Genomic DNA, 55,227 nt, shown 5'->3' on the forward strand with positions numbered 1-55,227 from the left:
CCGTGGCGCGCTTCTTCTCGACCGCCGCTGAGCGGGCTCGTGGATCCGGAAAACCGCTTCGCCGTGGGCTTTCGCCCGACTTGAAACGACAATAAGCCGCTCCAATTCCCCAGCAGGCTCCGCTTGTATATGGAGGCGGCCATGGACGTCTTTTCCCCCAGGACCGGATTGCTTTCTGCTGGAATTCGATTTCTCGTTTTCGCCTCGGTTGCGACGGTCGCCTACGGTTTGGACCGCGACCCGGCGCAGGCTGCTCTGCTTGCCCGGGTTCCAGCCGCGCGCGAAATGGCGGTCTGCGGCGACATGCTGTTCGTCGGCACCAAAGGCTCCTCGGTCTATGCGTTGCCTGTATCCGGTGGGCGCGTCCGACGGGTCGCCTCCGGATTCTCGGCTGCGAACGGTGTCGCATGCTCCGGCGGTCGTCTGTTCGTAGCCTCGAGGAACAGCGTGACCGCCTTCGATATCGGGCCAGGAGGCGCTCTGAGCGGCAGGCGCGACATTCGCCGGGGGTTGGCGAATTCAGGAGTCCATAGTTTTCGTTATATCGGCGTCGGCCCCGACTCGCGGCTCTATGTCTCGCTGGGATCGCCCTGCAACATCTGCTTGCCGCACGGACTGCAAGGCACGATCGTCAGCATGAAGCAGGACGGATCCGATCTTCGGCGCGTCGCCTGGGGCGTGCGCAATTCGGTCGGCTTCGACTGGCACGGCGGCACCCTGTTCTTCACCGATAACGGCGCCGACCGGATGGGCGACAACGTCCCATCTGACGAGTTGAACAAGCTTCTGCCCGGCGGCTTCTACGGCTTTCCCTATTTCGGTGGCCAAAGCCGGCTCAAAGGATTCCAGGACGCGCGACCGCCCGCGCAGCAGATTCCGCCCGTGTTCGACTTCCAGGCGCATGTCGCAACCCTGGGAATCCATTTCTTCCGAAGTCTCGGCGGCGACGCCCTGGTCGCCGAGCACGGAAGTTGGAACAGGTCGGTTCCGGTCGGTCGTCAGGTCGTGCGCGTGCGCTTCCAGGGCGGCCGGCCGGTCTCGGCGACGACTTTCGTCAGAGACGTCGGCCGGCCCGTGGACGTCAAGGAAGCGCCGGACGGTTCCGTCCTCGTATCCGACGACAGCGGAGGCGCGATTTACGTCTTCAAGCAATGACACACGGCATCTTCCCAGGTTCTGACCTGGCACCGGAGGAGCCCCCTGTCACAGGCGAAGTTGCCAGCCAAATGCGTCCGGCTCTATCGCATGCCGGATCGCCTGACGCGATAGGCGCCGGGCGTCTCCGCCATCTCGCGCCGGAACCGGCGGTTGAAGGTCGACAGGTCGTTGAAGCCGGCATCGAAAGCAATCGCCGAGATCGCCTCGTCCGACGCGCGCAGCCGCACCGCGGCCCGGTGCAGCCTGGTCCTCAACAGGAACTGATAGGGCGTCATGCCGGCGACATGCCGGAATGTGCGCAGGAAATGATACGGGCTGGTCGCCGCGCTGTCGGCGATCTCGGCCAGCGACAGCGGCTGTTCGGCGTTGAGCTCGATCAGGCGCACCGCCTCGGCGACGCGTTTCTGGTCGCGGCGGCTGGGTGCCGGTGCGATCCCGGGAGAGCCGGTTGTAGCCGCGACCGCCGCGCTGGCAATGCGTAGTCCGAGCTCCTCGAATGCTGCGCCGTCGCTCGTCTCCCGGGCGGCCTCCGCCTGCGCCAGCAACGACGCCAGCGCCGGCAACGGCGGCAGGCGTGGGCCGGCGAAGCCGAGCCGCTTTGCGCCAGGCACATCGGCGACGATGCGCTCCATATAGGCCGGGTTAAAATGAAAGGAGAGGCAGCGGTCGCCGGCGCCATGCTCATGCCCGCATTCGTAACAGGCGCCCGGATTGCCGAGCAGGACGGCGCCGGGTGCAAGCATCGCCGTGCCTTGGTTCGTCCGATAGCGGAACGTGCCCCTGGTCACGGCGGCGACGCAGAAACCGCGGTGCTCTTCCTCGAACGGCCTGTCGCCGGCAACGGCGGTGCAGATTACGTCGGACGCCTGCCAGCCTCGACCCGACGCCAGGTTTTTCGCAGTCGTTGTCATCGGGTGAAAGATAGCAATTTTTCCCAAGCGCAGAACCCCGCCCTGCGCCTATTGCTCGCCCTCTCCTGACAAACGAGGCAGCAGCCATGACCGATACTTTTGCCGAAGCCCTGCACAGCGATGCGCCCAATCCGGACCTCGCCGAAAAGCTGAACCTCTATGGGCGCTTCATCGGTGCCTGGACATTCGACGCCACGCGCATTCTCGAGGACGGCACCAAGCTGACGGGGCGCGGCGAAGTGCATTTCGGCTGGGTTCTGGAAGGCAAGGCAGTCCAGGACATCTGGATCCTGCCTGCGCGGAATACCGGGGTGCAAGCCTCTCTCGGACCATGGACCTTCTACGGCACGACGCTGCGTGTCTATGATCCCGGCGCGGACGCCTGGCACATCTTCTGGAGCGATCCTCGCAACCAGTACTACAGCCGGCAGCTCGGCCGCGCCGAGGGTGACTCGATCGTCCAGATCGGCACCGACGGCGGCGGCTCGTCGGTGCGTTGGAGCTTTTCGCGCATCACCGAAAACTCGTTCCGCTGGCTGGGCGAGCGCTCGCATGACGGCGGCGCGACCTGGCGCATCGAGGTCGAGTTCCTGGCCCGCCGCGCAACTCCAACCTGACCGATCAACCCATTGTAACCATGGAGAAAACAATGCTAGACCATGTCTCGATCGGCGTCCGCGATACCGACGCCTCGAAACGGTTCTACGACGCCGCGCTGCAACCGCTCGGCTATTCTTGCCTCAGCCAGTCCCCCGGTTCGCTCGGCTATGGCGTCGAAGCGGTTGAGCTCTGGGTCAATGAGGCCGCTCGACCGGTCCCGGCCGACACCAGCTCCGGCCTGCATTTCTGCGTTGCCGCGCCGACACGCGCCAGCGTCGACGCGTTCCATGCGGCTGCGCTGCGCAAAGGTGGCAAGGACAATGGCCAGCCCGGCCTGCGCGCCGCCTACGGCGACAACTACTATGCTGCGTTCGTCATCGATCCCGATGGGTATCGCCTCGAGGCCTATTGCGGCAAAGCCGAATAGCCGGCTGATTTCCCCTCCGCCTGTTTCCAGCGCCCCGGCTTTGCTCTACCAATTACAGGGCTTGGGCGTCGCCCGGCGGGAGGGGACCAGCGATGCCGAGCTTCGACAGCCTGTTCAACGCCTTCGTCACCATCCTGGTGACCATCGACCCGCCCGGGCTGGCGCCGCTCTTCCTTGCCGTGACGCGCGGCATGAACCGCGAGGAGCGTCAGCAGGTCTCGGTGCGCGCTTCGGTGATCGGCTTCTTGGTGATGGCGCTGTTTGCCGTAGCCGGCGCCTCCATCCTGTCGGTGTTCGGCATCACGCTGCCGGCTTTCCGTGTCGCCGGCGGCTTCCTGCTGTTCTTCATCGCCTTCGAAATGGTGTTCGAGCGCCGCCAGGACCGCAAGGAAAAGATCGGCGACGTCGCCATAACCAAGGACATGATCCACAACATCGCGGCCTTCCCGCTGGCGATCCCGCTGATCGCCGGCCCCGGCGCGATTTCGGCGACCGTGCTGCTATCGGGACATTTCGAGGGCTTTGGCGCTCAAACCGCGCTGGTCGGCATCATCGCGATCTGCCTGGTCCTCACCTATCTGGTGTTCGTGCTGGCCGAGCGCATCGATCGCATCCTCGGCCAGACCGGCCGCTCAATTCTGACCAGGCTGCTCGGCGTCATTCTTGCGGCGCTCGCGGTGCAATTCGTGGCCGACGGCATCAAGGCGCTGATGGCGGGATGAGTTCAAACACGGCGATCGATCACGAGGTTGTCGCGTTGGAACTTGCGCTGCTCAGAGCGCCCACGCGCCATGACCCGGATTTCCTGAAAATCGTGCTCGACGATGACATGATCGAGTTCGGGAAATCCGGCTATGTGTATGACAAGGAACGGATACTGGAGGCACTCTCCACGTCGAACGGAGAACCGGCGCCGGACGATCTGTTGGAAATGACAAGCGTCAGAACGGTTCAACTGGCGCCGGAGGTGGTGCTGTTGATCTACAAACTAAGATCCAGGGGAGGACCGGCAGCCCCCTCACTGCGCAGCTCCGTCTGGAGACGCTGACGGACAGTGGCGGTTGGTATTCCATCAGGGGACCATCGCCGCGCCCGACGTAGACGACCGCCTCTGAGCGCTACTTCGCCGCTGTGTCGACCACTTCAAAATCATGCGTGATCGTCGCCGTCTTCGCCATCATAGCGGTCGCCGAGCAGTATTTCTCGATCGACAGGTCGATCGCGCGTTTCACCTTGTCGCGCGACAAGGCCCGGCCCTTGACGATGAAATGCATGTGGATGCGGGTGAAGACGCGCGGCTCGGTCTCGGCCCGATCGGCGTCGAGCTCGACCACGCAATCCTCGATGGCCTCGCGGCCTTTTTCGAGGATATGGACGACGTCATAGGCCGAGCAGCCGCCGGTGCCGATCAGCACCAGCTCCATTGGGCTTGGCCCCGGCGTCCTGCCTTCAGGCCCGTGCGCAGTGCCCAACACGACCTTGTGACCGCTGCCGGACTCGCCGACAAAGGTGCGTTCCTCGACCCATTTGACGCGTGCTTTCACGATGTCTTCCTTACAATACGATTCATTGGCCGAATACGACCGCGTGCATGACACGGCCGGGCAGCAGCGTGAAGATACCGGCGCCGATCGGCGCGAACAGGTAGAGCTTTATCATGGCGCTGCGATGCGCGGCCACCTTGTGCGTGTGCGCGTACCATACCGCCAGCGGCGCGCTGACAACCACCAGGATGGACAGAATATGGATGGGACTGAACGGCCCGATCAGCCGGATCTGCTGGATCCAAAAACTCGAGATGGCGACGACCAGCATCAGTCCCGCCCAGACATAGCCCAACACGCGATGGCGCGGCGTGCCTTTCGGCATCGCCAGCTGCGCCCCGCCTATCGCCAATGCAGCAAAGGCGGCGAACGCATGCCATGGAATGGGAGGCGGCGCAGACAGAAGCGGTCCGAGCGACATCGCGCCTCAATCAAATGACCATCTCGTGAGGCTTAAAACGGGATCTCGTCATCCAGCTCGCGCGACGAACCGCCGCCACCGCCCTTGGAACCGCCACCACCGCCGCGGCTGAAGCCTTCGTTCGGGCCGGACTGGCCGAAATCGGAGCCGCGGCTGTTGCCGCCGCCGGCGTAGTTGCCGACCTGGCCGCCGCCTTCGCCGCGTGCGTCGAGCATCTGCAGTTCGCCGCGGAATTTCTGCAGCACGACCTCGGTCGTATAGCGGTCGTTGCCGGTCTGGTCCTGCCACTTGCGCGTCTGCAACTGGCCCTCGACATAGACCTTCATGCCCTTCTTCAGATACTGCTCGGCCACCTTGGCGATCTGGTCGTTGAAGATGACGACATTGTGCCACTCGGTCTTTTCCTTGCGCTCGCCTGAGTTCTTGTCGCGCCAGCTTTCCGACGTGGCGATGCGGATGTTGACGACCGGATCGCCCGAATTCAGGCGGCGGATTTCAGGGTCCGCCCCGAGATTGCCGACCAGAATGACTTTGTTGACGCTACCCGCCATCGTACTTCTCCGCGCTCATCCGAAACAAATTTTAAGTCGCTCACCTTACAGCCTGCGGGTGGCCCATGCCCGCAAAGGCTGGCTTTTCCCACAAGGTTTTTGTTCTCTTTTCGTTCTAGTCGCAACCGCCGCCTCTGTCAAGGAATGTCAGCAAAGGCACGGCGCGGTCAGCATATCTCGATATGGCGATCAAATAGCGGCTTGCCAAATTGATAAGTATCGACTTATGCTTTGTCATGATCGAAACAGAGATTTTCCGGGCCTTGGCCGATCCGACTCGGCGCATCGTCTATGAGCGGCTGGCAGCCGGCGAGATGACGGTGTCGGAGCTGCGCGCCGGCATGAGTGTGTCGCAGCCCGCAGTCTCGCAGCACCTTGCCGTGCTGCGCGGCGCAGGTCTCGTGGCGGAGCGGCGCGCCGGCCGCAACGCCTATTACCGCGCCGAGCCGCAAGGTCTCGATCCGCTGCTCGGCTGGATCGAGCGCTACCGCGCCTTCTGGCCGGAGCGCATCGAGAAACTGAAGACGGTTCTGAAGGAAATGGACCAATGACGAAATATCCGATGGCGACCGACGCGCGGCTCAGCTTCGAATGCGAGCTTCCCGATCCGCCGGAAAAAGTCTGGCGGGCGCTGACCGAGCCGGAACTGCTCGCCGCCTGGATGATGCCGAACGACATGAAACCGGAAACCGGCAAGCGCTTCGCCTTTGCCGGACCGGATGCGCCGATCGAATGCGAGGTGCTGGACGCCAAGCCGGGCAGGCTGCTGCGCTATTCCTGGCGCGAGCGGCCAAGTACTGGAGATGCCGAGCGGTTGCCGGCATTCGAAAGCGTCGTCACCTTCACGCTCGCGCGCACACCCTCCGGCGGCACGTATCTCAGCATCGTCCATGACGGCTTCGTGCCGGCGGCGCAACCTGTCCTCGCCGTTGCAGGCGCAGGCTGCGGGCTCTCGCTAAATGCACGCAAGAATCCAACCGCCGCCAATGCGCCATGCATGATGCTGCGCGCGGCTTGACCAACGACAATCTGAGGAGACTTGGCCATGAGCGCCTTTGCCAATCTGGTGCCGATGGTGATCGAGCAGTCGAGCCGCGGCGAACGCGCCTTCGACATTTTCTCGCGGCTCCTGCGCGAACGCATCGTCTTCATCAACGGCGAGATCAATGACGGCGTGTCGGCGCTGGTCTGCGCGCAGCTTCTGTCGCTGGAATCTGACCATCCCGACAAGGAGATATCGATCTACATCAACTCGCCGGGCGGCGTGGTGACCAGCGGCTTCGCCATCTACGACACGATGCAATACATCTCCTGCCCGGTATCGACGGTCTGCATGGGTTTTGCGGCCTCGATGGGCTCCTTCCTCTTGATGGCTGGCTCGCCGGGCCGGCGCATCGCGCTGCCTAACACCAGGATCGTGCTGCATCAGCCGCTCGGCGGCTTCCAGGGCCAGGCCTCCGACATCCAGCGCCATGCCGAGGACATCCTGCGCACCAAGCGCCATATGACTGAACTCTATGCCAGGCATTGCGGCCGGAGCTACGAAGAGGTCGAGCGCACGCTCGACCGCGACTATTTCATGACCGCCGAGGAGGCCAAGGCCTGGGGTCTCGTCGACCACGTCTACGACACGCGCAAGAAGGCAGCCTAATGCATGTCGCCCAGAAGTGTTCAGCGGTTCTGGGGCAACGACATGCATGAAAGGTGACCGCGCGGCAATTTAATTGCCGCGCGTCTGGCTTCGCTTCCGGCGCGTCTCTATAGTCCGGCGTATGATCCGTTCCTTCAAGAAACCGGCCATTACCATTGCCGCGCTCGCCGGCACTCTGATGGCTGGCGCAGCCTTCGCGGACGACAGCCCGGCGCAAAAGCTGCCCGGCGTGGGCGGCGACTACCGGATCGCCAAGCCTGCCCCACAGCCTGAGCCGGACGACGCGCAGCCCGCCGGCAGAAATGGTACGATCAAGATCGGCGATACCGATGTCAGGATTTCCGGCAGCATCACCATCGACATGACAACGGGCGGCATCAGGCCGCCCAACCACTGATCGGCAAGCCGGCCACAGGCCCGGGAACCTTGCTTTCTCACAAAAATGTAAGCCCCGCCACTGCTTCCGCAGGTGGACGGGGCTTTCATGGATCTAAAATCCAACTTTAGCCGGGAGTGGACTGCCGGCGTTCTGTTTCGGATGCAACGCGGCGCTCGGCCGACGATCCGACTATGGTCTCTGATTGTACGGAATCGGCAGGTCACGGTTTGTCGGGCTAGCGCTCACGCCTACCCTGGCACTTATGCCCGCCGCGGCTCCATCAACTCGTGGAGCCTCAAGGGACTGTCCGGTGGCGTCATGCTCCGCTCCTTCTGTCCGTTGCGACCATTGTCTTACGAAGCTCTAATCGCAAACGCCTGCGGCGTCTCGCAGGCCACCTTGCGGTGGCGAGGCCATCGACAGACGGCCGGCTTCGCTGACGTCCCGACACTGCTCCCGTGCGCCGGCGGCGTCAACCGTTGAATAGCCGGTTACCGAAAAACGTGATCGCTTGGAGGTTACGTCCAGGTAAGTCCAATACCGTCTGGCGATTGGCGACTTTGCGACCGCTGTTTCCACAGCGCTTCTCGCGATTGTTTCCACAACGCTTTGTCAGGAGCGTGTTCGGTCTTTGTTCTTTCCGCTTGCCCGCCCACGCGAAAGACGGTTAAACGCTTTTGTCGAGAATTGTGGCGTCTCTCGACGCAGCGGCGAAATTACCTACATAAGGGATGGCCGGGACAACCCCGCCCAATCCAGCAAATTCCAGACCTGAGGCGGCGACCGGCGATGGCCGACCAAAAATACCTTTCCATTCGCGGGGCGCGCGAACACAATCTCAAGAACGTCGATCTCGACCTGCCGCGCGACAGCCTGATCGTCATGACTGGCTTGTCGGGCTCCGGCAAGTCTTCGCTCGCCTTCGATACCATCTATGCCGAGGGCCAGCGCCGTTACGTCGAAAGCCTGTCGGCCTATGCCCGCCAGTTCCTGGAGATGATGCAGAAGCCGGACGTCGACCAGATCGACGGCCTGTCGCCCGCCATCTCGATCGAGCAGAAGACCACTTCGCGCAACCCGCGTTCGACGGTCGGCACCGTCACCGAAATCTACGACTACATGCGCCTTCTCTTCGCACGCGTCGGCGTTCCCTATTCGCCGGCCACCGGCCTGCCGATCGAGAGCCAGACGGTCAGCCAGATGGTCGACCGCGTGCTGGCGCTGGACGAAGGCACGCGCCTCTATCTGCTGGCGCCCATCGTGCGCGGCCGCAAGGGCGAGTACCGCAAGGAACTGCTGGAGCTGCAGAAGAAGGGCTTCCAGCGCGTCAAGGTCGACGGCGTCTTCTACGAGATCGCCGACGCGCCGGCGCTGGACAAGAAGTACAAGCACGACATCGACGTCGTCGTCGACCGCATCGTCGTGCGCGGCGATCTGGCGACGCGGCTTGCGGACTCGATGGAAACCGCGCTGAAGCTCGCTGATGGTCTTGCGGTGGCCGAATTCGCCGACAGGCCGCTCGACGCCAGCCAGACCGGCGAGGACTCGGTCAACAAGTCGAAGAACGAGACGCATGAACGCATCATGTTCTCGGAGAAATTCGCCTGCCCGGTGTCCGGCTTCACCATTCCCGAGATCGAGCCCAGGTTGTTCTCCTTCAACAATCCGTTCGGCGCCTGCCCGACCTGCGACGGCCTGGGCAGCCAGCGCGCCATCGATGCCAACCTCGTCGTGCCGGACGAGAACGTCTCGCTGCGCGACGGCGCCATCAGCCCTTGGGCGAAATCGACCTCGCCCTATTACGCGCAGACGCTGGAGGCGCTCGGCAAGGCCTATGGCTTCAAGCTCGGCGACAAGTTCAAGGATCTGAGCGCCGAGGCGCAGCAGGCCGTGCTGCACGGCACGGGCGAGCGCGAGATCACCTTCCAGTATGACGACGGCCTGCGCTCCTATAAGACCACCAAGACTTTCGAGGGCGTCATCCCCAATCTCGACCGGCGCTGGAAGGAAACGGAATCGGCCTGGATGCGCGAGGAGATCGAGCGCTTCATGTCGGCGACCCCCTGCCCGGCCTGCAATGGCTACCGACTGAAACCCGAAGCACTCGCCGTGAAGATAGCCGGCAAGCACATCGGCGAAGTCACCGAACAGTCGATCCGCAAGGCCGACCAGTGGTTCACCGACCTGCCGGCGCAACTCAACGAGAAGCAGAACGAGATCGCCGTCAGAGTGCTCAAGGAAATCCGCGAGCGGCTGCGCTTCCTCAACGATGTCGGCCTCGACTATCTGACGCTGTCGCGCAACTCCGGCACGCTGTCCGGCGGCGAGAGCCAGCGCATCCGGCTCGCCTCGCAGATCGGCTCCGGCCTCACCGGCGTGCTCTATGTTCTGGACGAGCCGTCGATCGGCCTGCACCAGCGCGACAATGCGCGCCTGCTCGACACGCTGAAGCACCTGCGCGACATCGGCAACACGGTGATCGTCGTCGAGCATGACGAGGACGCCATCCTGCATGCCGACTATGTCGTCGACATCGGCCCGGCCGCCGGCATCCATGGCGGAGAGATCATCGCGCAGGGCACGCCGCAGCAGATCATGGCCACACCCGCCTCAATCACCGGCAAATACCTGTCGGGCGAGCTCGAAGTGGCGACGCCGGAGGTACGCCGCGAGGCGAAGAAGAACCGGCGCATCAAGGTCGTCGGCGCGCGCGGCAACAATTTGAAGAACGTGACGGCGGAGATCCCGCTCGGCACCTTCACCTGCGTGACCGGCGTGTCCGGCGGCGGCAAGTCGACCTTCCTGATCGAGACGCTGTTCAAGGCGGCCTCGCGCCGCATCATGGGCTCGCGCGAGCATCCGGCCGAGCACGACCGCATCGAGGGCCTGGAATTCCTCGACAAGGTCATCGACATCGATCAATCGCCGATCGGCCGCACGCCGCGTTCCAACCCGGCCACCTACACCGGCGCCTTCACGCCGATCCGCGACTGGTTCGCGGGCCTCCCTGAGGCCAAGGCGCGCGGCTACCAGCCGGGCCGCTTCTCCTTCAACGTCAAGGGCGGCCGCTGCGAGGCTTGCCAGGGCGACGGCGTCATCAAGATCGAGATGCACTTCCTGCCGGACGTCTATGTCACCTGCGACGTCTGCCACGGCAAGCGCTACAACCGCGAGACGCTGGACGTGCTGTTCAAGGGCAAGTCTATCGCCGACGTGCTCGACATGACGGTCGAGGAAGGTGTCGACTTTTTCTCCGCGGTGCCCGGCGTGCGTGACAAGCTGGAGACGCTGAAGCAGGTCGGCCTCGGCTACATCCATATCGGCCAGCAGGCGACGACGCTGTCGGGCGGCGAGGCGCAGCGCATCAAACTCGCCAAGGAACTGTCGCGCAAGGCGACCGGCAAGACGCTTTACATCCTCGACGAGCCGACCACCGGCCTGCACTTCCACGACGTCGCGAAGCTGCTCGAAGTGCTGCACGAGCTGGTCGACCAGGGCAACACGGTGGTGGTTATCGAGCACAATCTCGAGGTGATCAAGACGGCCGACTGGGTGCTCGATCTCGGCCCCGAAGGCGGCGACGGCGGCGGCGAGCTGGTGGCATCCGGCACGCCGGAAGCGATCGTGCGCGAAAAGCGCAGCTACACCGGCCAGTTCCTGAAGGAGCTTCTGGAGCGCCGCCCCGGAGGCAAGCGCGAAGCGGCGGAGTGATGGCGAAGACCGGCCTCATCTCCGTCGAAAGCCGCTTCGGCGTGGCCGAAACCATCGACAGGCTGGTCGAGACCGTCACCCGTGCCGGATTGCGTGTCTTCGCCAGGATCGACTATGCCGCCGGCGCGCATGAAGTCGGTGCGCCGTTGCGTTCGACCGAATTGCTGATCTTCGGCCATCCCAAAGGCGGCACACCGCTGATGCAGGATGAGCAGCTTGCCGGCATCGATCTGCCGGTGAAGGCGCTAGCCTGCGAGGATGCACAAGGCAAGGTCTGGTTGTCCTACAACGATGCGCATTGGCTGGCCGAGCGGCATGGGCTTGGCGATGCCAGTCGCGATGCCGTTGCGGCCATTTCGGCGGGCATGGAAAAGGTCGTCGCGGCCGCTGCTGGAGTCGATCAATCATGAGACTGGCCCGCTCTGAAGATATTGCCGCCATCGTCGCGCTGACCGCGACCGCCTACGCTCCCTACACCGCCCTCCTCGGCGCGCCGCCGATCCCGGTGACCGAAGACTACGCGCCGCGCATCGATCGCGGCGAAATCTGGCTGCTGGAAGAAGGTACCGAACTCGCAGGGCTGATCGTCCTCGAGCGGCACCCTGACCACGCCATGATCTTCAGCGTCGCCGTCGCACCGGCCTTCCAGGGCAGGAAGCTCGGCATCAGGCTGCTCAACTTCGCCGATGAGAAGACGCGGCAGTGGCACCTGCCGGAGGTTCGGCTCTACAGCAATTCACGGATGGAGCGGAACATCGCGCTCTATTCGACGTATGGCTATCGGGAGACCGGTCGCCGTCCCAATCCGTACCGGCCGGGATGGACCGTGGTCGACATGGCCAAACCCGTCGACAAAGCCGCCTGATTACATTTCAAAACCTGGAGGAAGATCATGACCAGCCAAGGAAAGATCCGCTCCGGCATGGGCGGCTGGACCTTCGAGCCGTGGGACACCTCCTTCTATCCGGACAAACTGTCGAAGGCGAAGCAACTCCACTACGCGAGCCGTCAGGTGTCGAGCATCGAAGTCAACGGCACCTACTATTCCAGCTTCAAGGAGCCGACCTTCGTCAAATGGGCAAGCGAAGCGCCTGACGGTTTCGTCTATTCGCTGAAAGGCAACCGTTTCGTCACCAACCGCCGCGTGCTGGGCGAGGCCGGGGACTCGATGATGCGCTTCCTAGGCTCTGGTGTTGCCGCCCTCGGCGACAAGCTCGGGCCGATCCTTTGGCAGTTCGCGCCGACGAAAAAATTCGACGCGGAGGATTTCGAAGCATTCCTCAAGCTGCTGCCCGAAAAGCAGGATGGCGTGCCGCTGCGCCACGCGCTGGAAGTCAGGCATGACAGCTTCATCGTGCCGGAATTTCCGGCATTGGCGCGCAAATACAACGCCGCGATCGTCTATGCAGACCACGCCAAATACCCGGCGATCGCCGACATCACCGGCGATTTCGTCTATGCGCGGCTGCAGACAGGCAGCGACGACAATCCCGACTGCTACACGCCGAAGGGGCTCGATGAATGGGCGGCGCGGACAAAGACCTGGGCGGAAGGAAAGCAGCCGGCCGACCTGCCGCGCGTCGATCCCAAGACCGACGCGCCGGTCAAGCCGCGCGATGTGTTCGTCTACTTCATCACCGAGGGCAAGGTGCGCGCGCCTTTCGGAGCCATGGCGCTGATGAAGCGGGTGGCGGCTTAGAGCAATTCCAGGAAAAGTGTGTAACGGTTTTCCGTCCGGAATTGCGTAAAAACAACCAGTTAGAGCAGTTCGGCGTTTCCGTGAAACGATGAACTGCTCTAGAACTGCGGACCTCTACCGCGGCTCTTTGTTCCAACGCCTGAGCTCTGCCCGGCGCACCACGCGACGCTATCGGCGGTTGGCTTGTCGGAACCTGCCGGCCATCTTGACCGTTCTGTCTCAACCGCCGACCGCGCGAAGTCGAGGGTATCTCGCCAAAGGGTCGGTATGGCGAGGTTGCCACCCTGGCGAAAACGCTCGCCAAATCCCGCAGCGCCGGAAAGGTGCGAGGAAAGATGACGGTTATCCTCGGTGCGTTGCTCACTATCGCCGGTGTCGTGTACATGGCAGGCGCCGCTCTGAGGCGCGGACGACTGAGTGACCCAGCTCCCACAGCGCCGGATCGCCCGGCGCCGAACCTGCCAACACCGGGCCCGACACTGGAGCCGCGGCGGCGCGGACTCGGTTTCCTAGGCCTGTCGCAGAATTGGCCGGGTCTGCTGATGATGGCGATCGGCATCATCCTGCTGTTGTCGATGGCGGTTCTCTGACGTTAAAGCATGTCTCCCGAAAGTGGGAACCGGTTCGAGACAAAGACATGCGTAAAATCAAAAACTAAAGCGCATAGCGCGAATCTGAAAGATCGCGACACGCTTTAGGGCATTATAGCGTCCTCACCGCTATCGTAACGTAATCGATACTTCCTTGCTGCATGAATGCACCTGCGCCAGGTTGCAGAAGCCCGGCGCCGGCAAGGACAGTGCATGCTGCTCGACTACAACTCATTGCTGCTGGCCGTCGGCTTCTCCGCCGCCTGCCTCAGCCTGACCCTGTTCGGAACCTGGCTGACCGCCCGTTCCGACAAGTTCCTGCTGACATGGGTAATCAGCGTGCTGGTGGTGGCAATCGAGGTCTTTGTCTATGACGCCTATATCGAAGCGCCCGGAACGGCTCTCGGCATCCTGACGCTAGCGCTGTTGCTGCTTGGCTTCTCGGTGATGCTGGGCGCCGCCTGCCAGTTCCGGACCGGCCACTCCCCGCTGCCGCGCATCGCACTTGGCGCCGGCATCTCCTTCGCGCTGGCGCTGCCGCCCATGGCGCTCGGCTATGACGGGCTGGGCTTCATGCTCGAGAATTCGCTCGCCGCACTGCTCCTGTTCGGCACGGCGCATGACTATTGGAAAGGCCGCGCGGAGGCGCCGGCGCAGCTTATTGGGGTGGCGCTGCTCTACACGCTGACCGCCGCGTCCTTTGTGCTGTGCGCAGTCGTTCTGGCATGGGACGGCAAGCTGGTGCTTGGCCACGCGCCGAACAATTGGGCGGAGGATCTTAGCCTGGTCATCGTCATCGCCTCGATGACCGGCATCGGCGCACTGTCGCTGGCGCTCAACCAGGGGCGGCTCGCGCGCCATCACAAGCGCGAGGCGGAGACCGATGCGCTGACCGGGCTGCTCAACCGCCGCGCCTTGTTCGACCTGCACGGCAAGCTGCCCGTCGGCGCCTTCACGGCGGTGGTGGTGTTCGACCTCGATGGCTTCAAGGCGATCAACGACCAGTACAGCCACGCCGCCGGCGACGAGGTGCTCAAGGTGTTCGCCGAAGAACTGTCCGGCAATCTGCGCCCGACCGACATCGCTGCCCGCATGGGCGGCGAGGAATTCGCGCTGGTGCTGAAGCGCGCCTTGCCTGAGATGGTCGAGAGCACGGCCGAACGGATAAGGATGGCATTCGCCGCGCGGACGATCGAAACCGAGACAGGCCGGTTAAGATGCACGGTGAGCGCCGGTTTCGCCTTCGGCAGCAACGAAGCCACGAGCTTCGACAAGGTGCTCAGCGCCGCCGACAAGGCGCTTTGCGCGGCCAAGCGCGGCGGCCGCAACCGCGTGCTCGATGTTCGCCGCTGCGCTTGAAGCTTGGAGGCCTAAGCATGTCTCCCGAAAGTGGGAACCGGTTTCGGGACAAAGACATGCGCAAAATCAAAAGCCTAAAGCGCATGGAGCGAATCCGAAGGATCGCGACGCGCTTAGGCCGTCAGTGGCGCCCAATCACTTCATTGTAGGCGTCCAAGTCGACGTAAAAAACCTTGGTTATTTCTCCGAGCAGATCGTCCTCGTCATAGCCTTGCGACATAAGGATGTTGATCGCCGTCATGATATCCACGCGTTCGGTGAGGCGTCGCTTCTGATAATCCTCGACAAAACGTTCCATCGCCTTCCCCTGGCAAGTTCTTTGTTGGACGCGTTGACCGACAATCACTGTTGGGAAGTTAGGCGGGCTTGCTTGCGTGGAACTTGCCGGGTGCGCCCGCGCCCCTTCATTTTGCGACTGATACGGAAAGCGACCGACTCACCAAGGCCACGAAAAGACTAGCACGCGGCTTTCGGCGCGCCAGAGTTGTGTATGGTGTTGCAGGAGAAAGAAGAGGCAAGGTGACTTGAGCGCCGTGACTTTGTCATGCTTGGGCGTGGCGATGCAAAGCGGAGCGAAGACCCAAGGATGACATGACTTCAGCCCAGAATGCGTCGCAGAATGCCCCACGGCAGCGATCCTTCGCGCGCCCCGCTGTCCCGCCGGCCTCACAGGTTCAAATCTCGTCGAGAACCTACACCGTCAGGAACTTCCTCACGTCCGCCTGGTCGAGGTCTTCGGCCGGACCGGTATGCACGACCTGGCCGCGGTCCATGATGTTGACCTCGTCGGCGAGCTCGCGGCAGAAATCGAGATATTGCTCGACCAGAAGCACGGCGATCCCCGCCTGGTCGCGCAGATAGCGGATGGCGCGGCCGATATCCTTGATGATCGACGGCTGGATGCCTTCCGTCGGCTCGTCGAGCACCAAAAGCTTCGGCCGCATCACCAGCGCCCGCCCGATGGCGAGCTGCTGCTGCTGACCGCCCGACAGGTCGCCGCCGCGCCGCGACAGCATCTGCTTCAGCACCGGAAACAGCTCGAAGACATGCGCCGGAATGGTGCGGTCGCCGCGCCTCAGCGGCGCGAAGCCCGATTCCAGATTTTCGCGCACCGTGAGCAGGGGAAAAATCTCCCTGCCCTGCGGCACGAATGCGATGCCCGACCGGGCGCGGTCATACGCCGCGCTCCGGTCGAGCGCCTTCCCCTCGAAGGCAACGCTTCCGCTCGTCAGCCGGTGATGGCCGACGATCGATCTCATCAAACTGGTCTTGCCGACGCCGTTGCGGCCGAGCACGCAAGTGATTTTGCCCGCGCCAGCTTTAAGCGAAATGCCGCGCAGCGCCTGCGCGGCGCCGTAATGGAGCGTGGCATTGGAGACTTCGAGCATGGTCAGCTCCTTCTCCAACGCCGGAGGAAAGCGAAGTCGAAACGATAAAAAGGGACCCGCCAGATCATGCTCACCGCCCCAGATAGACTTCGACGACACGCTCGTCGGCCGAAACGAAATCGAGCGTGCCTTCCGACAGCACCGAGCCTTCATGCAGGCAGGTGACCTTGACGCCGAGCTCGCGCACGAAATGCATGTCGTGCTCGACGACGACCACCGAATGGTCGCGCGCGATGTCCTTGAGCAGGCGCGCAGTCTCCTCGGTCTCGGCGTCGGTCATGCCGGCGACCGGCTCGTCGACGAGGAGCAGCTTCGGGTCCTGCGCCAAGAGCATGCCGATCTCCAGCCACTGTTTCTGGCCGTGGCTGAGATTGGCTGCGAGCTCCTCGCGCTTGTCGCCGAGACGGATGATGCCGAGAATATCGTCGATGCGCCGCGTCTCGGCGGCCGCGCGGCGATGGAACAGCGCCGGGAAGATCGAGCGCGGCCCCTTCAGCGCCAGCATCAAATTGTCCTCGACGCTGTGGCTCTCGAAGACGGTCGGCTTCTGGAATTTGCGGCCGATGCCCATCATGGCGATCTCGGCCTCGTCATGCCGGGTGAGGTCGACCTGGCCGTCGAAGAACACCTCGCCCTCGTCAGGCCGCGTCTTGCCGGTGACGATGTCCATCATCGTCGTCTTGCCGGCGCCGTTGGGCCCGATGATCGCCCGCATCTCGCCCTTGTCGAGCACCAGCGACAAATTGTTGATCGCGCGAAATCCGTCGAAGGAAACTGAGACGCCGTCGAGATAGAGGATGGTGTTCGACTTGCTCATGATCGCTCACTCCGCCGGCTGCGGTTCGGCGCCGGAAGCCGACCAAGCGCCCGGGGTTCTCGCCGCCGAGCGCACGATCTTGGGTTGCGTTTCCTGCGGATCGACGCCGGCTTCCGCGGCAAGTGAGGCCGCGCGCATCGCCTTGGCCCTGCCGCGCCAGCTGTCCCACATGCCGACGACGCCCTTGGGCAGGAACAACGTGACGGCGACAAACAGCCCGCCCAGCGCGAACAGCCAGAATTCCGGCAGCACGCCGGTGAACCAGGATTTGCCGGCGTTGACGAGAAGCGCGCCGACGATCGGGCCGACGATGGTGCCGCGCCCGCCGACGGCGGTCCAGATGACCACCTCGATCGAGTTGGCCGGCTCGAACTCGCCGGGATTGATGATGCCGACCTGCGGCACGTAGAGCGCGCCGGCAATGCCCGCCATGATCGCGGAAGCGGTGAAGGCGAACAGCTTGACGTCCTCGGCCCGCCAGCCGAGGAAGCGGGTGCGGCTTTCGGCGTCGCGCACCGCCATCAAGAGCTTGCCGTACTTGGAACGAACAATCGCCGCGGTGATGAAAACGGCCAGCGCAAGCGTGATGGCGCTTGCCGCAAACAGCGCCGAGCGCGTCGCGTCTGCCTGCACGTTGAAGCCGAGTATGTCCTTGAAGTCGGTCAGGCCGTTGTTGCCGCCGAAACCCATGTCGTTGCGGAAGAAGGCGAGCAGCAGCGCATAGGTCATCGCCTGGGTGATGATCGACAGATAGACGCCGGTGACGCGGCTGCGGAAGGCAAACCAGCCGAAGACGAAGGCGAGCAGGCCAGGCACGGCCAGCACCATCGTTGCTGCGAACCAGAAATGGTCGAAGCCATGCCAGAACCAGGGCAGTTCCTTGTAGTTCAGGAACACCATGAAATCGGGCAGGATCGGGTTGCCGTAGACGCCGCGCGAACCGATCTGGCGCATCAGATACATGCCCATCGCATAGCCGCCGAGCGCGAAGAAGGCGCCGTGGCCGAGAGAAAGGATGCCGCAATAGCCCCAGACGAGATCGAGCGCCAAGGCGAGCAGCGCATAGCAGAGATATTTGCCGGTGAGCGCGACGATGTAGGGCGGCACGTAAAAGGCGTTCGCTGGCGAAACCGCAAGGTTGAGCAGCGGCACAATGATGGCGGCTGCCAATAGGATGAGAACCGTGATGGCGATGCGGCGGTCGGCGCCGGCAGCGAAGAAACGCCTGGTGATCATGCTTCCACCGCCCTACCCTTCAGCGCGAACAGGCCGCGCGGGCGTTTCTGAATGAACAGGATGATGAGCACCAGCACGACGATCTTGCCGAGCACCGCACCGGCATAAGGCTCGAGGAATTTGTTGACGATGCCGAGCGAGAAGGCGCCGACCAGCGTGCCCCAGAGATTGCCGACGCCGCCGAAGACGACCACCATGAAGCTGTCGATGATGTAACCACGGCCGAGATTGGGCGAGACGTTGTCGATCTGGCTGAGCGCCACGCCGGCAATGCCGGCGATGCCGGAGCCGAGCGCGAAGGTCAGCGCGTCGACCCATGGCGTCTTGATGCCCATCGATGCGGCCATGCGGCGGTTTGCGGTGACGGCGCGCATCTGCAGCCCCCAGGGCGTGCGCTTCATGACATAGAGCAGCACCGCGAACACCAAGAGCGCGAACACCAGGATCCACAGCCGGTTCCAGGTAATGGCAAGTTGCCCGATGTCGAACGAGCCCGACATCCAGGACGGGTTGCCGACCTCCTGGTTGGTCGGGCCGAAAATGGTGCGCACTGCCTGCTGCAGGATCAGCGAGACGCCCCAGGTGGCCAAAAGCGTCTCCAGCGGGCGACCATAGAGGAAGCGGATGATGCCGCGCTCGATGGCCAGCCCGACCAGCGCGGCGACAAGGAAAGCGAGCGGCAGCGCGATCACCAGCGACCAGTCGAAAAGGCCGGGAAACGAGGTGCGGATAACCTGCTGGACGACGAAGGTGGTGTAGGCGCCGAGCATTACCATCTCGCCATGCGCCATGTTGATGACGCCCATGACGCCGAAGGTGATGGCGAGGCCGATCGCGGCCAGCAGCAGCACCGATCCAAGCGAGACGCCATACCAGATGTTCTGGCCGGCATCCCACAGCGCCAGCGTCGAATTGATGTGGCCGATCGCGGCAGTCGCCGCGTCCTTGACCGCGCCCTGCGCGTTGGCCTCGACCGAGGTCAGCAAGGAAAGCGCATCACGGTCGCCGCGCTCCGCGATGACCGAGACGGCCGCCAGTTTGTCCGCGTCCGGCTTGTCGGAGACCAGGACCGACGCCGCGCGCGCCTGTTCGAACATGGCCTTGACCGAAGGCTCGGTCTCAGCCGCGATCGCGGCATCGAGCGGTTCGATGTTCGCCGCGTCGGGGGTCTTGAACATGGTCGCCGCGGCAGCGAGGCGCACGTTGGCGTCCTTGGCCCGTAGCGTCAGCGTGCCCAGCGCATCGCGGATCGTGCGGCGCAGGCCATTGTTGACCTTGATCTTTGTGAGGTCGGCCTTGGCGGCGTCGGCTGCCTTATCGCCGCTCAGCGGATCGAGCAATTCGATGCCGTCGCCGGCGTCCTTGCCGACAAAGACCTGGGAATCGGCCTTGCGGATATAGAGATTACCGTCGGCGAGTGCCGAGAGCGGCCGCTCGACAGCCGGATCGCCACTCGCGGCAAGTTCGTGCACCACGGCCTCGGTCGCTGAGAAATTGGCGGCTGCCGCGAATTTGGCGATGATGGCGCGGAGATCGGCTTCAGCTGCCTTGGACGGCAACAAGCTTGCCATCATCAGCAGCGTCAGGCCAATCGCGCGCAACAACGTCATCGTCTTCAAGCGGATCTCGAGGGTTTGAGGTGTCTGCCCGGGCGGACCGGCAAGGCCCGCCCGGGCCGCGGCGTCGGATCGCGGGCCACACCGCGACCCTGGGAGGGTCAGTTGGTGCCCTTGCCGCCGCACTTGCCCGTGGCGACGTTGAAGTTGCCGCAGGACAGAGGCGCGCGCCAATCGGAGATCAGCTCCTTGGAGTCAGGCAGATAGTCCGACCATTCGTCGCCCATCACGAGACCGGGCGTTTGCGAAACGGTCTCGAACTGGCCGTCGGCCTGGATCTCGCCGATCAGCACCGGCTTGGTGATGTGATGGTTCGGCATCATCGTCGAATAGCCGCCGGTCAGGTTCGGCACCGAGACGCCGACCATGGCGTCGATGACCTTGTCCGGATCGGTGGTGCCGGCCTTCTCGACCGCCTTCACCCACATGTTGAAGCCGATATAGTGGGCTTCCATCGGATCGTTGGTGGTGCGCTTGTCGCTCTTGATGAACTTGTGCCAGTCGTCGATGAACTTCTTGTTCTCGGGCGTGTCGATGCTCTCGAAATAGTTCCAGGCGGCGAGATGGCCGACCAAAGGCCCGGTGTCGAGACCGGCCAGTTCTTCCTCGCCGACCGAGAAGGCCATGACCGGAATGTCTTCGGCCTTGATGCCCTGGTTGCCGAGCTCCTTGTAGAACGGCACATTGGCATCGCCGTTGACGGTCGACACGACCGCCGTCTTCTTGCCGGCCGAGCCGAACTTCTTGATCGCCGAGACCTCGGTCTGCCAGTCGGAGAAACCGAACGGCGTGTAGTTGACCATGATGTCCCCGGCCGGCACGCCCTTCGACTTGAGGTACGCCTCGAGTATCTTATTGGTGGTGCGCGGATAGACATAGTCGGTGCCTTCGAGCACCCAGCGCTTCACCGAGCCGCCATCGGCGCTCATCAGATAGTCGACGGCAGGAATCGCCTGCTGGTTCGGCGCCGCGCCGGTGTAGAAGACGTTGCGCTCGCTCTCCTCGCCCTCATACTGGACGGGATAGAACAGGATATTGTCGAGTTCGCTGAACACCGGCAGCACCGATTTGCGCGACACCGAGGTCCAGCAGCCGAACACCGCCGCCACCTTGTCCTTCGAAATCAGCTCGCGCGCCTTTTCGGCGAATAGCGGCCAGTTGGACGCCGGATCGACGACGACCGCCTCGAGCTTCTTGCCGAGCAGGCCGCCCTTGGCGTTCTGCTCCTCGATCAGCATCAGCATGACGTCCTTCAGCGTCGTCTCCGAAATCGCCATGGTCCCCGACAGCGAATGGAGGATGCCGACCTTGATCGTATCGTCGGCCGCCTTGGCGGGAGCCGAGATCGACAGGCCAGCAGCGATTACGCCGGCCGAAATCATTTTTGTTATTGCCGAGAAATTGCCCCTCATGTTCCACGCTCCCAAGCTGGTTGTTTTGCATCGCAACATAGCGGTGCAAGCGACGTGCCAAACGCGAGAGCGTGGCGATGCGGGGAGCGATAGATCAGCGTTTACAAGAAGTTATTGTATAGCCGCCAAACGTATCGCGCCTCTTGAGTTCATCAAGGACTGAGAAAACTTTGCGCAGGCCTGCCTAGATTTTGCCCAAATCGTAAAATTGCCTAAACTTTAATCCCGCTTCGATTTGTGGCAGGTTTTCGCCGGGTTGCGGGGCGGCGGCAAAATGGGGCAAGGTCGCCGCCAAAACGAGCGACGTCATGGCCCTTCGAATTCTCTTGAGCTTCCTGCTTCTCATGTCCGCCGTTGACGGCGCCCGCGCCGATTTCACCGACGGAAAGCTGCCGGACGGCGTCTATCATTGCGAGGTCTACCTGCTCGGCCTGTTCCTCAACCTCGGCGACATCACCATCAAGGGCAATGTTTACAGCGGCCCGGTGACCTTCGGCACTTCGGGAACCTACAACTACCAGATGGACGCCAACGGCGAGATCAGTTGGCTGGGCCCCCTCGGCGGCTACACCAGCGGCGGCAACTCGATCTCACTGACGCAAGCGACACTGGACGACCCAGCCGGCCCCTCCTTCGACATCATCCTAAAGCAGCAGGACGGCGCCTTCACTGCCTCGACCTGCACCAGGAGGTAGCGGCGGCGCTGTCCGCGTTCGCCATCGCAATACGCCCACTCGTGTCATCCGGATGTTGCCGAAGCAGCTTAGGCAGCGCGGTGTCGTCAAACATCCACCCCGAGAGGCAGACACGATGGCCAACTCTCCGTCTTCACCCTCCCCTGTCATCCGCGACGTCATCGCCGCACGCGTCTCGCGCCGCGAACTCCTCAAAGGCGGCCTCGCCTCCGGCGCGTTGATTGCCGGCAGCAGCTTCGTCGGCTCCTTGTTTGCCGGCGAAACACATGCCGCGGCCGCCCTTTCCACGCTCGGTTTTCCGGAGCTGAAGCGCGTCTACGACAAGACCCACGCCGCCGCCGAAGGCTATCAGACGACCATCGTCGCTCGCTGGGGCGATCCGCTCGCCGCCGGGCTGTCCGAATTCGACGGCAACAAGGTCGCGTCGGAAGAGCAGGAGAAGCGCTTCGGCTACAACTGCGACTACATCGTCTTCATGCCGCTGCCCAAGGGATCGGTGAATTCCGACCACGGCCTGCTCTGCGTCAACAATGAATACATCTCGCCGAACGTGATGTTCCCCGGCATGACCGAGGACGACGCCGGCAAGACGATGACGAAGGAGCAGGTCGACCTCGGCCTCGCGGCGATGGGCCACTCGATCGTCGAGGTGATACTTAAGGACGGCAAGTGGTCAATCATCGAGGACAGCCCGCTCAATCGCCGCATCACTGCCAACACCGAGATGGTTGTCTCAGGCCCTGTCGCCGGCCATGCGCTGATGCAGACCTCCGCCGACGCGACCGGCAGCAAGGTGCTGGGGACCAGCTACAACTGCAGCGGCGGCGTCACGCCCTGGGGTACGGTGCTGACCTGCGAGGAAGGCGTGTCCGATCTCTTCGGCGGCGATCCGAAGAAGGCGCCGACCGCCGACATGCTCGACCGCTATGGTTTCGACGGCTCCGACATCTACGGTCGCGGCCGCTTCCACGACCGCTTCAACATAGACAAGGAGCCGAACGAGCCGAACCGGTTCGACTGGGTTGTCGAGATCGACCCCTATGATCCGCAGGCGAAGCCGGTGAAGCGCACCGCGCTCGGCCGCATGTCGCATGAGGCCTCGACGGTCGTGCGCAACAAGGACGGCCGCATCGTCGTCTACATGGGCGATGACGACTATTTTGAGTACATGTACCGCTTCGTCTCCGCCAAGCCATACGACGCTGCCAATCCCGCTTCCGGCAAGGATCTTCTGGATGACGGCGTGCTCTCGGTGGCGCGTTTCGATGCTGACGGCACGATGAGCTGGCTGCCGCTGGTCCACGGCCAGGGCAAGCTCACCGCCGAGAACGGTTTTGCCGACCAGGCAGAGGTGCTGTTGAAGACGCGCCTTGCCGCCGATGCGATCGGCGCGACGCCGATGGACCGGCCGGAGGACATCGAGACCAACCCGGTCACCGGCCGCGTCTATGCGGTGATGACCAAGAACAAGAAGCGCGACGAATCCAAGGTGAACCCGGCCAATACGCGGCCGGAAAACCTCTGGGGCCACATCGTCGAGCTGATCCCGCCCGGCGGCCACAGCACTGACGCTGATCACACCGCCGACAAATATGCCTGGGACCTGTTCGTGCTCTGCGGCAATCCCAAGGATGCCAAGGTCGGCGCCACCTTCCATCCCGACACCTCGGACAATGGCTGGTTCGTCTGCCCGGACAACATCACCTTCGACCCGGCCGGCCGGCTGTGGGTGGCGACGGACGGCGCCAACGACTTCGATCTTCCGGACGGCGTTTATGGCGTCGACACCGAAGGGGCGGCGCGCGGCCTGCCAAAACTGCTCTTCACCTGCCCGCATGGCGCCGAGGCGACCGGCCCCTGCTTCACGCCCGACGGCACGACGCTGTTCCTGTCGGTCCAGCACCCGTCCGAGGATGCCGAGACACTCGACAAGGCACAATCGCTGTGGCCCGACTTCAAGGACGGCCAGCCGCCGCGGCCGTCGGTCGTCGCCATCCGGCGCAAGGACGGCCAGCCGGTCGGCGCGTAGGCCTATCGGACCTTTGTGACAAAAAAGGGCGCGGAACCCCTGCGGGTCCCGCGCCAGCAGGCAGTCGGGAGGACTATATGCTTTTCGCCGACATCTGCGCGGCGATGTAGTCTGCCTGTCGGATGGCCAGCGACACGATCGTTAGTGTCGGGTTTTCGGCGCCGCCGGTGGTGAACTGGCTGCCGTCCGACACGAACAGGTTCTTGATGTCGTGCGTCTGGCCATGCTTGTTGACGACGCCGTCAGCCGGTTTCTCGCTCATCCGGTTGGTGCCGAGATTGTGGGTCGAGGGATAGGGCGGCGTCGGGAAGGTCCTGGTCGCGCCGACAGCGGCATACAAAGCCTGGCCTTGGCTGTACGCGTGGTCGCGCATCGCCGTGTCGTTGGCATGGTCGTCGAAATGGACGTCGGCGATCGGCATCCCGTGCTCGTCCTTTTCGTCTTTGTGCAACGTGATGCGGTTTTCCTCGCGCGGCATGTCCTCGCCGACGATCCACAGGCCCGCCATGTGGTCGTAGTGGTCGAGCGCCGTGGTGAAGGAGCGGCCCCAGCCGCCGGGGTTGAGGAAAGCGGCCATGAACGGCAGGCCGAGCGACAGCGTCTCCATCTCGTAGCCGCCGACGAAGCCGCGCGACGGATCGTGACGCGCCTCGTCGCGGATGATGCCGGCCATGGTGGTGCCGCGATACATGTGTACCGGCCTGTCGAAGATGGCGTAGACCGAGCCTGTGGTGTGGCGCATATAGTTCTTGCCCACCTGCCCCGATGAATTGGCGAGCCCCTGCGGGAACTTGCTCGATTCAGAATTGAGCAGCAGGCGCGGGCTCTCGATCGAGTTGCCGGCGACCGCGACGACGCGGGCCTTCTGCTCCTGCAGCTTGCCGTCCTTGTCGGCATAGACGACGCCCGTCACCTTGCCCGAGGCATCATGGTTGATCTTGATCGCCATCGAATTCGGTCGCACCTCCAGATGGCCGGTGGCCTCGCCTTTCGGGATCTCGGTGTAGAGCGTCGACCATTTGGCGCCCCATTTGCAGCCCTGGAAGCAGAAGCCGGTCTGCTGGCAGGAATTGCGATCGTCGCGCTCGACCGAATTGATCGCCATGTTGCCGGTGTGGCATTCCTTGTAGCCGAGCTTGTCGGCGCCGGCCTTGAGCACCTTGAAGTTGTTGTTGCCGGGCAGCCGCGGCCAGTCATTGGTACCGGTCACACCCATCTTGGCTTCGGCCTTGCCGTAGTAGGGCTCCATTTCGGCGAGCGTGACCGGCCAGTCGAGAAGGTTCGCGCCCTTCACCTTGCCGTAGGCCGAAAGCGTCTTGAATTCATGCTCCTGGAAGCGCAGCGACGCGCCCGCCCAATGCGTGGTCGAGCCGCCGACCGACTTGACGATCCAGGCCGGCAGGTTCGGGAAATCCTTTGCCACCCGCCAGTCACCGGAGGTGGTGCGCTTATCTTTCCAGGCGAGCTGGGTAAAGGAATCCCACTCGTCGTTGATGAAGTCCTCATATTCGTGACGGGCGCCCGCCTCGAGGATGACGACGTCGATGCCTTTCTGGGCGAGTTCGTTGCCGAGCGTGCCGCCGCCGGCGCCGGAGCCGATGATGACGACCACGCCGTCGTTCTTGAGATCAAATGATGCTGCCATGGTTTCCTCCCATGAAATCGGTCAAAAGCGGTTCGGGACAGAGCGGTTCAGAGCCACTCGATGTCGTTGAAGCCGCGCGCGATGTAGCCGCCCTTCGAGTAGGACTCGCCCTCGTAACCGAAGATCGGCCACACCTCTTTCTGGTTGTAGAGGCTGACGACGAGGCCGCCGCGCACCGCTTGGAAGAACGGCGTCTTCTCGATCTCCTCGAGCAGTGCGACACGCTGTTCTTCCCAGCCAAGGCCGCGATAGCCGCCCTTGCCGGCCTTCTTGTCGAGATCGGCGATGCCCTTTTCGATCAGCTCCTTGTGGGCTGGATCCTTGGCGGCGGTCTCGTCATGCCCCTTGACGGCGATGGCGTAATATTTGTCCGGCACCTGGTCGTGCGGGTAGATATCGCGCGCCACCTGGATCAGCGTTGCCATCGTCTCCGGCTTCAAGGCCGAGGTTCCCAGCCCCCACGCGTGCTCGGGGCTGATGACGGCGCTGCCGGAAATGATAAGAAGCGCGCCTGCGCCGCCGCGTTTGAGAAGCTCGCGCCGCGAAAGGCCAGGTTTCCTTTCATGCGGCTGCTTCCTTTCATAGATCGTGACCATAATTTCCTCCCTGCTTGCTGTTCGCACCCCATGGGATGCCGTTGATGGCGCCGCGCCGGTCCGCGCGGCTGGTCGTCCCCTATTGGAAGCGCCCTCCCCGCTGCAGGACCTCGATCTTGTAGCCGTCGGGGTCCTCGATGAAGAAGAAGCGGGCGATGAGCGCTCCGTCGCGGTTGAACTCCACGATTTTCTTCGGATTGAGCCCAAGAGCGCCGAGCCGGTCGTGCTCGCTGTCGAGATCGACGACAGAGACGGCGAGGTGGCCGTAGCCGTCGCCAAGCGCATAGGGCTCCGTGCGGCCCTTGTTGACCGTCAGCTCGACCTCGAACGGCGAGTCGGCGTTGCTGAGGTAGACGAGGGTGAAAGTCTCGAAATCGAGCCGCTGCGCGACGTCGAGGCCAAAGGCCTTGCTGTAGAAATCGATGGACCGGGCCTCGTCGAGAACCCGGATCATGGTGTGGATCGCCTTCGCCAAATCGGTCTCCGCAGCTTTGGTGCTCTGGAAGTCGATTATGCGCTCCGGCGAAAAAAGGTGGTGGCAGCCGATTACCACGCATGCGGCTGGAAAACGGCTAGTTTCGCGCCAGTTTTGCATCGCCCGGAAATGCGGCGCGACGCATTCTGAGGACGAAAGTCTGATTGCCGTCACTGGCCGTCAGGCCGAAGATGAAAGCGCAGGCAGTATTCAAGAGGCGCCAACGCTCAATCGGCGCCCAAGACCAACAAGAACGGGAGGTAACGATGTGCAGAGTCTTTGCCGGGCAGGATCCGGAAGGCTACCGGCAGATCAACCGGTCAATCCGCATAGACGGGCATTCGACGAGCATCCAGCTCGAGGCGACGTTCTGGGCGCTGCTCGACGAGATCGCCGAGAGCCAGGGTCTGACGACACCCAAATTCATCTCGACCCTCTATGACGAGGCGATCGAGATCAACGGCCAGATCCCGAACTTCGCCTCGATGCTGCGCACGACCTGCGCGCTCTATCTGCGCGGTCACCGGCCGGCAGTGGGGGAACAGGCTGCGCTGAAACAGGTCGCCGCCTAGCTTGCCGCCGCGACCTCGAGCGCCAGCCGCGTCATGTCGGTGAACAGCGCCTGACGTTCGGAATAGTCGGTCTGCTCGTCCGTGGCGACGTGGTCGACCACGGTCAGCAGCGACAGGGCGCGCGCGCCGAACTGCGCGGAGATGCGGTAGAGCGCGCTGGTTTCCATGTCGACCGCCAGCGCGCCGAGCGTCCTTGGCTCGTCGAACCGGGCTCGGCCATCGGGATGGTGGAACACGTCGCTGCAGATGGTCAGCCCAGCGCTGCAGGCGATGCCGAGATCGGCAGCCCGCCGCAGCGCCAGTGCATGCAGCGCCTCATCTGGCCCCGCCGGCTGGTACAGCCCGAAGACTTGCCCGCTGATTGCGCCCTCGGCGCGCACGGCACTGGAAATGACCACGCCGCGCAGTGGAACATCCTCCGATAGGGCGCCGCATGTGCCGGTGCGGATCAGCGTCTTCACCCCATGATAATCCAGCAGCTCATGGGCGTAGATCAGGAAGGACGAGACGCCGATGCCGGTTGCCTGGATGCTGACCGGTTTGCCGCGGAACCGGCCGGTGAAACCGAGGGCGCCCCGACGGAGATTGACGCAGCGCGGCGCCTCCAAAAAAGTTTGCGCCATCCACTGCGCGCGCTCGGGGTCGCCCGGCAGCAGCACCGTTTCGGAATAATCGCCCCTGCCCGCCTCGATGTGCGGCGTCACGCTACCTCCCTGTCATGCAAACTCGACCCATCATGGCAGGCTCGCGGCAATGTGCAAGCGATAGCTGTTTTAGGATTCCAGCACATCCTTGACGATGGTCGCCAGTTGCTTGAGCGAGAAAGGTTTGGGCAGGAAACCGAAATGCGCGTCGGCGGGCAGGTTTTTGGCGAACGCGTCCTCGGCATAGCCGGAAACGAAAACGAACTTGATGTCCGGCTGCCGTTTGCGCAACTCGCCGAGCAGCGTCGGCCCATCCATTTCCGGCATCACCACATCGGACACGACGATGTCGACCTTGCCGCCGAGGGCCTCGAAGACCTCCAGCGCCTCGACACCGGACGACGCCTCATGGACCGTGTAACCGCGCGAGTTCAGCGCTCTGACGCCGCCCATGCGAACAGCATCCTCGTCCTCGACCAGAAGCACGGTCGCCGAACCTGAGAGATCCTTGACGGTATCGGCCGACTTGGCCGGCACCGCGGCGACCGCGGCGGCGTCGGCAGGCTCGCTCGCCTTCTTCACCTCCGCGACGTGTCGCGGCAGGAAGATGCGGAACACCGTCCCCTTGCCGACCTCGGAATCGCAGAAGATGAAGCCGCCGGTCTGCTTGATGATGCCATAGACCATCGAGAGGCCAAGGCCCGTGCCCTTGCCGACCTCCTTGGTGGTGAAGAAGGGTTCGAAGATTTTCTTCAGCACGTCCGGCGCGATGCCGCTGCCGGTGTCTTCGACTTCGACAAGCGCATAGTCGGCCGGGGTAAGCTCGCGATAGGCGAAGGATCTGCACTCCTCGGTCGTGACGTTGCGGGTGCGCACGGTGAGGTCGCCGCCGGCGGGCATCGCGTCGCGCGCGTTGACGGCGAGATTGACCACCACCTGCTCGAACTGGCCGATGTCGACCTTGACCGGCCACAGGTCGCGGCCGTGATCGATCTTCAGACGGATGTCGTTGCCAACCAGGCGGGCGAGCAGCATCCGCAGATCGGCGAGAACATCGGTCAGGTTGAGCACTTCCGGCCGCAGCGTCTGCTTGCGCGAGAAGGCCAGCAATTGCCTGACAAGGGACGCCGCGCGGTTGGCGTTCTGCTTGATGTTCATGATGTCGGGGAAAGACGGGTCCGACGGACGGTGGTTGGTGAGCAGAAGGTCCGACGCCATGATGATGGCGGTGAGCACGTTGTTGAAATCGTGCGCGATGCCGCCGGCAAGCTGGCCGACCGCCTGCATTTTCTGGCTCTGCGCCATCTGGCCTTCGAGCGCTTTCTGCTCGGTGGTCTCGACCGCGTAGACGATTGCGGACTCCTCCACCCCTTCGCCGCCGGCGCCATCGGCGACAGCGTTGACGTAGAAGCGAATGTGGCGCTCGTCATTGCCGGGCAGCAGCGAGTCGATCGGCTCGATATTGGCCTGCCGCTGCCGCGCCCTTTCGAAGGCGGCAGCGAAGGCCGGCCGGTCGCGTTCATGTATTACGGTCTCGAAGCGCACGCGCCTGTCTACCGCGTCGCGGTCGACGACAGACGAAAACAGCGACAGGAACGGCGCGTTGGTGCGCAGAATGCGCCCGCTGGCGTCGACGCCGGCGATCGCCATCGGCGTCGAGTTGAAGAAGCGGGTGAAACGGACCTCCGAGGCGCGGAGATCGGCGGAAGCGTCCTCGCCCTGCGTGCGGTTGAGCACGATGGTGCGGGTTGGCCCGTTCACGCCTTCGCGGCTCGCCGAAACACGATGCATGAAGCGGACCGGCAGCGCCTGGCCACTCATTGTCGTGAGATCGAGGTCGATGACGGCATTGCGCGTGGTGCCGGGATCCGCCTTGACCGAGCGGACGAGCGCCATGCCGTCGCCGGCAACGATTTCCGGCAGCGTCACCGCGCCCGGGGTGAAGCTGGCAAGGTCGATGCCCAGCCATTCGGCAAGGGTGGCGTTGATATAGGTCACGCGGCCTTCCTGGTCGGCCGAGAAGAAGCCGGCCGGCGCGTGGTCGAGATGGTCTATGGCCTTTTGCAGGTCGAGGAAGAACCGCTCCTGCTCCGCCCGCTCCTGCGAGATGTCGGCAATTTGCCAGGCAAGCATCGGCAGCCGCTGGCCCGGCACATTGAAGGCGCGCGCGCGGGCACGATACCAGCGCGCGCCAGGCTCGGCCCCCGGTTTGATCGACTGCGCCAGCCGGAATTCACCGTCGCCGGCCTGGCCATCGCGCAGACCGGACGCCAGTCGGTAGATGGTCATCGAAGCCTCGGGAACATCCGAAAGCAGCCCTTCGACCGTCTTGAGGTCGGCCGCCGAAGCAGCACCCGTCATGTCGGCATAGGCCCGGTTGGCGTAGATGACGCGACCCTTGGTGTCGGTGACGAGGAGACCTTGCGACATCGAATCGACGAAGGCTTTCGACAACTCGTCGCCGGTGGAGCGCGGCGCGATCTGCACGAAGCCGATCGCCGTCGCAAACAGGAAGCCGACGCCGATCATGGCTAGCACGCCCAACATGCCGAGCAGGAAGGGATCGCCGAGGCGCTCGCGGAACAGCCCGAAGACGATCGCGGCGCCGGTCAAGACGACGATGAAGATAATGAGCCTGGTGACGGCGCCCGGACGCGTGTTTTGGTCGACGATCGGTACCGGATAGAAATCGCCGCGCGTTTCCTTGGCCATGTGCCCCCTGCTCGTGATTCCGATGCCCCGACACCCGCGAACGGCCGGTTGAATCACATTCTCCTGTAGCGGAAAAGGCCCAGACGGCAAATGTCCGATAAAATCAACGATTCATGTTTCAAACTGTTCACGATGCGTGATGCGAACTTGCGGTCGCTAGTCCCAACGGTCTAGTGTCGCCTCACCTCACAAATGGCGATTGGGTGCACCGATGCTGCAGTGGCTGGATAGCGTGGCGGGTCCGGGTTATGTCGCTGCAATCCTGTGGACGTTTGCGGCCCTTATACTGCTGGTCGTCGTCCTGCTCGTCATCAAGGTGGTCCGCAACCTTACCTTCGGCACCTTCGTTGCCGGCGGCAGGAACCGCAAGACGCGGCTCGCCGTCATGGACGCCACCGCTGTCGACAGCCACCGCCGGCTGGTACTGGTGCGGCGCGACGATATCGAACACCTGATCCTGATCGGCGGCCCGACCGATGTCGTGGTCGAACGCGACATAAGGCTTGCCGCGCCCCGCCGCCCCGCGCTGACCGGCGACAGCGGCCAACAACAGGCCGCCGCGCCGCGCCCGCGCGCGCCGCAGCCCGCGCCAGCGTCGGCAAGGCAACCGCCAGCGCCGTCGCCGTCGCCGGCTCCAACTGCCGAGCCCGCGCGTCCGCGCACGGCAACCTCCGCGCCCAAACCAGTGGTCCCGAGCCAACCGACGGCGAAAGTCATGCCGCTCCCTGCCTATGGAACGAACGGCAGCGTCCGGCATGCCCCGCCACCGCCCTCCAACGACACGATCGACGATACGCTGATGCATGAACTCGAGGCATCGCTGGAAGAGTCGCACCCCAAGCCGGCAAGCAGCAAGCCGGCGGCGAGGCCTTCGCTCGATGACGAGATGACCAAGCTCCTCGGCGAGCTTGCCAGCCACAAACGCTGACCCGGCAATACACGACTGACAGCCGGCGGTTTATCGACCTGGAAGCGTCCGCGGCAGGTCGAACCACGGCAACACGCTGTTTTCGAACCTCGTCATGGCGCAGATCCGATCCCCGGACAGGGTCAGCACGATGAGGCCGATCCCGTGGCTGATGCCGTCGGATCCGCGCAGATAGGCGCCGAAGGCCGGCTGGCCATTGGCCCTGGTTGCCACGAGGTCGAACCTGCGCCCCGCGCCGAAAATGCCGGCGCAGAAGCGAACCACGAGATCCCGCCCCTGATATTCGAGCGGCATCGGCGGCATGGAAATGAACACATCGTCAGTCAGCAGCGTCACCAGCGTATCGAGGTCCGCGGCTTCATAGGCTCCGACGAACTTCGCCACGATCGCCCTCTCCTGCGCTGAATGGGCGACAGGCGGCGGCTCGCGGTCGGCGGATGGCGACGGCCGCCGCTGTAGGCCGGCGCGTGCACGCTTGAGAGCACTATTGGCCGATTCCACAGTGGAATCCAGCATTTCGGAGACTTCTTTTGCATCGAAACCGAGAACATCGCGCAGGATAAGCACGGCGAGCTGGCGAGGCGGCAGCACTTGCATGGCGGTCACGAAGGCCAGCGAAATGGACTCCGTCCGCTCGTAGAGCGCATCCGGGCCGAGCGGCGCGTCGAAAGCGCCGTCAAGCAGGCTGTCGGGAAACGGCTCCAGCCAGACGACCTCGCCGCGCCCAGTCGGCTCGGGCGGTTCGACGCCGGGAATGTCCCACGCCTTGGCAGGCCGCCGGCTGGCGGTGCGGCGGGCGTTGAGGCAGCGGTTCGTGGCGATCCGGTAGAGCCAGGTGCGTAGCGAGGCGCGCCCTTCGAAGCCGTTGAAGCCCTGCCAGGCCGAGAGCAGCGTGTCCTGAAGGGCGTCCTCGGCATCCTGGAAGGACCCGAGCATGCGGTAGCAATGCAGCTGGAGCTCACGCCGATGCGGCGCAATCAGTTCGCGGAACGCTTCGCCATCGCCTGCCCGTGCCTTGTCGATGAGGTCGGCCATATTCGTCGTCATCGCGCTCTCCCGCGTCTCCTGTTGCTTCATCCACGTTAGACACCGGCCGAGGTTCGAAATGGGCGGCGCCCAGTTTTGCGATGCGGCGGTGTCTCTATCTGCGGACGGCTCCAACGCGCGGATGCGTTCGAGCAGCCAGGAACCAAAATCGAAAGGAACAGGACATGTTGTTAAAGGGCAAGGTTGCGGTGATCTACGGCGCCGGCGGTGCGATCGGCGGTGCCGTCGCACGCGCATTTGCAAGCGAGGGCGCCAGGGTCTTTCTGACGGGGCACATCCAAGCGCCTGTCGATACCGTCGTAAAGGACGTCATATGGGCCGGCGGCGTTGCCGAGGCGGCAGCGGTCGACGCGCTCGACGAACAGGCCGTGGAGACACACCTCCAATCCGTGGTCGACAAGGCAGGTAGGATCGACATTTCGTTCAACGCTGTCGGTGTGGCGCATGCGGCGATATTGGGCGTGCCACTGGCCAAAATGGAAATCGGTCAATTCTCGTTGCCGATAGTGGCCTACACGACGTCCTACTTCCTGACCGCGCGCGCAGCCGCCAGGCACATGATCCCCAACAAGGCTGGGGTGATTATGACCGTTACCGCCCTGCCGGCGCGGATCGGGACTCCACTGAACGGCGGATACGGACCGGCGCAGGCCGCCAAGGAAGCGCTTACCCGGGACCTGTCCTACGAGCTTGCGCCGCAAGGCATTCGCGTCGTCAGCCTGCGGCCGCACGGCATTCCGGGGACCAGCACGATGCGGAGCCTCTTCGAGCTCAAGGCAGAGGCTTCGGGCATGAGCTGGGACCAGTTCCAGGCCTACCTGGCCGGCACCACGCACCCCAGGCGCGTCATGGCGCTCGACGAGGTGGCCAACATGGCGGCCTTCATAGCCTCTGACCGAGCCAGCGGGATGACGGGAACCACCGTCAACCTGACCATGGGTGCTCTGGGCGAGTAGCCGCCGGCCGGCGGCTGGCCCGTCTACGCGAGAAGCCCAAAAGAAAATGGCCGGGAAGCCCGGCCATTTTCAATCAGTATCTACATGCCGCATCAGTCGTCGCGGTAGACCTTCTCGCGGCGCTCGTGGCGCTCCTGCGCCTCGATCGACAGCGTCGCGATGGGGCGGGCGTCGAGCCGCTTCAGCGCGATCGGCTCGCCGGTTTCCTCGCAATAGCCGTAGGTGCCTTCGTCGATACGCTGCAGCGCGGAATCGATTTTCGAGATCAGCTTGCGCTGACGATCGCGGGCGCGCAGTTCGATGGCACGGTCGGTTTCGGAAGAGGCGCGGTCGGCCAGGTCGGGATGATTGGCGTTTTCTTGCTGAAGGATTTCGAGGGTTTCACGCGCTTCGCGAAGAATGTCGTTCTTCCATGTGATAAGCTTCATGCGGAAGTAAGATTTCTGCCGTTCGTTCATGAACGGCTCGTCTTCGGAGGGTACGTAATCGGCGGTAACGATATCGTTCATTCGACTCACCCAACAACCCCAAATTTGGCGCCTATATATTCGCGGACCGAAGGCTGCACAAGCGCAATCGGCGACAGTTTCACGCAATTGTTAGTACGGGGGAGGCCAGCACAGACAGGCCCTTTCGCAGTAAGGGCACAGCCGAATTCCTGTACGATTGGCTATGCTTGAGCGATGCCGGCCATTGTGCATGGGACGCTTCTCGTGGCTAATCCCATAACGCCTTGGACGAATTTTCGTTGCTTGGCGCCAGTGAGGGATCGGGTTGAGCAGACTTTATCTGTTGAGGCATGCCAAGGCCGGATGGGCGCTGCCCGGCGTTCGCGACTTCGATCGTCCGCTCGACGAATCGGGCATGGCCGACGCCGAGGCGATGGGCGATGCCATGCGGGCCCGCAACTATGTGCCTGATGTCACGCTTTGCTCCAATGCCAAGCGGGCGCGGCAGACGCTCGAGGGTCTTGCGGGCCGCACCGACACAGGCCGCGTGCTGTTTTTCGACACGCTCTACAGCGAGGATGCCGCCGGCTACCTCGACATCATCCGCAAGAATGGCGGGGCCGGCTCGTTGCTGGTGATCGGCCACAACCCGATGACGGAAGATCTCGCCATGGCGGTGTCGGGCGACGGCGACGAGACCGCGCGCGGCATGCTGAACCACGGTTTTCCGACCTCCGGCCTCGCCGTGGTGCGCTTTCCCGGTGATCTCGATGAAGCAGGCCAGGGCAACGGCTATCTCGAAGCCTTTCTGACCCCCGCCGATCTCTGACACCATTTCAAACGCCATGCTCAAGGCCTATATCGGACCCTGACGGGCGACCCAGAGGCAGATTTGGCATCATCGCTGACCACTTTCACCGACGAGGCGAGAATTGCGCTCGATACGTTGTCGGGCCGCGCCGCAGGGCTCTTCTCCCCATCGCTGCGTCTCGGCGTCACCGGTCTTTCCCGCGCCGGCAAGACGGTGTTCATTTCCGCTCTCGTGCACAACTTGATCCATGGCGGCCGGCTGCCGCTGTTCCAGGCGCAAAAGTCGGGCCGCATCGCCCGCGCCTTCCTCGAGGAGCAGCCGGACGACGCCGTTCCCCGTTTCCAGTACGAGGACCATATAGCCGCCCTGGTCGACGACCGTGTCTGGCCGGATTCGACGCGCGCCATTTCCGAACTGCGGCTCACCATCGAATACGAATCGGCCTCCGGCTGGAACCGGCTGTTCTCGGCGGGAAAGCTGTCGGTCGATATCGTCGACTATCCCGGCGAATGGCTGCTCGATCTGCCGCTGCTCGGCAAATCCTTCGCCGATTTTTCGCGCGAGGCGACCGAACTGGCGGCACTGCCCGTGCGATCAGGCCTATCGCAGGCTTGGCGGGAATTGGCCTCCTCGATCGATCCGGACGCCGACGCCGACGAGATGACGGCGCGCCGTCTCGCTGAAAGCTTCGCCGCCTACCTCAAGGCCTGCAAGCTCGACGAGCGCGCGCTGTCGACGCTGCCGCCCGGTCGTTTCCTGATGCCGGGCGATCTCGAAGGCTCGCCCGCGTTGACCTTTGCCCCGTTGATAAGGCTTTCCGAGGGGCGCCCCCGTTCCGGATCGCTGCAGGCGATGATGGAGCGCCGCTACGAAGCCTATAAGACGTATGTAATAAAACCGTTCTTTCGCGAGCACATCACCCGTCTCGACCGCCAGATCGTGCTGATCGACGCCATGCAGGCGCTCAATGCCGGCCCGGCTGCCATGGCCGACCTCGAACGCGCCGTCACCGAGATCCTGTCCTGTTTTCGGCCCGGACGGGGCAATTTCGTCACCGAGCTGTTTTCGAGGCGCATCGACCGCATCCTGGTGGCGGCGACCAAGGCCGACCAGTTACACCACGAAAGCCATGACCGGCTGCAGGCGATCGTGCGCCGCCTGGCGGATCGGGCCGTCGCGCGGGCGAACTTCAGCGGCGCCGATGTCAATGTAGTCGCCATGGCGGCGGTTCGGTCGACCCGCGAGGGCACCGTGAAACAAGGCCGCGAGACATTGCCGGTCATCATCGGCACACCGCTGAAAGGCGAGAAGATCAACGGCGAGACATTTGACGGCAAAACCGAAACAGCCATATTTCCCGGTGACTTGCCGGAAAAGGTCGATGCGGTATTCGACCATTGCGGGCCGCAGTCCGAAAGCAGTGAACCGGCGATCCGCTTCGTGCGGTTCCGTCCGCCGAAGCTGGAGCGCACGGCCGAAGGCGTCACGCTCTCGCTGCCGCATATCCGGCTCGACCGCGCGCTGCAGTTCCTGATCGGAGATTACCTGGCATGACCCCGCCCCGCAAACCGGCGGCATTCCGCATCGAGTCGGAGCCAGCGCCAAGGCAGGAGCCACCGCCGAAGCATCGCGCCGATGAACGGCCCGCGCGCAAGCCGCAAGCCGCCAGGTTCGATGTCGCGGTCGTCATTCCTTCCGAGGTCGACGTCTTCGACGAGCCGGAGATCGGAGAGGCCGCGCCGCCGCCGGCAACCGCTCCGAGGAAACGCTCGCTGCTCGCCCGCCTATTCTTCGGCGCGTTCGGCGTGCTTGTCTCGCTCGCGGTCGGCCTGTGGACGGACCAGCTCGTCCGCGATCTCTTCGCGCGCGCCGAATGGCTGGGCTGGCTGGCGGCCGGCATGGCGGCGGTCGCGCTTTTGTCGCTGCTCGTCATCCTGATCCGCGAATTCCTGGCAATCGCGCGTCTCGCCGAAGTCGAGAAGCTGCAGCGACGTGCACTGGATGCGGTGGCGCGCGACGACCCCAAGGCCGCGCGCGCCCTGGTTGACGAGCTTTCAGCCTTTGTCGCCGCAAAACCTGAGACCGCTGCCGGCCGGCGATCGCTCGCTGAACTGCGCGGCGAAATCATTGACGGCGGCAATCTGGTGCGGCTTGCCGAAACCGAGATTCTGTCGCCACTCGACGCCCGCGCCAAAACGATGATCCTGGAGGCCGCAAAGCGCGTCTCGCTGGTGACGGCGGTCAGCCCGCGCGCGCTTGTCGACGTCGCCTATGTCGTGTTCGAGGCAGGCAGGCTGATCCGGCGCCTTTCGGAACTCTATGGCGGCCGTCCCGGCACGCTGGGCTTCTTCCGGCTGGCGCGCGGCGTGCTCGCCCATCTGGCGGTGACCGGCTCGATCGCCGTCGGCGACAGTTTCGTGCAGCAGATCGTTGGGCACGGCCTTGCCGCGAAACTCTCCGCAAAGCTTGGCGAAGGCGTGGTCAACGGCATGATGACGGCGCGCATCGGCATTGCGGCGATGGAGACGGCGCGCCCGCTGCCGTTTATCGCGACCAAGCGCCCGGGCCTTGGCGATTTCCTCTCGGCGCTAACCTCGTTCGCGACCCGAAAGGATGGCCGTGGCGAGCAGTAAGGCCGAGTAGTAAGGTAAATGCTGAAACAGCCGCCGGTGACGAAGCATTAACCAATCTTGTTCATGGTCACCCAGGTCCCAAGAATAGACTCTGTCGTGCCGGGTGTCGTCCATGAGAAGCGTGATCCTGTCCTGCGTCCTGCCTGTGACGGTTGCGGTCGCCGCACCGTTCGGCCTCGTCGGAAAGGCATTTGGCGCAGAGCCGGACAAGCAGTTTTTCCGTTCGGTCGAAGGCAAATGGGTCGGCCCTGGCGAAATCATCGCCGGCAAATACAAGGGCACGAAATTCACTTGCAATTTCAACGGCTCCACCCCTGACGGCAAGGTCGGCATGAGCCTCGACGGCGACTGCCGGGTCGGCGTCTTCACGCAGAAGATGTCCGCGACCGTGGAACGCAAGGGCCGCGAGGGCTACAAAGGCAACTTCATGGGCGGCTCGGCCGGCAATGGGCTCGACATCATCGGTGGCAATGTCGTCGACCCGCAGAAGGTGGTCTTCACCATCAACCGCAATCAGTTGAACGGCGTCATGCAGGCCCGTATCCCCGACGACAATTCGATGACCGTGACGGTCGCCGTGCGTGTCAACAAGCAACTGGTGCCGGTCATCGGCATGAGCCTGAAACGGGTCGACTCTGTCGAGGTCGGCTCCATCGCGAAAAACTGAGCAGGCGCGCTCAGCCAGGCAGACAGAAGGCGGCAGCCGCTGGCTACCGCCTTCTTTCGTTTTTGACTTAGCTCAACCCTTGATGGCGGCGGTCACTTCGTCATAGGCCTTACAGGCTTCGTCGAGCGTCGTGGCGTTCTGGTATTTCGTCGTCACGGCCTGCACCTTGGCCGTCAGGTCGGCCGCCTTGCTCGGATCCTTGGTGATCGCTTCCTGAAGCGCGGCGGCCATGTCCTGCGCCTTCTTGGTGGCAATCTCCTGCGTGCATTCCGGTCCCTTCGAACAGGCCGAAACGGCCAGCGCCGCAACACCAACGGCAACGAGCAAAAACTTCTTCATGTCAGTCATCTCCTCAAAAAAGGCAGCGGCCCATCGCCGCTGCCTTCCAATGGCCGAAGCCCAATGGCCAAAGCCGACCGTGCCATAACCTCTGATTGTGGCGGCACGCAACGACCGAGCCGCGTAAACTTGTGTAACGAAGCTGCAATATCGCGGCGTTCCGGATTCAGGCCGCCCAATGCATGTCGCCCAAAAGTGCGCAGCGGTTTTGGGACAACGACACGCATAAAGACAACAACCTAAAGCGCGTCGCGTGAGGCCGTTCAGACGCGACGCGCTTTAGGTCAGCTGGTAGCAAAGTTCACGTGCGAGGCTGTAGCAGCGCCAGCATGACCGTCGATGCGGCAAGGACGACGGTGAGAGTCAAGGGCCCCGAGGCACCATAGGTGTCCACGACATAGCCGCCGACAACCGCGCCGATGGTGATGGCAACCTGGAAAGAGACGACCATCAGGCTACCCGCTGCTTCCAGCGCATCAGGTGCCGCGCGGGACAGATTGGTCGGCAGCACCACCGGCGCCATGCCGAAGGCCAAGCCCCAAAGCGTGACGAATCCGAAGGCGACGGCGATATGCACGCCCCAAAGCACCAATGCCAGCGCCGCAAACGCCATCAACGCGGCGTTGCCCACGAGAGCCATGCGGATATTGGCATCGGCCATGCGGCCGCCGGCAATATTGCCGATCACAGCGGCGACGCCAAATCCGAGCAGCGCCAGGGCAATTGGCCCGGTTGCAAGGAGTGTCACATGTTCGAGGAAGGGGCGTACATAGACGGACCCGGCAAAATGCCCTGTCATCAGCAAAAGAATGGCCAGCATGCCGAGTTGAATGCCACGCCGCCGTGTCAGCCGAAATACGTCCGCAAGACTATTGCTGGCTCTGGCAGGCAGCGTTGGCAGGCTAAGCAACTGCAGCAGCATCGCAATCACGGCCAGCCCCGCTGTCAAGGCCATGGCGCTGCGCCATCCCAGCCAGTCGCTGATCAACGCACCCACCGACGGTGCGGCAATGGTGGCAAGCGAGACGCCGAGGGTTACGATGGCCATGCCCCGACCTGTTGCATTGGCGCCCACCAGCCTGGCCACGACGGCAACCGAAAGTGCCCAGAAGGCGCTGAGAGCGATTCCGAGCCCGGCCCGGCCTAACAGCAACAGCCAGAAATTGGGCGCCAGCGCCGCAAGGATATTGGAACCGACCGCCAAGGCGCTGAGGCCAACCAGCACCGTCTTGCGGTTCAATCGGCCGATGAGAACATTGCTCAACATGGCCGTCACGGCGCCGACCGAAGCGGTGGCGGTGACGACCTGTCCGGCCGTTCCTTCGCTGATGCCGAGATCGCGCGCCATCGGCGTCAACAGACCTGCCGGCAGGAATTCGGCTGACACCAGGGCAAAGCTGGTGGCCGCCAATGAAATGACCGCGAACCAGGTGGCTGCGTTCCACGTGGTTGGCGCGGCGGCATCGAGGTCTATCGCCGCGTCTTCAAGCTTTAATGTTGTGTCTGTCACTGAAAGATCTCCAAAGTCTGGAGGTCTTCATAGACGAGTCTTTTCGGATGAAATGTATCCTAAAATCCGAAATTCATGTCCGTTCGTCCGGGAATTGTGCGACGCACAACGCCTGGCGAGACACTGGTGATGCGCTTGAACGCGCGCGCGAAGGATGCTTCGCTATCATAGCCCAAACGGGTAGCGACCTCGGCAACCGACAAGCCGTTTTGCCCCAACAACTCGCGGGCAAGCTGCATACGCAGACGGGCGAGATAGTGTGCGGCACCCTCCCCTAATACAGCGCTGAAGCGCTCGGCGAAAATCGAGCGCGATTGGCCTGCCAGGCCGGCAAGGCTTTCCAAGGTCCAGTTATGGCCGGGGTCTCGGTGCATGGCTGCCAGCGCGCGGCCGATATGGGGGTCGCGGATAGCGGCGAGCCAACCGGTGGTCGAGGCTCCAGTGCAATTGACCCAGCAGCGGATGAGCCGGGCTGTCAGCAAGTCCGCCATGCGCGACAAGATGGTGGCGCTGCCCATCTGCGGTTGCGCGGCCTCAGCCGTCATAGCCGCCAGCAAAGGACCGACGACCGGATCGTTGCCGGCCACGTCGCACCCTTTGATGATAGGCGGCATCAACGTGATCAGTGGATTGAGCGCACAGGCGCCCAAGGCCATGGAGCCGCAGAAAAGGGTGCTTGTCGCGCCCGTCCCTTCCCGTACCACCTCGCAGACATTGCTCCCCAACTTGGTCACCTGGCAACCCTCGAGCGAGTCGCCAACAACGTCCGGGGCACTGGCCAGCCGATGGGCAATGCCTTGCGGCAGCAGCGCCAGATCGCCATCGCGCAACTCCTGCCAGCCTTCCGCTTCGGTATAAATCCAGCACGGACCCTGGCCGACAAAGTGAAAGCGAAGCAGCGGTTGTTGCGGAAAGGCGATGCTCCATGGATGTCGGAGCTCGCAGCGGCCATAGTTGACACCACTCAAGCGAAAGTCTTGCAGGACTGCGCTGAGCGCATCCATAGGGATACGGGAAGACGGCCGGGACGAATAGTCAGGCATTTGGCCGTTATAGATGCCGAGCGTCCGGAAGGCAAGCGGAGGCCACTTCAACGGCACCCTACCCTTCCAGTCAGTCCTCCCGCCCTTGCCTCGCGCTCCTGCCGCATGCAAGGAGTGCTTACCAGACAACGGACGACAGGGCATGACGGCTGAAGCATCGAGCAGCGATCTCGTACAGGTAGTGGCGCTGCTTGCCGCCGGCGTGGTCGCCGTGCCGATCTTCAAGCGCATGGGGCTGGGCTCCATCCTCGGCTATCTCGCCGCCGGCGTGGTCATCGGGCCGTTCGGGCTGCGCGTCTTTTCCGAATCGGAAGCCATCCTCCACGTCGCAGAGCTCGGCGTCGTCATGTTCCTGTTCATCATCGGCCTTGAAATGCAGCCGTCGCGGCTCTGGGGCCTGCGTCGCGAGATTTTTGGCCTCGGCGCGCTGCAGGTCGGCGTTTGCTCCCTGCTTCTGACCGGCGTCGGGCTGGCCGGCGGCTTTCCGATCGCGCAGTCCTTCGTCGCCGGCGCCGGCTTCGTGCTGACCTCGACGGCGATCGTCATGCAGTTGCTCGAGGAGCGCGGCGAGATCGCCACGCCAAAAGGCCAGCGCATCGTCTCCATCCTTCTGCTCGAAGACCTGATGATCGTGCCGCTTCTGGCACTGATTGCATTCCTAGCGCCCGGCGGCGCCGACACCAGCCTGTCCGAGCGGCTGACCGAGGTCGGCATCGGCATCGCCGCGATCGTCGGGCTGGTAGTGGCGGGACGCTATCTGCTCAACCCGCTCTTCCGCATCCTGGCGGATGCCCGAGCCCGCGAAGTGATGACCGCAGCGGCGCTGCTGGTGGTCCTTGGGTCGGCTTTGGCTATGCAGCTTTCCGGCCTGTCGATGGCGATGGGCGCTTTCCTCGCCGGGGTGCTTCTGTCCGAATCGACCTTCCGCCATCAGCTCGAAGCCGATGTCGAACCGTTCCGCGGCATCCTGCTCGGCCTCTTCTTCCTGGCCGTCGGCATGTCGCTCGACCTCGGCGTCGTTGCCCAGAACTGGCGCCTCGTCGCCATCTACGTCGTCGCCTACATGATCATGAAAGCGCTCGGCATCTATATCGTCGCACGCATGCTCAAGAGCGGCCACCGCGAAGCGCTGGAGCGCGCCGTCGTCATGGCGCAGGGCGGCGAATTCGCCTTCGTGCTCTATTCCTCGGCGGCCGCTGTCGGCATCATCGATGGGCAGGCCAACGCGACGCTGACCGCCATCATCATCATCTCCATGGTGCTGACGCCGTTGGCGATCGTGGCGCTGCGCTACCTCACGCCGCGCGACGAGCAATCGCTCGAAGGCGTCGACATCGCCGACGGTCTCACCGGCAGCGTGCTGATCATCGGCTTCGGCCGCTTCGGCCAGATCGCCAGCCAGCCATTGCTTTTGCGCGGCCTCGACGTCTCGATCATCGACAATGAGGTCGAGATGATCCAGGCGGCGGCCGATTTCGGCTTCAAGGTCTACTATGGGGACGGCACGCGGCTTGACATCCTGCACGCAGCCGGAGCCGGCCGGGCGCGCGCAGTGCTGATCTGTGTCGACAAGCCGGACGCAGCGGTGCGTATCGCCCAGTTGATCAAGGCCGAATTCCCGCTGGTCACCGTTCTGGCACGCGCCTTCGACCGCGGCACCGCGCTGCAGCTTGTCCGCGCCGGCGTCGATTATCAGCTGCGCGAGACCTTCGAATCGGCGCTGGTCTTCGGTGGCTCGGCGCTGGAATCGTTGGGCGTCGACCCGGAAGAGGTCGCGGAGGTCATCGAGGATGTCCGCCGCCGCGACGAAGCCCGTTTCGAAACGCAATTGGCCGAGGGCGTGCGGGCCGGCCAGCGTTTCCTGAAAGGCAATATCGGCACACCGATCCCGACGCCGCTCACCCAGCCGCGCCGCGCCGGCCGGGCTCTGAACGAAGAGACGGCCGGCGTTCTGAACAAGGCAGAGACGAAGAGCTGAAAGGGAACACATGGCAGAGCTCGACGCGCGGGCGCTTTCCGTCACCAAATTCTGGCGCGACGCCGGCGAGGACGCCTGGTTCGAGAAGAACGACGCGTTCGACGCGGGTTTCCGCAACCGCTTCCTCGAGCTGCACTATGCCGCCGCCAGGCGCGAATGCGACGACTGGAACGCGCATGCCGAAGGATCGCTGGCGCTGATGATCCTGCTCGACCAGTTTCCGCGCAACTGCTTCCGCGGCACCGGGCACATGTATGCGACCGATCCGCTGGCCAGGCATTTCGCCGACCGGGCGATCGCCGCCGGCCATGATCTGGCCCTCGACGAGGTCGTTCGCGTCTTCCTCTATCTGCCCTTCGAGCATTCCGAAGCGCTCACGGATCAGCAGCGTTCCGTGGACCTAACCGCAGCCAGGGCGCCGGACTATCTCAAATACGCAAACGAGCATCTGGAGATCATCCAGCATTTCGGCCGCTTTCCGCATCGAAACAAAATGCTCGGTCGCGAGACGACGCCCGAGGAAAAGGCCTTTCTCGAAGGCGGCGGCTTCTCCGGCTGAACAGGCACGCTTACGGATACTTGCCACATGATTGAGTTAGCAGGGCGAACCTATGAGGCCACGATTGGAAGCGATGTCCAACGCGATGGCATGTACCTGGAACTCGCTGACCAACATCAGCGGATAGTGGGCGAGATTTTCTTCTCAGACGTCGATGGGAAGATGACGGTCACGCTGGCTCAGCCTGAAGTGCCCTTGGAAGTGGTTGAATGGATGATTGCCACGGCCAAGATCCGTCTTCCACCAGCCGACCCGGCCGCCGGCTAATCTAACCAAGCCACCATTCCCGCCCGGACGGCAGGCGCTCGATTCCCGACGCATCGACGGCGCCGAGCCGCTCCGACACGCTTTTGCCGCCGACCACGAGGTCGGGCGCGATCTCGGCCAGCGGCGCCAGCACGAAGGCCCGCTCCAGCATGCGCGGGTGCGGCACTTCGAGCCCAGTCTCGTGGATCACCCGGTCGCCGAACACCAGTATATCGATGTCGATGAGGCGCGGCCCCCAGCGCTCCTCGCGCACCCGCTTCAGGCGCCTTTCGACATCCAGGCAAAGGTCGAGCAAGGCGCGCGGCGGCAGCGCCGTTTCGACCGCGGCCGCGGCGTTGAGGAAGTCCGGCTGGTCGAGCTTGCCCCAGGGCGGTGTGCGGTAGAGCGAGGAGACGGCGGTGACGCGCGTCCTGTCGTCGCCATCCAGCATGCGCAGCGCCGCGGCCATGGATTTCGCGGGGTCGCCGAGATTGCCGCCGAGACTGAGATAGACGGCGTTATTCTGGCCAGACAACGGTCACCTCGACGTAATCGAGCACGCCCGGCACCGGGGCGTTCGGCTTGCGCACAGTGATCTCGGCCTTCCTGATCTGCGGGAACCGCGCGGCAAGCGCCTTCGCCACTTCCAGCGCCAGCGCTTCGATCAGAAAGCGGCGGTGTCCGGTGACGATCTTCTCGATCACCGAAAAGGCGATGCCGTAATTGACGGTGTCCTCTATGGAGTCTTCCTCCAGCGGCCGGCTGGGCTCGACCGTCAGTTCAGCGTCGACATAGAAACGCTGGCCGAGCGTCTCCTCTTCGTCCAGCACGCCGTGCCGGGCAAAGAAGGCGCAGTTCTTCATGCGGATGACATACATGGTCAGCGTCCGGGAGAAAGGGCGGTTACTCGCGCCAGCATAGCATCGGCCACCGCCAGCGCATCCACGTTGATTGCGACATCGTGGACGCGAAAAAGATCGGCCCCTTTGAGCCGCAGGATGACGCTGGTGGCCGCGGTGCCGGCCGCTCGCCCGGCGGGCTCGCGCCCGGTGACACCGCCGATGAAACGCTTTCGCGACGTCCCCGCCATCAGCGGAAAGCCGAGCGCCTGAAGCTCTGAGAACCGCGCCATCAGATCGAGATTTTCCTCAGTCGTTTCCTTGGCGAAGCCGAAGCCGGCATCGAGCACGATCTGGCCGTCGGCAACGCCGCTGGCGCGCGCAATCTCCAGCGATTTGCGCAGGAATAGGAACTGGTCCTCGATGACGTCCTGCAGCTTCTGCCGTTCGCGACCGGTATGCATGATGATGAGGCCAGCGCCGGTCTCGACCGCGACACGCGCGATGCCGGGTTCGCGCTGCAGGCCCCAGACATCGTTGACGATATGCGCGCCGGCGGCGACGGCGCGCCGCGCGGTGTCCTCGCGATAGGTATCGACCGAAATCAGCGCCTCGCCGGATCCCGCCAGCGCCTCAATGATCGGCAGCACCCGCCCCTGCTCTTCCTCGGCGGTGATCGGGGCAAAACCCGGCCGCGTCGATTCCCCGCCGACATCGATGATGGCCGCCCCCTCTTCTACCATGCGACGCGCCTGGGCGATCGCCTTCTCCGGCGCGATGAACAGCCCGCCGTCGGAAAAACTATCCGGCGTGACGTTGAGGATGCCGACCACGACCGCTTTCGGGCCGAGGTCGAGATGGCGTCCATGCGCGAGCTGCCATCGCCTTGTCGTCATTGTCCATCAACCATGTGTGATCCGCGCGAAATCAATTCCGTTGCGCCGGCAACGGCCGTAAAGCAAGGTGGCTGAAGAGGCAACATGATGAACCGTTCCCTGCTCTGCGCCCTGATCTTTTCGCTCGCCGCCATGCCGGCCGGCGCGGCTAGCCTGGTGAAGACCTACAGCTATTTCAGCGTCGGCGGCCGCACGCTGGACGACATCGAAAAGCAGCTGACGAAAAACGGTCCCGAGGTGAAGAGCACCGGCTCCAGGCATCCGGGCGCCACGCAGATGGCTTTCACCACCCGCGTCAGCTACGCGCAGACGGCCAATTCCTGCCGGATCGCGAACGCGCAGGTGACCGTGAAGGTCAAGGTGATCCTTCCGGAATGGCGGCGGCCGCGCAAGGCCGATCCAGACGTCCGGCTGTTCTGGGACACGCTTTCGGCGGACATCAAGCGCCACGAGGAGCGCCATGTCGAGATCGCCAAGAACCACGCTCGGGAGCTCGAGGACGCGCTGAAGGCGACTTATCCGCAAAAGACCTGCGAAGCCGCGAAGGCGAAGGCGGCCGAGATCTCGGCCGCCATCCTCGCCAGGCACGATCGCGCCCAGGTCCAGTTCGACCGCGTCGAAAGCGTCAACTTTGAAAGCCGGATCATCCGGCTTCTGCGCTACCGGATGCAGCGCATCCAAAGCGGCCAGCTGCCGCCGGCTTGACTGGCGGATCGGCGGTACCGGCGAAGGCCAATCCCGCCCGAAACATGGTGCCAGATTCGAAAAACTTTCGAGCGGCGATCGAAAACGGCCTATATCGAACGACATATACCGGGTTCGCCTGAGGCGAGCTTTGGAAACAGAGACACGAACGACAGGCGGAAGACGCCCTCGACGGATCGCTTCTTGCGGACCGCGCGCCAGCCTTTGAAAGAATAACGCATGGACCAGACCGTCGACAATCGCACGGCAACAACAGCCGCGCCGCCGATGAGCGAGAGCGAGAAGAACGCCATCATCGGCGGCGTGCTTTTGTCGATGCTTTTGGCTGCGCTTGACCAGACCATCGTCGCGCCCGCCCTGCCGACGATCGGCCGCGCGCTCGGCCATGCAGAATACCTGCCCTGGATCGTCACCGGCTATCTTTTGACGGCGACAGCGATGGCGCCGCTCTACGGCAAGATTTCCGATGTCTATGGCCGCCGGCCGGTCATCTATGCCGCAGTGCTCATTTTTCTCCTGGGGTCGCTGGTCAGCGCGCTCGCCCCCAACATGCTGGTGCTGGTCATCGGTCGCGCCATCCAGGGTGCTGGCGGCGGCGGCCTGTTCGCCCTGACGCAGACTGTCATTGGCGACCTCGTGCCGCCCCGCGAGCGGGCCCGCTACGCGGCGTGGATTTCCGGCACATGGGCGGTCGCCAGCGTTGCCGGACCGCTGCTCGGCGGTACCTTCGCCGAGCACCTGCACTGGTCGCTGATCTTCTGGATCAACCTGCCGCTCGGCTTCCTGGCGATGGCGATCATCAACAACCCGCTGAAGAAGCTGCCGATCGCGGCGAAACACCACCGCATCGATGGGCTTGGTGCAGTACTGCTGGTGATCGCCACGGCGCTGCTGCTCCTGGCGCTCAACTGGGGCGGCAGCACCTATCCCTGGTTCTCTGCGGAAATCCTTGGACTGGTGGCCTGTTCGGCCGTGTTCTGGGCGCTGTTCGCGGTCAGATTGCTCCGCGCCGCCGAACCGTTGGTCTCGCTCGAAGTGCTGAGCAACCCGATCGTGCTCGCCGGCACGCTGTCGATGTTCCTGCTGCAGGCGGCAAGCATCGGCATCTCGGTCTATCTGCCGGTTTATCTGCAGGCAGTCGTCGGGCTCTCGGTCAGCGAGTCCGGCACGGCCATGCTTGGACTGCTCCTCGGCACCGTCGCCGGCGCCACGTTCAGCGGCCGCACCATCCCGCGTTTCTTCCACTACAAGCGCATCGCCATGTTCGGCATCGCCTTCGCGATCCTTTGCATCGGCGCGCTCAGTGCCATTGCGGGCCACGCTTCGCTGCTCGAAGTCGAGGTGCTGACGACCTTGATCGGCCTCGGCACCGGAACGACTTTCCCGGTCAGCACCGTCTCGGTCCAGAACGCGGTCGACCGCGCGCATCTCGGCGTCGCGACCGGGGTGCTGACCTTCCTGCGTTCGCTGGGCGGCGCGCTGGGTGTTGCCATGCTCGGCGCCGTCGCGCTCGGCTACGGCTTGCCGCTCGCAGCCGAGGGCTCGCCAACCCGCATCGAGGTCACCTCGGTGACGCCTTTCGTGATGATCTTCGTGACCGCCGGCATCACGCTTGTCCTGGCGCTGATTGCGCTGGCGCTGATGCCGGAAAAGCCATTGCGCGGCCGGGCCGAGCATGCCGCGCCGGTGCTCTCGGAGTAGCGCGCTCGATTTCCCGCAACGCGCTATTCGTGGACGCCTAGCTTCTTCTGTAGGCTTGTCGACGAGGTCGTGTACTGGAAGACGATGCGCTCGCCGGGGCTGACAATGCGCTTGGCCGCCTGCGCCATCAGGGCGACCTCGTGGAAGCCTGACAGGATCAGCTTCAGTTTGCCCGGATACCAGTTGATATCGCCGACGGCGAAGATGCCGGGGATCGATGTTTGGAATTTCTCGGTGTCGACCGGGATCAGGTTCTCGTGCAGGTTCAGCCCCCATTCGGCGATCGGCCCGAGCTTCATGGTGAGACCGAAGAATGGCAGCATGCGGGTGCAAGGCACCTCGACGTCGCCATCCGGGCCGCCCTTGATCGTCGCCGACGAGAGCTGGCCGTCGGCGCCGGCAAGGCCGCTCACCTGGCCGACCAGGAATTCCAGCTCTTTCATCTCCTGCATGGCATACATCTTGTTGACGCTGTCTGGCGCTGCCCGGAATTCCGGGCGCCGGTGGACCAGGGTCACGCTTTTCGCGATCGGCTGCAGGTTGAGCGTCCAGTCGAGCGCAGAATCGCCGCCGCCGACGATGACGAGGTCGTGGTCGCGAAAATCCTCCATGCGCCGGACCGAATAGAAGACGCTCTTGCCTTCATAGCCCTCGATGCCAGGGATAGGCGGGCGCTTGGGCTGGAACGAGCCGCCGCCTGCGGCGATCACCACCACCTTCGCCTCGAACACCTCATTCTCATCCGTGATGACGCGAAAACTACCGTCCTCGAGCTTTTCGAGGCTGGAGACCATGCGGTTGAAGGTGAAGTCCGGCTTGAACGGATGGATCTGCTCCATCAGCTTGTCGACCAGACCCTGCGCCGTGATCGTCGGCCAGCCGGGAATGTCGTAGATCGGCTTTTCCGGGTAGAGCTCGGCGCACTGTCCGCCGGGACGGTCGAGAATGTCGATGAGATGGCACTTCATGTCGAAAAGGCCGAGCTCGAATACGGCGAACAGGCCGACCGGCCCCGCCCCGACAATGATTACGTCCGTCTTGATCGTGTCCGTCATCAGCTCCGCCCCATTTTGGGAAATGGTCGGGACAGTGCATGAGCTATGGCCCGATTCCAAGCAGCCACGGGTAAAATTGGAAAATGGTGAGTTGGTTCAGCCCTGGCGTTCGGGCACGCGGACGACGAGGCCGTCGAGCGCGTCGCGCACCTTGATCTGGCAGGAAAGGCGCGAGTTCGGCCGGACTTCGTAGGCGAAGTCCAGCATATCCTCCTCCATCGCCTCCGGCTCGCCGACTTCGGCCGTCCAGGCCTCGTCGACATAGACATGGCAGGTCGCGCAGGCGCAGGCGCCGCCGCATTCCGCCTCGATGCCGGGCACCGCGTTGCGGATCGCGTTTTCCATGACGGTCGAGCCGTTCTCGGCTTCCACGTCGAATTGAGTGCCGTCATTGGCGATGAAAGTCAGCTTGGTCATTTGTCACCTGAAGGAGTCGCAGCCGAGATAATCACTCCGCCGGACAAGTCAACTGCGGCGCGAAAACGCCACCGCATGACGTTTTTTCAGAAGGCTTTGCCGGCGCTAGCGGCTGATGGCGGCAATGAAGTCGCGCACTTCCTCGATCAGCACGCCGAGCTTCTTCAGCGTGCGGGCGTCCTCGGGCTGCTTTTCGATGGTCGCGGCGCATTCGGCGACGGCAAAGGCCCCTATGCCGCGCGCCGAGCCTTTCAGGCTGTGCGCAAGGAGCACCCGCTCCTTGGCATCGGCGTCGAGGATCTTGTCGCGCACCGAAAGCGCCTGTTGCACGAACAGCGCCAGCACTTCCTGTTCGAGCGCGCGGTCATCCATCGTCTGTCGCGCAAGATGAGCCAGATCCACAGGTCGCGACCCTGCCGTTCCCGACACGTCACCGCCGGGCATGGAAAACGCGATTCCACTCTCGCCACGCATACGCACTGCAACTCCCTAAAAAGGCGGCCGGCGCCCACAAAAATAGGCGGCCCGCGTCGCCATCGGGTTAACGATTGGCCGGGAAAAATGTTGTCACGGAGGCAGCCTGAATCACGCTTGCGTTAACCTTATATTTAAAGTTTTACGTATCGCCCGGAATGCATGTTTTCTTTACCCCAGTGTGTCATTACGATACGAACGTCCATTTTCAGCCTCCTGTCTGGGACCAGACAAGCCAGAATCAGGCCAAAATCATAAGTCCCGCGGCAGCTAGTACAGGGTAGCGAAGGCATGGCTAAGAAACCGACGACCACCAAATCCCTCGAGAGCGACGTAGCCGCGGAGCTGGAAAAGGCGCTTGACCTTGACCTCAACGGCGACGAAGGCGGGCTCGACATGGCGGCGTCGATGGAGGATCTCGAGGCCCAGATATCGGCGGCCGCGGACGAATTGGCGCGCGAAGGCCGCAGCCAGAGGACTGAGCCGGCAAATGAACCTCAGGCCCCGAAAGAGACGCCTCAGGCAAAGCCGGCGGAGCTGCGCCCGGTCGAGTCGCGCGCCTCGCAGCCGGCGGGTTTCACGCCGCCCCCAGGCTTCACACCAGCCAATGACGACCGCCAGAAGGACTACCGCACGCTTTTGCACGGCCTCAACCGGCGTCCGTCGAGCACCGTCTACTGGGTGATAGCGTTCATTTCGCTCGCCTGGATCGCGGGCGCCGGCGGCCTCGCCAACCTTTTGTTCGGCCCGAGCATCTGGAAGATCCGCACCTTCGACCAGTTCTTCGCCCGTCCCGAGCTGATCGGGCTGGCGGTCGCCGCGATTATCCCGGTCATTCTGTTCTGGGCCTTCGCCGCGATGATCCGGCGTGCCCAGGAAATGCGCATCGCCGCGCAATCGATGACCGAAGTGGCCTTCCGCCTCGCCGAGCCGGAAAACCTTGCCCAGGACCGTGTCATGATGATCGGCCAGGCCGTTCGCCGCGAGGTGGCGGCCATGGGCGAAGGTATCGAGCGCACTTTGGCGCGCGCCGTCGAGCTCGAAACCCTCGTCCACAGCGAAGTCAGCCAGATCGAGCGCTCCTATTCCGAGAATGAGGCCCGCATCCGCTCGCTGGTCGACGGGCTCGGCAGCGAGCGCGAAGCGGTCGTGAGCCATGCCGAACGTGTGCGCGCTTCGATCGCCGGCGCCCATGAGACGCTGCGCGACGAGATCGGCTCGGCCAGCGACATCATTCGCGACTCGATCCTCAACGCCTCGACCAAACTGTCGATGACGATCAACAATTCCGGTGACACGCTGATCGATCGCATCAATGAAAGCTCGATGTCGATCTTCGATTCGGTGGAGACCCGGCTCGACACGATCACCGACCGCCTGTCGACTTCGGGCGAGGCCTTCGCCAGCCTGCTCGACACCCGCATCGCCAAGCTGACCGACACCACCGACGGCCTCACCCGCTCGCTGACCGATCTCCTCGACGACCGCACCAGCGGCATGGTCTCGCTGCTCGGCGGCGCGGCGCGCACGCTGAGCTCCGAATTCGAGGCAAGCCTTGACGGCATCGAGCGGACGCTGGCCGAGCGTGGCCAGGCGCTGATCAGCGAGTTCCAGACACGCGCGGAAGCGCTCGACACCGGCACGCAGAAGCTCAATGCCGCGCTCGAGGCCCGCGCCCGCCAGATCAACGAGACCTTGGTCGAGCGCGCCCGCGAGATCGCCCACACCTTCGCCGAGAGCAAGGACCAGCTGTCGTCGATGATCGACCAGGGCAAGACCCAGATCGGCGCCGACATGGCCGACATCATCTCGTCGACCTCGTCCATGCTCGAAGCCCGTGCTACCGATTTCGCCGGTCGTATGGAGGCCGCACGCCACGTCGTGTCGCGTTCCTTCGACGCCGATATCCAGCGGCTTGCCGATGCCCGCGTCGGCATCGAGGAAGCCGTCGACAACCACAGCCAAAAGCTTTCCGAGAGCCGCGACCGGATGGCCGCCGCCATGCAGGAGGACCTTGCGAGATTCGCCGAGGGTCGTGCCGAGATCGATGCGGCCGTAACCAATCAGGTGCAGAAGCTGGCGGAAGGTCGCGGTCTGATCTCGCGCGCCTTGGAAGAGGACCTGCGCAAGGTCAACGAGTCGCGCGCCGCCATCGATGCTTCGTTGGGCAGCCATCTCGAGCAGCTCGAAGAGGGTCGCAACCGCCTGTCCCAGGCGTTGAACGAAGACTCCGGCAAACTCGTGCAAGCTCGTACATTGATTGATGAAATGGTTGCTGGCCATGTCGGCAAGCTGGCCGAGGGACGCAACATTCTGGCGCGCGCGCTGGAAGGCGACCTCGGTAAGCTGGCGGACAGCCGCGCCTCGATCGACGGCCTCGTCGCCGGCCAGGTCGAGAAGATCGCCGAAGGTCGTGCGGTGCTCGCCAAAGCGCTCGAGACCGATATCGTCGGCATCCGGAACTTGATCGAGACCCACTCCGCCAAGCTCGCCGAAGACCGGGGCGAACTCAGCCGCGCGCTGGAGAGCGACCTCGGCGGTATCCGTGGCCTGATCGACAGTCATGCCGGCAAACTCGCGGATGATCGCAGCCTGTTGTCGCAGACGCTGGAGGCCGATCTCGCCAAGCTCGCCGAAAGCCGCGCCTCGATAGACGGTCTCGTCGCCGGCCAGGTCGAGAAGCTCGCCGAAGGCCGCGATATCCTCAAGCGCGCCCTGGAGGCAGACATCAACACCATCAGGGGTGCCATTGCGGGACATTCCGACAGGGTGCAGGAGGAACGCGCGCAACTGTCGAAGGCGTTGGAAGCCGACCTGCAGACGGTCAGCGGCGCAATCTCCGAGCACCAGAACAGGCTTGTGCAGGATCGTTCGGTGCTGTCGAAGTCGCTCGAGGACGATTTGGCCAAGCTGGCCGAAAGCCGCTCCAGCATCGACGGCCTCGTCGCCGGCCAGGTCGAGAAGCTCGCCGAAGGCCGCGACATCCTCAAGCGGGCCTTGGAATCGGACCTCAACACCATCCAAGGCGCGATCGTCGATCATTCGCAGAAGATCAGCGACCACCGCGCCGAGCTGTCGCGGGCCCTCGATGCTGACATGGCCAATGCCAGCGGCCTCATGCAGAGCCACGCCGACAGGCTCTCGCAGGACCGTACGACGCTTTCCAAGGCCCTGGAGGACGACCTCGCCAAGCTCGCCGAAAGCCGCGCCTCGATCGACGGGCTGGTCGCCGGCCAGGTCGAGAAGCTCGCCGAAGGCCGCGACATCCTCAAACGCGCCCTGGAAGCGGATCTGGCCAAGCTTGCCGAGAGCCGCACCTCGATCGACGGCCTCGTTGCTGGTCAGGTGGAGAAGCTCGCCGAAGGCCGCGATATCCTCACGCGCGCTCTCGAAGCCGACCTCGCCAAGCTCGCCGAAAGCCGCGCCGGTATCGACGGGCTGGTTTCCGGCCAGGTGGAGAAGCTCGCCGAGGGCCGCGATATTCTCAAGCGTGCCCTCGAAGCCGACCTGCAGAAGGTGGCCGAAAGCCGCGCCGAGATCGACGGCGTCATTGCCGGTCATGTCGGCAAGCTTTCCGAAGGCCGCGACATGCTGGCCCGGGCGCTTGAGGACGATCTCGCGAAGCTCGCCGAAGCGCGCAAGGACGTCGACCGTTCCGTGTCCGGCCACATCGATCAGATCGCGGCCAAAAGCAGCGACATCTCGGCGGCGATCGCTGCCGATGTCGAGAAGATCGAGCAGGCCTTCAGCCGCCAGACCGGCGTCATCGAGGAGCGTGCCGGCACCATGGAACGTGCGCTGTCGACCGGTGTCGACAATGTCCGCGGCGTTCTCGAAAAGACCGCCGTCTTCGTTGCCGGCGCCCTGCGCGACAAGGTCATGGAAATCACCAGCACCCTGCATGAGCAGGCGGGTGCTGCCTTCAGCGACGCCGATCGCAAGATCGCCGAACGCGCCGAGCAGACTTCGGCTGCGCTGCTTGCCAGGGCCGAGGACATCGCCAATGCTTTCGAGGCGGCCGACCGCCGCCTGCACGAGCGCGCCCAGGATACGTCCAGCATGCTGATGGCCCGCGCCGACGATGCGTCCAATTCGCTCATGGCCCGGGCCGAGGAAACCGCAGACAAGCTGGCCGCCCGCGCCGGCGAGATCGCCGGCACTTTCGACGCCGCGGACCAGAAGTTGGTGGCTCGCGCGGTCGAAACGGCGCAGTCGCTGGCGGCGCGCGCCGGCGACATCCTGCGCAACTTCGAAGGCGCCGACGAGCGGCTGAGCATGCGCATCAGTGAATCGGCTGAAGCGCTGGCTGCCCGTGCATCGGATCTCGGCCGCATCTTCGATGCAGCCGACCAGCATCTGATCTCGCGCATTGCCGAGGGTTCGGAAGCGTTGTCGTCGCGGGCGTCCGAAATTGCCCGCATCTTCGACGACGCGGACAGCCGCCTGGTGTCGCGCATCGCGAGCAGCAGTTCGACCATCGGCGAACATACTGACGCGATTGTCGGTGCATTCGCCGCCACCGAGCAGCGCGTCGCCGATCGTGCCCGGCAGACCGGTCAGGAGCTCGCCGTCCACGCCCGCGAGATCGAGCAGGCGCTTGCCGGTGCCGACGAGCGGCTGGCGTCGAGCGCCGCCGCCGCGACGGCCCGTGTCGAGGAGCAGGTTGCGAGCGTCGAGAACCGCCTCGCCTACGGCGCCGAAACGATGGGCCAGAAGCTCAACGAGCAGGTCTCCGGCGCCGAGGCCCAGCTCATCTCGCGCGCCAATGTCATCGCCGAGACCTTCACGGCGGTCGGCCAGCATATCGGCCAGAGCACCAACGAGGCGGCAAAGACCATCGGCGCCAACACCCGCGACCTCAACACCATGCTCGCGGCGCGCTCCGCCGAAATGTCGAGGATCCTCGACGAGACGGCGCGGCCCCTGGTCGAGCGCTTCGCCCAAGGCGGCTCCGAGCTGCAACGGAGCATGGAAGAAGTCACCGAACGGGCGACCGAGAAGCTGCGCAGCGAAAACGCGACCCTCGTCAACGCGCTTGCCAACCGCACCGCCGAGACGCTTTCGGCGGTCGAAGGCGCGCGCTCGACGCTGGCCGACAGCGTTGCCGACCTCATCGGCCGCATGTCCACCTCCAGC

At 63.8% G+C, this 55,227-nt stretch carries 57 protein-coding genes (2 of these 57 cut by a window edge); 31 read left to right on the plus strand and 26 right to left on the minus strand.

The features are described 5' to 3' along the window. Nucleotides 1–84, plus strand: partial view of a hypothetical protein gene (locus RFM40_RS03420; RefSeq protein WP_320277151.1) — the end only. Its footprint begins 189 nt before the window's first position; the window shows 84 of its 273 coding nt (coding positions 190–273); its start codon lies beyond the left edge, outside the window; it ends in the stop codon at nt 82–84. 57 nt (nt 85–141) lie between these two features. Continuing rightward, nucleotides 142–1,155: a PQQ-dependent sugar dehydrogenase gene (locus RFM40_RS03425; protein ID WP_320227133.1), complete on the plus strand. Its 1,014-nt coding sequence runs from the start codon at nt 142–144 to the stop codon at nt 1,153–1,155. An 83-nt stretch (nt 1,156–1,238) separates the two neighbouring features. Here the strand turns inward: RFM40_RS03425 and RFM40_RS03430 are convergent, their stop codons facing one another. After that, a complete protein-coding gene (locus RFM40_RS03430; RefSeq protein ID WP_320277152.1) occupies nt 1,239–2,069 on the minus strand; it encodes a helix-turn-helix transcriptional regulator in 831 nt (276 codons plus the stop codon). A gap of 86 nt (nt 2,070–2,155) precedes the next feature. Here RFM40_RS03430 and RFM40_RS03435 point away from each other — a divergent pair, with 86 nt between their 5' ends. From RFM40_RS03435 to RFM40_RS03450, 4 genes are all read left to right on the plus strand, one after another. After that, entirely contained in the window at nt 2,156–2,686 is a 531-nt protein-coding gene (locus RFM40_RS03435) for a hypothetical protein (protein ID WP_320227135.1), read from the plus strand. Nucleotides 2,687–2,718: 32 nt separating this feature from the next. Beyond that, nucleotides 2,719–3,096 carry a VOC family protein gene (locus tag RFM40_RS03440; RefSeq protein WP_320227136.1) on the plus strand — a complete coding sequence of 126 codons (378 nt, stop codon included), beginning with the start codon at nt 2,719–2,721 and terminating at the stop codon, nt 3,094–3,096. A gap of 92 nt (nt 3,097–3,188) precedes the next feature. Further along, on the plus strand, nt 3,189–3,818 hold the full coding sequence (locus RFM40_RS03445) for a MarC family protein (protein ID WP_320227137.1): 630 nt from the start codon (nt 3,189–3,191) through the stop codon (nt 3,816–3,818). Further along, nucleotides 3,815–4,144 (plus strand): nuclear transport factor 2 family protein, encoded by a 330-nt coding sequence (locus RFM40_RS03450; protein WP_320227138.1) that lies wholly within the window; start codon nt 3,815–3,817, stop codon nt 4,142–4,144. The genes RFM40_RS03445 and RFM40_RS03450 overlap by 4 nt, the downstream gene beginning before the upstream one ends. Nucleotides 4,145–4,214: 70 nt before the next feature. Here RFM40_RS03450 and RFM40_RS03455 read toward each other — a convergent pair whose 3' ends face one another. The 3 genes from RFM40_RS03455 to ssb are packed head-to-tail and all read right to left on the minus strand — an operon-like array spanning nt 4,215 to nt 5,612. Further along, complete coding sequence (locus tag RFM40_RS03455) at nt 4,215–4,640, minus strand: OsmC family protein (RefSeq protein WP_320227139.1); 426 nt, start codon at nt 4,638–4,640, stop codon at nt 4,215–4,217. 22 nt (nt 4,641–4,662) lie between these two features. Continuing rightward, nucleotides 4,663–5,061 carry a DUF2306 domain-containing protein gene (locus RFM40_RS03460; protein WP_320277153.1) on the minus strand — a complete coding sequence of 133 codons (399 nt, stop codon included), beginning with the start codon at nt 5,059–5,061 and terminating at the stop codon, nt 4,663–4,665. A 32-nt stretch (nt 5,062–5,093) separates the two neighbouring features. Beyond that, nucleotides 5,094–5,612, minus strand: a complete 519-nt coding sequence (gene ssb, locus RFM40_RS03465) for a single-stranded DNA-binding protein (protein WP_320227141.1) — start codon at nt 5,610–5,612, stop codon at nt 5,094–5,096. Between the two features lie 236 nt (nt 5,613–5,848). On the opposite strand from ssb, the gene RFM40_RS03470 reads away from it, so the two are divergent. The 10 genes from RFM40_RS03470 (at nt 5,849) to RFM40_RS03515 (ending at nt 15,001) form a co-directional block, all read left to right on the plus strand. Further along, nucleotides 5,849–6,163 (plus strand): ArsR/SmtB family transcription factor, encoded by a 315-nt coding sequence (locus RFM40_RS03470; RefSeq protein ID WP_320227142.1) that lies wholly within the window; start codon nt 5,849–5,851, stop codon nt 6,161–6,163. After that, nucleotides 6,160–6,630: an SRPBCC family protein gene (locus RFM40_RS03475; RefSeq protein WP_320227143.1), complete on the plus strand. Its 471-nt coding sequence runs from the start codon at nt 6,160–6,162 to the stop codon at nt 6,628–6,630. Before RFM40_RS03470 ends, RFM40_RS03475 begins: the two co-directional genes overlap by 4 nt. A gap of 27 nt (nt 6,631–6,657) precedes the next feature. Continuing rightward, the gene (locus tag RFM40_RS03480) at nt 6,658–7,263 is read left to right on the plus strand and encodes an ATP-dependent Clp protease proteolytic subunit (RefSeq protein WP_126100491.1); all 606 of its coding nucleotides are present in this window, start codon (nt 6,658–6,660) and stop codon (nt 7,261–7,263) included. 121 nt (nt 7,264–7,384) lie between these two features. Further along, a complete protein-coding gene (locus RFM40_RS03485) occupies nt 7,385–7,660 on the plus strand; it encodes a hypothetical protein (protein ID WP_320227144.1) in 276 nt (91 codons plus the stop codon). A gap of 771 nt (nt 7,661–8,431) precedes the next feature. After that, entirely contained in the window at nt 8,432–11,353 is a 2,922-nt protein-coding gene (gene uvrA, locus RFM40_RS03490; RefSeq protein WP_320227145.1) for an excinuclease ABC subunit UvrA, read from the plus strand. Then, complete coding sequence (locus RFM40_RS03495) at nt 11,353–11,763, plus strand: DUF302 domain-containing protein (protein WP_320277154.1); 411 nt, start codon at nt 11,353–11,355, stop codon at nt 11,761–11,763. Before uvrA ends, RFM40_RS03495 begins: the two co-directional genes overlap by 1 nt. After that, complete coding sequence (locus RFM40_RS03500) at nt 11,760–12,218, plus strand: GNAT family N-acetyltransferase (protein ID WP_320277155.1); 459 nt, start codon at nt 11,760–11,762, stop codon at nt 12,216–12,218. The genes RFM40_RS03495 and RFM40_RS03500 overlap by 4 nt, the downstream gene beginning before the upstream one ends. A gap of 27 nt (nt 12,219–12,245) precedes the next feature. Next, nucleotides 12,246–13,052, plus strand: coding sequence for a DUF72 domain-containing protein (locus RFM40_RS03505; protein WP_320227148.1), 807 nt, complete (start codon nt 12,246–12,248; stop codon nt 13,050–13,052). Between the two features lie 335 nt (nt 13,053–13,387). Continuing rightward, complete coding sequence (locus RFM40_RS03510) at nt 13,388–13,642, plus strand: hypothetical protein (RefSeq protein WP_320227149.1); 255 nt, start codon at nt 13,388–13,390, stop codon at nt 13,640–13,642. Between the two features lie 213 nt (nt 13,643–13,855). Further along, nucleotides 13,856–15,001: a GGDEF domain-containing protein gene (locus RFM40_RS03515; RefSeq protein ID WP_320277156.1), complete on the plus strand. Its 1,146-nt coding sequence runs from the start codon at nt 13,856–13,858 to the stop codon at nt 14,999–15,001. 121 nt (nt 15,002–15,122) lie between these two features. On the opposite strand, the gene RFM40_RS03520 is transcribed toward RFM40_RS03515, so the two are convergent. From RFM40_RS03520 to urtA, 6 genes are all read right to left on the minus strand, one after another. Further along, nucleotides 15,123–15,299, minus strand: coding sequence for a hypothetical protein (locus tag RFM40_RS03520; protein WP_320219154.1), 177 nt, complete (start codon nt 15,297–15,299; stop codon nt 15,123–15,125). Nucleotides 15,300–15,693: 394 nt separating this feature from the next. Next, nucleotides 15,694–16,389 carry an urea ABC transporter ATP-binding subunit UrtE gene (urtE, locus tag RFM40_RS03525; protein ID WP_320227151.1) on the minus strand — a complete coding sequence of 232 codons (696 nt, stop codon included), beginning with the start codon at nt 16,387–16,389 and terminating at the stop codon, nt 15,694–15,696. A gap of 70 nt (nt 16,390–16,459) precedes the next feature. Further along, nucleotides 16,460–17,206 carry an urea ABC transporter ATP-binding protein UrtD gene (gene urtD, locus RFM40_RS03530; protein ID WP_320227152.1) on the minus strand — a complete coding sequence of 249 codons (747 nt, stop codon included), beginning with the start codon at nt 17,204–17,206 and terminating at the stop codon, nt 16,460–16,462. Nucleotides 17,207–17,212: 6 nt separating this feature from the next. Next, the gene (gene urtC / locus RFM40_RS03535) at nt 17,213–18,442 is read right to left on the minus strand and encodes an urea ABC transporter permease subunit UrtC (RefSeq protein ID WP_320227153.1); all 1,230 of its coding nucleotides are present in this window, start codon (nt 18,440–18,442) and stop codon (nt 17,213–17,215) included. After that, a complete protein-coding gene (urtB, locus tag RFM40_RS03540; RefSeq protein WP_320277164.1) occupies nt 18,439–20,052 on the minus strand; it encodes an urea ABC transporter permease subunit UrtB in 1,614 nt (537 codons plus the stop codon). Before urtB ends, urtC begins: the two co-directional genes overlap by 4 nt. A gap of 107 nt (nt 20,053–20,159) precedes the next feature. Continuing rightward, nucleotides 20,160–21,470 carry an urea ABC transporter substrate-binding protein gene (urtA, locus tag RFM40_RS03545; protein ID WP_320227154.1) on the minus strand — a complete coding sequence of 437 codons (1,311 nt, stop codon included), beginning with the start codon at nt 21,468–21,470 and terminating at the stop codon, nt 20,160–20,162. A 308-nt stretch (nt 21,471–21,778) separates the two neighbouring features. Here urtA and RFM40_RS03550 point away from each other — a divergent pair, with 308 nt between their 5' ends. Together RFM40_RS03550 and RFM40_RS03555 are read left to right on the plus strand one after the other, a co-directional pair. Beyond that, nucleotides 21,779–22,165 (plus strand): hypothetical protein, encoded by a 387-nt coding sequence (locus RFM40_RS03550; RefSeq protein WP_320227155.1) that lies wholly within the window; start codon nt 21,779–21,781, stop codon nt 22,163–22,165. A gap of 115 nt (nt 22,166–22,280) precedes the next feature. After that, complete coding sequence (locus tag RFM40_RS03555; protein ID WP_320277157.1) at nt 22,281–24,194, plus strand: PhoX family protein; 1,914 nt, start codon at nt 22,281–22,283, stop codon at nt 24,192–24,194. A gap of 73 nt (nt 24,195–24,267) precedes the next feature. Here RFM40_RS03555 and RFM40_RS03560 read toward each other — a convergent pair whose 3' ends face one another. The 3 genes from RFM40_RS03560 to RFM40_RS03570 form a co-directional block, all read right to left on the minus strand. Continuing rightward, on the minus strand, nt 24,268–25,839 hold the full coding sequence (locus RFM40_RS03560; protein ID WP_320227157.1) for a GMC family oxidoreductase: 1,572 nt from the start codon (nt 25,837–25,839) through the stop codon (nt 24,268–24,270). 47 nt (nt 25,840–25,886) lie between these two features. Next, complete coding sequence (locus RFM40_RS03565; RefSeq protein WP_320227158.1) at nt 25,887–26,435, minus strand: gluconate 2-dehydrogenase subunit 3 family protein; 549 nt, start codon at nt 26,433–26,435, stop codon at nt 25,887–25,889. Between the two features lie 79 nt (nt 26,436–26,514). Further along, the gene (locus RFM40_RS03570; protein ID WP_320219145.1) at nt 26,515–26,910 is read right to left on the minus strand and encodes a VOC family protein; all 396 of its coding nucleotides are present in this window, start codon (nt 26,908–26,910) and stop codon (nt 26,515–26,517) included. Between the two features lie 266 nt (nt 26,911–27,176). Between RFM40_RS03570 and RFM40_RS03575 the strand changes: the two genes are divergently transcribed. Further along, nucleotides 27,177–27,482, plus strand: a complete 306-nt coding sequence (locus RFM40_RS03575; RefSeq protein WP_320219144.1) for a ribbon-helix-helix domain-containing protein — start codon at nt 27,177–27,179, stop codon at nt 27,480–27,482. Here the strand turns inward: RFM40_RS03575 and RFM40_RS03580 are convergent. Next, a complete protein-coding gene (locus RFM40_RS03580) occupies nt 27,479–28,186 on the minus strand; it encodes a purine-nucleoside phosphorylase (RefSeq protein ID WP_320227159.1) in 708 nt (235 codons plus the stop codon). The two genes, RFM40_RS03575 and RFM40_RS03580, sit on opposite strands and share 4 nt — an antisense overlap. A gap of 69 nt (nt 28,187–28,255) precedes the next feature. Continuing rightward, on the minus strand, nt 28,256–30,838 hold the full coding sequence (gene cckA / locus RFM40_RS03585; RefSeq protein ID WP_320227160.1) for a cell cycle histidine kinase CckA: 2,583 nt from the start codon (nt 30,836–30,838) through the stop codon (nt 28,256–28,258). Nucleotides 30,839–31,049: 211 nt separating this feature from the next. On the opposite strand from cckA, the gene RFM40_RS03590 reads away from it, so the two are divergent. Continuing rightward, entirely contained in the window at nt 31,050–31,766 is a 717-nt protein-coding gene (locus RFM40_RS03590; protein WP_320227161.1) for a flagellar biosynthetic protein FliO, read from the plus strand. 30 nt (nt 31,767–31,796) lie between these two features. On the opposite strand, the gene RFM40_RS03595 is transcribed toward RFM40_RS03590, so the two are convergent. Next, a complete protein-coding gene (locus RFM40_RS03595) occupies nt 31,797–32,813 on the minus strand; it encodes a sigma-70 family RNA polymerase sigma factor (RefSeq protein ID WP_320227162.1) in 1,017 nt (338 codons plus the stop codon). 164 nt (nt 32,814–32,977) lie between these two features. Between RFM40_RS03595 and RFM40_RS03600 the strand changes: the two genes are divergently transcribed. After that, a complete protein-coding gene (locus RFM40_RS03600; RefSeq protein ID WP_320219139.1) occupies nt 32,978–33,769 on the plus strand; it encodes an SDR family NAD(P)-dependent oxidoreductase in 792 nt (263 codons plus the stop codon). 92 nt (nt 33,770–33,861) lie between these two features. Here RFM40_RS03600 and dksA read toward each other — a convergent pair whose 3' ends face one another. Next, entirely contained in the window at nt 33,862–34,278 is a 417-nt protein-coding gene (gene dksA / locus RFM40_RS03605; RefSeq protein WP_059185643.1) for an RNA polymerase-binding protein DksA, read from the minus strand. 265 nt (nt 34,279–34,543) lie between these two features. Here dksA and RFM40_RS03610 point away from each other — a divergent pair, with 265 nt between their 5' ends. The 4 genes from RFM40_RS03610 to RFM40_RS03625 all read left to right on the plus strand — a co-directional run bounded on the left by RFM40_RS03610 (nt 34,544) and on the right by RFM40_RS03625 (nt 38,329). Then, nucleotides 34,544–35,047, plus strand: a complete 504-nt coding sequence (locus RFM40_RS03610; RefSeq protein WP_126100510.1) for a SixA phosphatase family protein — start codon at nt 34,544–34,546, stop codon at nt 35,045–35,047. Between the two features lie 63 nt (nt 35,048–35,110). Then, nucleotides 35,111–36,583, plus strand: a complete 1,473-nt coding sequence (locus RFM40_RS03615; RefSeq protein WP_320227163.1) for a YcjX family GTP-binding protein — start codon at nt 35,111–35,113, stop codon at nt 36,581–36,583. Then, nucleotides 36,580–37,662 (plus strand): YcjF family protein, encoded by a 1,083-nt coding sequence (locus RFM40_RS03620; protein WP_320227164.1) that lies wholly within the window; start codon nt 36,580–36,582, stop codon nt 37,660–37,662. The genes RFM40_RS03615 and RFM40_RS03620 overlap by 4 nt, the downstream gene beginning before the upstream one ends. Nucleotides 37,663–37,774: 112 nt before the next feature. Beyond that, a complete protein-coding gene (locus tag RFM40_RS03625) occupies nt 37,775–38,329 on the plus strand; it encodes a hypothetical protein (RefSeq protein WP_320227165.1) in 555 nt (184 codons plus the stop codon). Nucleotides 38,330–38,401: 72 nt separating this feature from the next. Here the strand turns inward: RFM40_RS03625 and RFM40_RS03630 are convergent, their stop codons facing one another. From RFM40_RS03630 to RFM40_RS03640, 3 genes are all read right to left on the minus strand, one after another. Beyond that, entirely contained in the window at nt 38,402–38,668 is a 267-nt protein-coding gene (locus tag RFM40_RS03630; protein WP_059185639.1) for a hypothetical protein, read from the minus strand. Nucleotides 38,669–38,969: 301 nt separating this feature from the next. Next, nucleotides 38,970–40,178, minus strand: coding sequence for an MFS transporter (locus RFM40_RS03635; RefSeq protein WP_320227166.1), 1,209 nt, complete (start codon nt 40,176–40,178; stop codon nt 38,970–38,972). 59 nt (nt 40,179–40,237) lie between these two features. Continuing rightward, nucleotides 40,238–41,221 carry an AraC family transcriptional regulator gene (locus RFM40_RS03640; RefSeq protein WP_320227233.1) on the minus strand — a complete coding sequence of 328 codons (984 nt, stop codon included), beginning with the start codon at nt 41,219–41,221 and terminating at the stop codon, nt 40,238–40,240. A gap of 142 nt (nt 41,222–41,363) precedes the next feature. Between RFM40_RS03640 and RFM40_RS03645 the strand changes: the two genes are divergently transcribed. From RFM40_RS03645 to RFM40_RS03655, 3 genes are read left to right on the plus strand one after another with little or no spacing between them, the layout of a single operon-like run. Next, nucleotides 41,364–43,199: a monovalent cation:proton antiporter-2 (CPA2) family protein gene (locus RFM40_RS03645; RefSeq protein ID WP_320227167.1), complete on the plus strand. Its 1,836-nt coding sequence runs from the start codon at nt 41,364–41,366 to the stop codon at nt 43,197–43,199. A gap of 10 nt (nt 43,200–43,209) precedes the next feature. Then, nucleotides 43,210–43,758, plus strand: coding sequence for a DUF924 family protein (locus RFM40_RS03650; protein WP_320227168.1), 549 nt, complete (start codon nt 43,210–43,212; stop codon nt 43,756–43,758). 27 nt (nt 43,759–43,785) lie between these two features. Next, nucleotides 43,786–44,025: a hypothetical protein gene (locus RFM40_RS03655; protein ID WP_320227169.1), complete on the plus strand. Its 240-nt coding sequence runs from the start codon at nt 43,786–43,788 to the stop codon at nt 44,023–44,025. Between the two features lies 1 nt (nt 44,026). On the opposite strand, the gene folK is transcribed toward RFM40_RS03655, so the two are convergent. The 3 genes from folK to folP are packed head-to-tail and all read right to left on the minus strand — an operon-like array spanning nt 44,027 to nt 45,739. Continuing rightward, the gene (gene folK, locus RFM40_RS03660) at nt 44,027–44,539 is read right to left on the minus strand and encodes a 2-amino-4-hydroxy-6-hydroxymethyldihydropteridine diphosphokinase (RefSeq protein WP_320227170.1); all 513 of its coding nucleotides are present in this window, start codon (nt 44,537–44,539) and stop codon (nt 44,027–44,029) included. Further along, nucleotides 44,523–44,882, minus strand: a complete 360-nt coding sequence (gene folB, locus RFM40_RS03665) for a dihydroneopterin aldolase (RefSeq protein ID WP_320227171.1) — start codon at nt 44,880–44,882, stop codon at nt 44,523–44,525. The genes folK and folB overlap by 17 nt, the downstream gene beginning before the upstream one ends. Before the next feature lie 2 nt (nt 44,883–44,884). Beyond that, nucleotides 44,885–45,739, minus strand: coding sequence for a dihydropteroate synthase (gene folP / locus RFM40_RS03670; protein WP_320227172.1), 855 nt, complete (start codon nt 45,737–45,739; stop codon nt 44,885–44,887). An 84-nt stretch (nt 45,740–45,823) separates the two neighbouring features. Here folP and RFM40_RS03675 point away from each other — a divergent pair, with 84 nt between their 5' ends. Both RFM40_RS03675 and RFM40_RS03680 read left to right on the plus strand, forming a co-directional pair. After that, nucleotides 45,824–46,444, plus strand: a complete 621-nt coding sequence (locus tag RFM40_RS03675) for a DUF922 domain-containing Zn-dependent protease (RefSeq protein WP_320227173.1) — start codon at nt 45,824–45,826, stop codon at nt 46,442–46,444. 219 nt (nt 46,445–46,663) lie between these two features. Continuing rightward, on the plus strand, nt 46,664–48,145 hold the full coding sequence (locus RFM40_RS03680) for an MDR family MFS transporter (protein ID WP_320227174.1): 1,482 nt from the start codon (nt 46,664–46,666) through the stop codon (nt 48,143–48,145). 23 nt (nt 48,146–48,168) lie between these two features. Here the strand turns inward: RFM40_RS03680 and RFM40_RS03685 are convergent, their stop codons facing one another. The 3 genes from RFM40_RS03685 to RFM40_RS03695 form a co-directional block, all read right to left on the minus strand. Beyond that, nucleotides 48,169–49,200: an NAD(P)/FAD-dependent oxidoreductase gene (locus RFM40_RS03685; protein WP_320227175.1), complete on the minus strand. Its 1,032-nt coding sequence runs from the start codon at nt 49,198–49,200 to the stop codon at nt 48,169–48,171. A gap of 96 nt (nt 49,201–49,296) precedes the next feature. Beyond that, nucleotides 49,297–49,617 (minus strand): 2Fe-2S iron-sulfur cluster-binding protein, encoded by a 321-nt coding sequence (locus RFM40_RS03690; RefSeq protein ID WP_320219111.1) that lies wholly within the window; start codon nt 49,615–49,617, stop codon nt 49,297–49,299. 105 nt (nt 49,618–49,722) lie between these two features. Continuing rightward, the gene (locus RFM40_RS03695) at nt 49,723–50,091 is read right to left on the minus strand and encodes an Hpt domain-containing protein (protein WP_059185632.1); all 369 of its coding nucleotides are present in this window, start codon (nt 50,089–50,091) and stop codon (nt 49,723–49,725) included. Between the two features lie 291 nt (nt 50,092–50,382). Here RFM40_RS03695 and RFM40_RS03700 point away from each other — a divergent pair, with 291 nt between their 5' ends. Further along, nucleotides 50,383–55,227, plus strand: the 5' portion of a protein-coding gene (locus tag RFM40_RS03700) for a kinesin (RefSeq protein WP_320227176.1). It continues 1,353 nt past the right edge of the window; 4,845 of the gene's 6,198 nt are visible here — the first part of the coding sequence; its start codon is at nt 50,383–50,385; the stop codon falls past the right edge of the window.

It is taken from the genome of Mesorhizobium captivum (assembly GCF_033977165.1).
GTDB classification, from domain to species: Bacteria; Pseudomonadota; Alphaproteobacteria; order Rhizobiales; family Rhizobiaceae; genus Mesorhizobium; species Mesorhizobium captivum.

Bases quoted from the DNA above. Each gene is read 5' to 3' on its own strand.
- RFM40_RS03425 (WP_320227133.1), top strand. From the start codon at position 142: ATGGACGTCTTTTCCCCCAGGACCGGATTGCTTTCTGCTGGAATTCGA.
- RFM40_RS03430 (WP_320277152.1), bottom strand. From the start codon at position 2,069: ATGACAACGACTGCGAAAAACCTGGCGTCGGGTCGAGGCTGGCAGGCG.
- RFM40_RS03435 (WP_320227135.1), top strand. From the start codon at position 2,156: ATGACCGATACTTTTGCCGAAGCCCTGCACAGCGATGCGCCCAATCCG.
- RFM40_RS03440 (WP_320227136.1), top strand. From the start codon at position 2,719: ATGCTAGACCATGTCTCGATCGGCGTCCGCGATACCGACGCCTCGAAA.
- RFM40_RS03445 (WP_320227137.1), top strand. From the start codon at position 3,189: ATGCCGAGCTTCGACAGCCTGTTCAACGCCTTCGTCACCATCCTGGTG.
- RFM40_RS03450 (WP_320227138.1), top strand. From the start codon at position 3,815: ATGAGTTCAAACACGGCGATCGATCACGAGGTTGTCGCGTTGGAACTT.
- RFM40_RS03460 (WP_320277153.1), bottom strand. From the start codon at position 5,061: ATGTCGCTCGGACCGCTTCTGTCTGCGCCGCCTCCCATTCCATGGCAT.
- ssb (WP_320227141.1), bottom strand. From the start codon at position 5,612: ATGGCGGGTAGCGTCAACAAAGTCATTCTGGTCGGCAATCTCGGGGCG.
- RFM40_RS03470 (WP_320227142.1), top strand. From the start codon at position 5,849: ATGATCGAAACAGAGATTTTCCGGGCCTTGGCCGATCCGACTCGGCGC.
- RFM40_RS03475 (WP_320227143.1), top strand. From the start codon at position 6,160: ATGACGAAATATCCGATGGCGACCGACGCGCGGCTCAGCTTCGAATGC.
- RFM40_RS03480 (WP_126100491.1), top strand. From the start codon at position 6,658: ATGAGCGCCTTTGCCAATCTGGTGCCGATGGTGATCGAGCAGTCGAGC.
- RFM40_RS03485 (WP_320227144.1), top strand. From the start codon at position 7,385: ATGATCCGTTCCTTCAAGAAACCGGCCATTACCATTGCCGCGCTCGCC.
- uvrA (WP_320227145.1), top strand. From the start codon at position 8,432: ATGGCCGACCAAAAATACCTTTCCATTCGCGGGGCGCGCGAACACAAT.
- RFM40_RS03495 (WP_320277154.1), top strand. From the start codon at position 11,353: ATGGCGAAGACCGGCCTCATCTCCGTCGAAAGCCGCTTCGGCGTGGCC.
- RFM40_RS03500 (WP_320277155.1), top strand. From the start codon at position 11,760: ATGAGACTGGCCCGCTCTGAAGATATTGCCGCCATCGTCGCGCTGACC.
- RFM40_RS03505 (WP_320227148.1), top strand. From the start codon at position 12,246: ATGACCAGCCAAGGAAAGATCCGCTCCGGCATGGGCGGCTGGACCTTC.
- RFM40_RS03510 (WP_320227149.1), top strand. From the start codon at position 13,388: ATGACGGTTATCCTCGGTGCGTTGCTCACTATCGCCGGTGTCGTGTAC.
- RFM40_RS03515 (WP_320277156.1), top strand. From the start codon at position 13,856: ATGCTGCTCGACTACAACTCATTGCTGCTGGCCGTCGGCTTCTCCGCC.
- RFM40_RS03520 (WP_320219154.1), bottom strand. From the start codon at position 15,299: ATGGAACGTTTTGTCGAGGATTATCAGAAGCGACGCCTCACCGAACGC.
- urtE (WP_320227151.1), bottom strand. From the start codon at position 16,389: ATGCTCGAAGTCTCCAATGCCACGCTCCATTACGGCGCCGCGCAGGCG.
- urtD (WP_320227152.1), bottom strand. From the start codon at position 17,206: ATGAGCAAGTCGAACACCATCCTCTATCTCGACGGCGTCTCAGTTTCC.
- urtC (WP_320227153.1), bottom strand. From the start codon at position 18,442: ATGATCACCAGGCGTTTCTTCGCTGCCGGCGCCGACCGCCGCATCGCC.
- urtB (WP_320277164.1), bottom strand. From the start codon at position 20,052: ATGACGTTGTTGCGCGCGATTGGCCTGACGCTGCTGATGATGGCAAGC.
- urtA (WP_320227154.1), bottom strand. From the start codon at position 21,470: ATGAGGGGCAATTTCTCGGCAATAACAAAAATGATTTCGGCCGGCGTA.
- RFM40_RS03550 (WP_320227155.1), top strand. From the start codon at position 21,779: ATGGCCCTTCGAATTCTCTTGAGCTTCCTGCTTCTCATGTCCGCCGTT.
- RFM40_RS03555 (WP_320277157.1), top strand. From the start codon at position 22,281: ATGGCCAACTCTCCGTCTTCACCCTCCCCTGTCATCCGCGACGTCATC.
- RFM40_RS03560 (WP_320227157.1), bottom strand. From the start codon at position 25,839: ATGGCAGCATCATTTGATCTCAAGAACGACGGCGTGGTCGTCATCATC.
- RFM40_RS03565 (WP_320227158.1), bottom strand. From the start codon at position 26,435: ATGGTCACGATCTATGAAAGGAAGCAGCCGCATGAAAGGAAACCTGGC.
- RFM40_RS03575 (WP_320219144.1), top strand. From the start codon at position 27,177: ATGTGCAGAGTCTTTGCCGGGCAGGATCCGGAAGGCTACCGGCAGATC.
- cckA (WP_320227160.1), bottom strand. From the start codon at position 30,838: ATGGCCAAGGAAACGCGCGGCGATTTCTATCCGGTACCGATCGTCGAC.
- RFM40_RS03590 (WP_320227161.1), top strand. From the start codon at position 31,050: ATGCTGCAGTGGCTGGATAGCGTGGCGGGTCCGGGTTATGTCGCTGCA.
- RFM40_RS03595 (WP_320227162.1), bottom strand. From the start codon at position 32,813: ATGACGACGAATATGGCCGACCTCATCGACAAGGCACGGGCAGGCGAT.
- RFM40_RS03600 (WP_320219139.1), top strand. From the start codon at position 32,978: ATGTTGTTAAAGGGCAAGGTTGCGGTGATCTACGGCGCCGGCGGTGCG.
- dksA (WP_059185643.1), bottom strand. From the start codon at position 34,278: ATGAACGATATCGTTACCGCCGATTACGTACCCTCCGAAGACGAGCCG.
- RFM40_RS03620 (WP_320227164.1), top strand. From the start codon at position 36,580: ATGACCCCGCCCCGCAAACCGGCGGCATTCCGCATCGAGTCGGAGCCA.
- RFM40_RS03625 (WP_320227165.1), top strand. From the start codon at position 37,775: ATGAGAAGCGTGATCCTGTCCTGCGTCCTGCCTGTGACGGTTGCGGTC.
- RFM40_RS03630 (WP_059185639.1), bottom strand. From the start codon at position 38,668: ATGAAGAAGTTTTTGCTCGTTGCCGTTGGTGTTGCGGCGCTGGCCGTT.
- RFM40_RS03640 (WP_320227233.1), bottom strand. From the start codon at position 41,221: ATGCCTGACTATTCGTCCCGGCCGTCTTCCCGTATCCCTATGGATGCG.
- RFM40_RS03645 (WP_320227167.1), top strand. From the start codon at position 41,364: ATGACGGCTGAAGCATCGAGCAGCGATCTCGTACAGGTAGTGGCGCTG.
- RFM40_RS03650 (WP_320227168.1), top strand. From the start codon at position 43,210: ATGGCAGAGCTCGACGCGCGGGCGCTTTCCGTCACCAAATTCTGGCGC.
- RFM40_RS03655 (WP_320227169.1), top strand. From the start codon at position 43,786: ATGATTGAGTTAGCAGGGCGAACCTATGAGGCCACGATTGGAAGCGAT.
- folB (WP_320227171.1), bottom strand. From the start codon at position 44,882: ATGTATGTCATCCGCATGAAGAACTGCGCCTTCTTTGCCCGGCACGGC.
- folP (WP_320227172.1), bottom strand. From the start codon at position 45,739: ATGACGACAAGGCGATGGCAGCTCGCGCATGGACGCCATCTCGACCTC.
- RFM40_RS03675 (WP_320227173.1), top strand. From the start codon at position 45,824: ATGATGAACCGTTCCCTGCTCTGCGCCCTGATCTTTTCGCTCGCCGCC.
- RFM40_RS03680 (WP_320227174.1), top strand. From the start codon at position 46,664: ATGGACCAGACCGTCGACAATCGCACGGCAACAACAGCCGCGCCGCCG.
- RFM40_RS03685 (WP_320227175.1), bottom strand. From the start codon at position 49,200: ATGACGGACACGATCAAGACGGACGTAATCATTGTCGGGGCGGGGCCG.
- RFM40_RS03690 (WP_320219111.1), bottom strand. From the start codon at position 49,617: ATGACCAAGCTGACTTTCATCGCCAATGACGGCACTCAATTCGACGTG.
- RFM40_RS03695 (WP_059185632.1), bottom strand. From the start codon at position 50,091: ATGCGTGGCGAGAGTGGAATCGCGTTTTCCATGCCCGGCGGTGACGTG.